This window comes from Spirosoma sp. 209 (assembly GCF_002006735.1).
GTDB classification, from domain to species: domain Bacteria; phylum Bacteroidota; class Bacteroidia; order Cytophagales; family Spirosomataceae; genus Spirosoma; species Spirosoma sordidisoli.
Window position 1 is genome coordinate 57,672 of sequence record NZ_MVEC01000018.1, and the last position, 42,255, is coordinate 99,926.

Annotated in this window: 31 protein-coding genes and 1 pseudogene (1 of these 32 cut by a window edge); 9 read left to right on the plus strand and 23 right to left on the minus strand. The window is 51.5% G+C overall.

What is annotated here, in order from left to right; genetic code table 11:
- Positions 1–471, minus strand: the 5' portion of a protein-coding gene (locus B1C80_RS23035; protein ID WP_077923582.1) for a helix-turn-helix transcriptional regulator. It extends 51 nt beyond the left edge of the window; the window shows 471 of its 522 coding nt (coding positions 1–471); its start codon is at positions 469–471; its stop codon lies beyond the left edge, outside the window.
- Positions 472–675: 204 nt separating this feature from the next.
- Positions 676–1,491 (minus strand): 2,3,4,5-tetrahydropyridine-2,6-dicarboxylate N-succinyltransferase, encoded by an 816-nt coding sequence (locus B1C80_RS23040; RefSeq protein WP_077923583.1) that lies wholly within the window; start codon positions 1,489–1,491, stop codon positions 676–678.
- Between the two features lie 1,000 nt (positions 1,492–2,491).
- Between B1C80_RS23040 and gap the strand changes: the two genes are divergently transcribed.
- Complete coding sequence (gene gap / locus B1C80_RS23045) at positions 2,492–3,484, plus strand: type I glyceraldehyde-3-phosphate dehydrogenase (protein ID WP_077923611.1); 993 nt, start codon at positions 2,492–2,494, stop codon at positions 3,482–3,484.
- A 103-nt stretch (positions 3,485–3,587) separates the two neighbouring features.
- Here gap and trmB read toward each other — a convergent pair whose 3' ends face one another.
- Genes trmB through B1C80_RS23060 form a run of 3 tightly spaced genes read right to left on the minus strand, consistent with a single transcriptional unit; the run spans position 3,588 to position 6,475 of the window.
- On the minus strand, positions 3,588–4,244 hold the full coding sequence (gene trmB / locus B1C80_RS23050) for a tRNA (guanosine(46)-N7)-methyltransferase TrmB (protein ID WP_077923584.1): 657 nt from the start codon (positions 4,242–4,244) through the stop codon (positions 3,588–3,590).
- 2 nt (positions 4,245–4,246) lie between these two features.
- Positions 4,247–5,533 carry a folylpolyglutamate synthase/dihydrofolate synthase family protein gene (locus B1C80_RS23055; RefSeq protein ID WP_077923585.1) on the minus strand — a complete coding sequence of 429 codons (1,287 nt, stop codon included), beginning with the start codon at positions 5,531–5,533 and terminating at the stop codon, positions 4,247–4,249.
- Positions 5,534–6,475, minus strand: coding sequence for a hypothetical protein (locus B1C80_RS23060; RefSeq protein ID WP_077923586.1), 942 nt, complete (start codon positions 6,473–6,475; stop codon positions 5,534–5,536). It abuts the gene before it with no gap.
- A 214-nt stretch (positions 6,476–6,689) separates the two neighbouring features.
- On the opposite strand from B1C80_RS23060, the gene menD reads away from it, so the two are divergent.
- Complete coding sequence (gene menD / locus B1C80_RS23065; RefSeq protein WP_077923612.1) at positions 6,690–8,429, plus strand: 2-succinyl-5-enolpyruvyl-6-hydroxy-3-cyclohexene-1-carboxylic-acid synthase; 1,740 nt, start codon at positions 6,690–6,692, stop codon at positions 8,427–8,429.
- A gap of 10 nt (positions 8,430–8,439) precedes the next feature.
- Here menD and B1C80_RS23070 read toward each other — a convergent pair whose 3' ends face one another.
- Together B1C80_RS23070 and lpxK are read right to left on the minus strand one after the other, a co-directional pair.
- Positions 8,440–10,485, minus strand: a complete 2,046-nt coding sequence (locus B1C80_RS23070; RefSeq protein WP_077923613.1) for a putative porin — start codon at positions 10,483–10,485, stop codon at positions 8,440–8,442.
- Positions 10,486–10,536: 51 nt separating this feature from the next.
- Positions 10,537–11,601 (minus strand): tetraacyldisaccharide 4'-kinase, encoded by a 1,065-nt coding sequence (gene lpxK, locus B1C80_RS23075; RefSeq protein ID WP_236648901.1) that lies wholly within the window; start codon positions 11,599–11,601, stop codon positions 10,537–10,539.
- 86 nt (positions 11,602–11,687) lie between these two features.
- Between lpxK and B1C80_RS23080 the strand changes: the two genes are divergently transcribed.
- On the plus strand, positions 11,688–12,773 hold the full coding sequence (locus tag B1C80_RS23080) for an o-succinylbenzoate synthase (RefSeq protein ID WP_077923588.1): 1,086 nt from the start codon (positions 11,688–11,690) through the stop codon (positions 12,771–12,773).
- A gap of 71 nt (positions 12,774–12,844) precedes the next feature.
- Here B1C80_RS23080 and hemF read toward each other — a convergent pair whose 3' ends face one another.
- The 10 genes from hemF to B1C80_RS23130 all read right to left on the minus strand — a co-directional run bounded on the left by hemF (position 12,845) and on the right by B1C80_RS23130 (position 26,728).
- The gene (hemF, locus tag B1C80_RS23085) at positions 12,845–13,771 is read right to left on the minus strand and encodes an oxygen-dependent coproporphyrinogen oxidase (RefSeq protein WP_077923589.1); all 927 of its coding nucleotides are present in this window, start codon (positions 13,769–13,771) and stop codon (positions 12,845–12,847) included.
- 52 nt (positions 13,772–13,823) lie between these two features.
- A complete protein-coding gene (locus B1C80_RS23090) occupies positions 13,824–14,450 on the minus strand; it encodes a helix-turn-helix domain-containing protein (protein WP_077923590.1) in 627 nt (208 codons plus the stop codon).
- 105 nt (positions 14,451–14,555) lie between these two features.
- Positions 14,556–17,699: an efflux RND transporter permease subunit gene (locus B1C80_RS23095; protein WP_077923591.1), complete on the minus strand. Its 3,144-nt coding sequence runs from the start codon at positions 17,697–17,699 to the stop codon at positions 14,556–14,558.
- 3 nt (positions 17,700–17,702) lie between these two features.
- Positions 17,703–18,788, minus strand: coding sequence for an efflux RND transporter periplasmic adaptor subunit (locus tag B1C80_RS23100; protein WP_077923592.1), 1,086 nt, complete (start codon positions 18,786–18,788; stop codon positions 17,703–17,705).
- Position 18,789: 1 nt separating this feature from the next.
- Positions 18,790–20,049, minus strand: a complete 1,260-nt coding sequence (locus tag B1C80_RS23105; protein WP_077923593.1) for a TolC family protein — start codon at positions 20,047–20,049, stop codon at positions 18,790–18,792.
- A gap of 77 nt (positions 20,050–20,126) precedes the next feature.
- Positions 20,127–21,503 (minus strand): cell wall metabolism sensor histidine kinase WalK, encoded by a 1,377-nt coding sequence (locus B1C80_RS23110; RefSeq protein ID WP_077923594.1) that lies wholly within the window; start codon positions 21,501–21,503, stop codon positions 20,127–20,129.
- 222 nt (positions 21,504–21,725) lie between these two features.
- Positions 21,726–22,409, minus strand: coding sequence for a response regulator transcription factor (locus tag B1C80_RS23115; RefSeq protein ID WP_077923595.1), 684 nt, complete (start codon positions 22,407–22,409; stop codon positions 21,726–21,728).
- A 133-nt stretch (positions 22,410–22,542) separates the two neighbouring features.
- Positions 22,543–24,819 (minus strand): TonB-dependent receptor, encoded by a 2,277-nt coding sequence (locus tag B1C80_RS23120; RefSeq protein WP_077923596.1) that lies wholly within the window; start codon positions 24,817–24,819, stop codon positions 22,543–22,545.
- A 75-nt stretch (positions 24,820–24,894) separates the two neighbouring features.
- Complete coding sequence (locus B1C80_RS23125) at positions 24,895–26,208, minus strand: Gfo/Idh/MocA family protein (protein WP_077923598.1); 1,314 nt, start codon at positions 26,206–26,208, stop codon at positions 24,895–24,897.
- A gap of 82 nt (positions 26,209–26,290) precedes the next feature.
- Complete coding sequence (locus B1C80_RS23130; protein ID WP_077923599.1) at positions 26,291–26,728, minus strand: response regulator; 438 nt, start codon at positions 26,726–26,728, stop codon at positions 26,291–26,293.
- Positions 26,729–27,405: 677 nt separating this feature from the next.
- On the opposite strand from B1C80_RS23130, the gene B1C80_RS23135 reads away from it, so the two are divergent.
- Positions 27,406–28,032 (plus strand): carbonic anhydrase, encoded by a 627-nt coding sequence (locus tag B1C80_RS23135; RefSeq protein ID WP_077923600.1) that lies wholly within the window; start codon positions 27,406–27,408, stop codon positions 28,030–28,032.
- 973 nt (positions 28,033–29,005) lie between these two features.
- Positions 29,006–30,205, plus strand: a complete 1,200-nt coding sequence (locus B1C80_RS23140) for an MFS transporter (protein WP_077923601.1) — start codon at positions 29,006–29,008, stop codon at positions 30,203–30,205.
- A gap of 1,122 nt (positions 30,206–31,327) precedes the next feature.
- Here the strand turns inward: B1C80_RS23140 and B1C80_RS23145 are convergent.
- The 5 genes from B1C80_RS23145 to B1C80_RS23160 all read right to left on the minus strand — a co-directional run bounded on the left by B1C80_RS23145 (position 31,328) and on the right by B1C80_RS23160 (position 37,527).
- Entirely contained in the window at positions 31,328–32,419 is a 1,092-nt protein-coding gene (locus B1C80_RS23145) for a hypothetical protein (protein WP_139361717.1), read from the minus strand.
- Positions 32,420–33,681: 1,262 nt separating this feature from the next.
- A complete protein-coding gene (locus tag B1C80_RS23150) occupies positions 33,682–35,076 on the minus strand; it encodes a TlpA disulfide reductase family protein (protein ID WP_077923603.1) in 1,395 nt (464 codons plus the stop codon).
- Between the two features lie 100 nt (positions 35,077–35,176).
- Positions 35,177–35,659 carry a hypothetical protein gene (locus B1C80_RS28205; RefSeq protein ID WP_139361718.1) on the minus strand — a complete coding sequence of 161 codons (483 nt, stop codon included), beginning with the start codon at positions 35,657–35,659 and terminating at the stop codon, positions 35,177–35,179.
- 88 nt (positions 35,660–35,747) lie between these two features.
- Positions 35,748–36,188, minus strand: coding sequence for a hypothetical protein (locus B1C80_RS23155; protein WP_139361719.1), 441 nt, complete (start codon positions 36,186–36,188; stop codon positions 35,748–35,750).
- Positions 36,189–36,906: 718 nt separating this feature from the next.
- Positions 36,907–37,527: a helix-turn-helix domain-containing protein gene (locus B1C80_RS23160; RefSeq protein WP_077923606.1), complete on the minus strand. Its 621-nt coding sequence runs from the start codon at positions 37,525–37,527 to the stop codon at positions 36,907–36,909.
- Positions 37,528–37,658: 131 nt separating this feature from the next.
- Between B1C80_RS23160 and B1C80_RS28210 the strand changes: the two genes are divergently transcribed.
- The 4 genes from B1C80_RS28210 to B1C80_RS23175 all read left to right on the plus strand — a co-directional run bounded on the left by B1C80_RS28210 (position 37,659) and on the right by B1C80_RS23175 (position 41,895).
- The gene (locus tag B1C80_RS28210; protein ID WP_139361720.1) at positions 37,659–37,874 is read left to right on the plus strand and encodes a hypothetical protein; all 216 of its coding nucleotides are present in this window, start codon (positions 37,659–37,661) and stop codon (positions 37,872–37,874) included.
- Positions 37,875–37,948: 74 nt separating this feature from the next.
- Positions 37,949–39,214, plus strand: a complete 1,266-nt coding sequence (locus tag B1C80_RS23165) for a site-specific integrase (protein WP_077923607.1) — start codon at positions 37,949–37,951, stop codon at positions 39,212–39,214.
- 267 nt (positions 39,215–39,481) lie between these two features.
- Positions 39,482–40,630, plus strand: a complete 1,149-nt coding sequence (locus B1C80_RS23170; protein ID WP_139361721.1) for an AAA family ATPase — start codon at positions 39,482–39,484, stop codon at positions 40,628–40,630.
- Between the two features lie 338 nt (positions 40,631–40,968).
- Positions 40,969–41,895 carry a CHC2 zinc finger domain-containing protein gene (locus tag B1C80_RS23175; RefSeq protein ID WP_077923609.1) on the plus strand — a complete coding sequence of 309 codons (927 nt, stop codon included), beginning with the start codon at positions 40,969–40,971 and terminating at the stop codon, positions 41,893–41,895.
- A gap of 111 nt (positions 41,896–42,006) precedes the next feature.
- On the opposite strand, the pseudogene B1C80_RS28475 reads toward B1C80_RS23175, so the two are convergent.
- Positions 42,007–42,255, minus strand: a pseudogene (locus B1C80_RS28475) (hypothetical protein); the annotation flags it as partial.

Genomic DNA, 42,255 nt, shown 5'->3' on the forward strand with positions numbered 1-42,255 from the left:
TCGTTCTACTTTCTTCACCACAGCACCGGCCGTAGAATCGACTGAATCTGCAACCGGATCTGGGACAGAAATGTCAGGCGGTGCAGCCGCAATTTCGTGGCGCTGGGTGCGGATCGGTGCTACTGACGCCAGACGTGCTGGAGACGAATAAACCGGGCCTGAGTTACCTTGTCGGGATTCGTACCGGTTGTCGCCCGATGAAGCTGGGACGGGCTGAGGATTTAAATACCGGGATGTTGAGGTTGACTGGGCTGGAGTTGGTGCAGGTTGGTTGTCTTCCTCCATAATCCATTCATAGCCCAGCTCAGGAAAGCGACGGATTATTTTCTGAATAATATCAAAACTAGGTCTATTCCGACCCGACAGAATATGGGATATACTCGATCGCTGCACACCAATTTCGTCAGCAAAATAAGACGGGGTGAAGTTACGCTCGATCAGAATCTGTTTAATCTTGTCATTTATGTTCATATCGTTACAGGAAAGCTGATATGTTACAAACATAAATAAATTACTTATAAATGTAAAACACTTTGGTCAATTTACGCAAAAATACACTATTGTAAATAGTGTATTTTTGCGTAAATTGACCAAAGTGTAAATGATATATGTGAATTTACTGAATGAATTACAAATGGATACCACGAATCTCTCGTTCAGCTTTCACACCATTATTTATACACTGACATTATTTTCCCGGAGCGCTTCATTAAGGGATGTCTTCAGGTCAGTAGACGGCTTCCGCTGGCCGATAATCATGGCACAGGGAACGTAAAACTCCCCTGCTGGGAATCGTTTAGCAAAGCTCCCTGGAATAACTACTGAGTTAGCCGGGACAAAACCTGTATACTCAACGGGCTCGTTGCCTGTGATATCAATAATTTTAGAGGAGCCGGTGATCGTGACGCCAGCCCCCAGAACGGCTCGTTTGCCAATGTGAGCGCCTTCCACAACAATACAGCGGGAGCCGATAAAAGCGCCATCTTCTACGATGACGGGTGCTGCCTGCGGTGGCTCGAGCACACCACCGATTCCTACTCCACCACTTAGATGAACGTCTTTGCCAATCTGAGCACAGCTTCCGACAGTAGCCCAGGTATCGACCATGGTCCGCTCATCTACGTATGCACCAATATTAACGTAGGATGGCATAAGTATAACGCCGGGAGCCTGGTAAGAGCCGTAACGGGCAACTGCCGGCGGTACTACGCGAACCTGACGCTGGCTGTAGTCAGTTTTTAGAGGAATCTTGTCATGAAACGAAAAAATTCCGACTTCCTCGGGTTTCATGGACTGGCTGACAAAATAGAGTAGTATGGCTTTTTTTACCCACTCGTTGACCACCCACGCCCCTTCTTCTGTGGAAGATGGTTCGGCTACGCGGAGCTCTCCCCTATCTAATTGGGCAATTACACTACGGATGCTTACTAGTGATTCTGGTTGAGCCAGTAAAGTTCGATCAGCCCAGATTTCTTCGACTAATTGCTTCATTAATTTAAAGTAAAGGTTCACTAAACAGATTATAACTTGTTGAATATCATGACTAATTAGTTAGGTGCCGAATAATGTTCTGTGAGCTATTTATATTATAGTTTTATCTTCTATTCTCTCTTCAAATGTAATGATCAGAATCTTATATCTGAAATATATGTCTTTAATTTTTTAAAACGATCTGTGTTGCGATGAGGAATAACATACACGAGAATAGAGGCTACAATTTATCAATGCAAAGTCGATGCCATAGGTTGTTGCCGGCTTTTTTTAAATGAGAGTGGGTAGTCAGCTCCAGTACATGACTGTACGATCTCGCTTGGTTCAGAAGTGTAATAGACTTATTCAGCCTAACATAAAATGTTACTGTCGCTGTGGCAGCTTACGCGTATAAGACCGGTTCTGTTGTACGACTGAATACGCGTAAGCTGCCACAGCAGAATATAAGCATAATGAAACGATTGAAATAGTATCACTAGCCTGGAAATACGAGTATCATAGTAGCGGTGTCTTATAAAATGAATTGCGTTTAACTATTCTATAGAAAGTAGTTTTAATAGTTGTTTGGGTCGTTGCTGACAATCCAAATGCAGCAACGAGTATTTTTTCTACAAGAGTGTGGCGAAACCGAATAAAAGTGATTTCATAAAGTGATGTATTTCACTCCTATTGTTATACAGCACGGCTTAAAAACAACTTAGCAGCAATACTAAAAACAATATTAGTAAATTAGCAACAAATTGATAAAAATTAGTTATTTTTAGTATTATTATAGTATATTGCCAATATTTGTAGTAATTACACCCCTATTTGCTACAGATTATTAGTATATTAGCGCTTATTTGCTAAATTATTTACTAACAATCGTATTTTGCTAAAATTAAGATTGTGTTTTACTAATTCATGGCGTTTAGTATTCCTCTGCTCTATCTTGATTCAAACTCGGGGATTTTTTATTTAATCAGTATATTTGACCCCGAAAACTAACATCTATCAGTTCATGGAAAAAATACGCGTTGCCATTAATGGCTTTGGTAGAATCGGTCGTTTATCCTTCCGACGGTTGATCGAGAAAGATAACATTGAAGTAGTGGCCATAAATGACCTTACAGATAATGCTACACTTGCTCATCTTCTGAAATACGACTCGGTTCATGGCCGTTTTTCGGGCGACATATCGTCAGACAGCGAAAGTATAACCGTAAACGGTAAACGAATCAATGCCTACGCCGAACGTGATCCTAAAAATCTTCCCTGGAAGCAACTGGAAATTGACGTAGTTCTGGAGTCAACCGGCCGTTTTGTTGATGAGGCTGGCGCGGGCATGCACCTGCAGGCTGGTTGTAAAAAAGTAATCATCTCAGCGCCTGCTAAAGGAAATATTCCAACTGTGGTATTAGGCGTAAACGACGATACGCTTACGGGTGACGAAACCATTATTTCAAACGCTTCGTGTACGACGAACTGCCTTGCTCCGATGGCAAAGGTACTTGACGACGTATTCGGAATCGAGAAAGGTTACATGACTACGATCCACGCTTATACAGCAGACCAGAACCTGCAGGACGCTCCCCATTCTGACCTACGTCGGGCCCGGGCTGCCGCTCTGTCAATCGTGCCAACCTCGACTGGTGCTGCCAAAGCAGTTGGTCTCGTATTACCTCAGCTAAAAGGGAAACTCGATGGCAATGCCATGCGGGTACCTACGCCAGATGGTTCATTGACAGACCTGACGGTCATCCTGAAAAAAGAAGCGTCGGTTGAGGAGATCAATAATGCGCTGAAAGCTGCTTCGGAAGGCCCACTAAAAGGAATCCTTGAGTACTCAACCGATGAGATTGTATCGATCGATATCATTGGCAACCCTCACTCCTGTATTTTTGATTCAAAGTTGACGACCGTAAATGGCACACTAGCTAAGGTAGTAGGCTGGTATGACAATGAGTTTGGGTACTCTAGCCGAGTAGCGGATCTAATCGCAAAGTTGTTCTAGACTAACAATTGTAAACATTAAACCCTGCATTGTTAAACTGTAAACTGTTTAACAATGCAGGGTTTTTATTTGTAAATAGTATTGTAGATAGTATAAATGTAAATTACGATCTCCTGCATTGTAAATAGTTAATTGTAAATCCCTTGTCAAAAAACAACTGCTCATATTTTGTTTTGATATTCATATGGATTGCGTTCAGCGCTGACTGGTAGAGATCTGTTGTATATTGTAAATCGGCAAATCCGTTCTGCCCAATTACTTCCAGGCTGTACGCAAATAGCTCGGGATTATCCGTTTTAAGGTGCAGCGTTCCCTCCTGGACTAGAATAGTCTTGTATAAGTCCAGAAACCGCGGATGGGTTAACCGATGCTTTTCCTGCTTAGGCCGTGGTTGCGGGTCAGGAAATGTGATCCAGATCTCGTTAACCTCACCCGCGGAAAAGAACTCAAGCAGAAAGTTTATATCGGTGCGCAGAAAGGCCACGTTTTGTAAATTCAGCTCCAGAGCCGCTTGTGAACCACGCGCTATTCTATCGCCTTTAATATCGACACCAATAAAGTTCATGGCCGGGTAAGCCTGTGCCAGGCCAACGGTGTATTCGCCTTTCCCACAGGCCAACTCCAGAACAATCGGGTTGTTATTGTTAAAATAGCGGCTGCGCCAGTTGCCTTTGATTATTTTGTACAACGGTTTACCAACTTCAATGACGTTATGGCTTTCTGCGTTTTGCAGAAAGCGATGTTGCTTGCGACGAGTCACGGTTATAAATTGATTAATTCAGCAACGACATAATTGCTGCCTGTGATAAGAATGACATCATTGCCCTGAGCATCCTGCCGGGCAGCATCCAGTGCAACGTTTACATCTGAATACACCTCACCAAACCGGGCTACCTCTGCCGCTTCGGCCTGAAGCAATAGAGCTGGCAGGGAACGGGGAGATGATGCCTGACAAAAATAATAGACTGCCGACGAGGGCAGGGTTAGCAGTAAAGACGATGCGGCTTTATCGGCTACCACGCCCATCACAATCCGCAACGTGTCGAAAGACAGGGACGCAACGGTCTCCATCAATGCCTCCAGCCCCGGTTTGTTATGAGCCGTATCGACGTAGACACGGGGCTCGTCACTAAGCAGTTGAAACCGTCCCTTGAGTCCGGTCAGGGTAACAACCTCCCGTACCCCCCGCTGAAGCGCTTCCTTACTAACGGGCCAGATGGGTTGCAACATTTCGACCGTTGCCAGAACCGCTGCCAGGTTGTAACGCTGGTAGCCACCTGTCAGCCCCAGTTCGAACAGGCTGTCTGATTCACCAGCCTGGCTAACCAATACCTGACGGAACCCCCTAAACAGTCCCCGGTCCTGAACTCGGACCTGTTGATCCGCGAAGGTAATGGGAGCAACTTCCTGGGTGGCTTTGGCCCTGAAGACCGGTTCGGTTTCGGGATGGGTCTCGCCGATGATCACCGGAATGCCAGCCTTGATGATGCCGGCCTTTTCGGCAGCAATAGCAGGCAGGGTATCCCCCAGGATGTCCATATGGTCGAACCCGATGTTGGTAATCACCGATGCGGCCGGGGTAATAACGTTAGTAGAATCAAGCCGACCACCCAGCCCCACTTCGATCACCGCCACATCAACCTCCTGAAACGCAAAATACAGAAAGGCCAGGGCCACCGTAACCTCGAAAAAAGACGGTTCGATCGATTCAATCAGGGCTTGTTGACTGGTGACGAAATCCGCCACATCCTCTTCGTCGATGGGCTGACCGTTAATCCGAATCCGTTCGGTGAACGAGTGAAGATGGGGCGACGTATACAAACCCACCCGGTAGCCGGCGGCCTGGTACACGGCCGCCAGCATATGAGCGGTGCTCCCCTTGCCATTGGTACCACCCACGTGAATACTCTTGAATTTATGCTGTGGGTCGCCCAGAGCCGCACAAAGCCGCAGGGTATTGGTAAGACCAGGTTTAATCGCTTTGGGACCGATCCGGTGATAAACAGGGAGCCGACTGTAGAGGTAGTCGAGTGCTTCCGAATACTGCATTTACTTGGAGGTAATAATAAAGGTAATGGTACCGGTGGCTGTTGGGGGGGTGGCGCCACCTTTTGGCCGGAGTCTGAGCCGTTGTACCGCTTTCCGATACACATCAACCACCGACGGACTCACCGTGGTCTGTAGCGTACGCACGTTGATGATCTCCCCCCCGCTATCGACTTTGATCTGGAAAATAATTTTACCGGTTTCATCAGAATCGTCGTTCACGCTGGGGCGCGAAGCCAGTGACCAGCCGGATACATCGAAAGCGACACCGGACGAGGCTCCACCGGGGGTACCATAAAATTCTTTGGCGTCGATTTTACCGTTGGGATTTCCCTTGTCCCCGACTCCACTCGCGTCGTCTCCGTTGCTGTTCCCGCCGGTGCCGGATGCTTTCCCCACAGTGCCGTTGGATCCACCGCCCCCCGATGATTTTTTGAATAGAGCATCGTTATTGACGGTCTCTACCTTGCGGGCGGGCGCGGGCGGGGCCGGCCGTTCTACCGGAGCGGTGGGCCGGGGCGCTTCAGTCCGCTTCGGTTCCGGACGCTCGGGGGTTGTTACGGGGCTTTCTGCCTTGCTGGCGATGATGGGTTTTTCGGTAGCTACTTTGGCCGGTTTGACATCCTCTATTTTCGGACTTGGGGTAACCCGCGTACGCTCAACCCGGGGGGTGGTGTTGACTTTGGGGTTCGGTCGATTTTCGGATGGTTTTACGTCTACCGGATTCGGCGAGTCAGAGGGTTTATTGTAGGTCTGTATCTTTCCACTCCCGCGGGCATCGGTTCCGAAGTTCACCTCCACAAACTGGATGGGTGGCGGGTTAGGCACCGTCTGAGACAGGCTCACGAGAAACAGGATCACCAGCAACAGCACGTTGATGACCAGGGCACCGGCGAACGACTTCAGCCGGATTTCATTTTCGTTATCGTAGGTAAGGCGGCTCATACGGCACAGACTAAAATACGGTAGAATAACGCGGATTCGACCGGCTTCGTTTATTTATCAAAAAAGGACCGGGGTCTTTTTCCGCTTTTATTGGCAAAGTAACGGAAATTCAGCGATACTGCCGGGACAACTGCCCGGGCTCATTGGTTTAGACAGTATGTTTGCATACCGGCTTCCGGGCCCTTTTTTCCCATTTCTCTGTCTGTTTTTAGCCATGCCCATTCTCCAGCCCATCGTTAACATGGCGGAACTCCTCCACCAGAAAGGCATCACCGACGTCCTGGTATCGCCGGGTTCCCGATCGGCTCCCCTGACGCTGGCCGTTGTTCGACACCCGGCCCTTCGGGTACGGGTCATGGCCGATGAACGGGCCGCGGGGTTTGTGGCACTGGGCATAGCGCAGCAAACGGGCCGACCAGTGGCGGTAATCTGTACGTCGGGGAGCGCGGTGTATAATCTGGCTCCGGCGGTTGTGGAAGCATTTTTCCAACAAATACCCCTCCTGCTGCTCACCGCCGACCGCCCCCACGAATGGCTTCATCAGCAGGATGGACAAACGATCCACCAACCCGGCCTCTTCGGACATCACGTCAAGCGGAGTTATGATCTGCCCGCCGACTACACCCATGCCGACAGCCGCTGGTTCATTGAGCGGTCGGTCAACGAAGCCATTGACCTCGCCCAATTTTCGCCGGCCGGACCGGTCCATATCAACGTCCCGCTGCGCGAACCGTTCTACCCCACCGCCGGGGAGTCATTTACCGCTGGCCCCGTTCGGACCATCGATACCCTCCGGGCAGAACCAGGATTGCCCACCGACAGCTGGCACCGGTTACTGCAGGAATGGGATCGTCATGACCGGATTCTGATAGCGGTTGGCCAGCTGCCACCCAATCCGGCCCTTCGGCATATGCTGGCGAAGATCAGCGAAGAGTTCGGCGTGCCGGTCGTGGGCGAGATTATCAGTAACCTGGCCGATAATGGCCTGTTCATTACCCATACGGATACACTTCTGGCGAATCTGAACGAGTCGGTAGCGGAAACCCTGCAACCCGACCTGCTGATTACGATCGGCAACTCGTTTCTGACCCGAAACATGAAGACATTCTTTCGGCGTTACCCCGCCCGGCATCACTGGCATATCGACCCGGTGCTCGATCGGATCAACGACTCGTTCCAGAGTTTGACCACGCGCGTGCAGGCTTCCCCCCTCGCGTTCTTTGAAAAGCTGTTCGGTGATCTCGATTACCAGCGGTTTCTGCAGGGCGACGATGATGATGAGTCAACAACGTTCTTACAGACCTGGCAGGCGGCCGATCGGCGGGCGGCTCAGCTGGTTTTCCGTTCCCTTCGTCAGCCCGAGGACAGGCTAACCGACTGGCAGGCCACCCAACACGTGCTGGCGAATCTGCCCGAGGGATCTGTCCTGCACCTGGCGAATAGCATGCCCGTCCGGTACGCCAACCTGTGCGGCCTTAGCGAGCAGCAACAGATAGACGTCTGGGCCAACCGGGGCGTAAGCGGTATCGATGGTTGCCTCAGCACGGCCGTGGGGGCAGCCCTGGCTACGGACAAACTGGTTACCCTGCTGATTGGCGACGTCGCTTTTTTCTACGACCGGAACGGATTATGGTCAGCCCCCGTACCGCCCAACTTACGCATAGTCCTCCTCAACAACGACGCCGGGCATATTTTCCGGATCATCGATGGCCCCGGTCAGCAACCCGAACTGGAACCTTATTTTGAGACCCCCCATGGCTACACCGCCCGTCGCACCGCCGAAGATGCGGGGGTGACCTACCAAATCTGCCGGACGGCTACCGAACTCACCTCGCTCCTGCCCGACTTCCTTCAGCCGGGCACGCAGGCTAAGCTACTGGAAATCTCAACCGATAAGCTGGTAAACCAGCAGCAGTTCGAGGCCTACCGGGCCACCCTGCGCCAGGCTGACTAAACGGTCATGGCTAGTCGAACAGGTACCAGTCGACACCGAATGCAAAGCCCCGGCGCATCTGCAAAAAATCGGGGGCCACAAAATACCCATCTCCCTGCAGCAACCCCTGGTTGGCATGGGTCAGCTTGATGAACAGGCGGGTTCGGTTTACCCGCAGATTGGCATAGACGTCGGCCAGCAGGTACCCTTCTACCCGCTGGCGGTTCTGTAGATAAAACTGCTGGGTAACCGGCATGTACGCATCGGCGAAATAAGCCGACTTGTAATGCAGGTCGATGCCCGTCTGGATGTAGAGCACTTTGGCGTACAGAAATTCGTACTGAAGCCGCGCGTTCAGGAATACCGGGGGTGTCCGCAGAATATCGGATCGGGATTGTACCGTATAATAGGCCTGCCCTGAAGTCAGGAACTTACCGACCTGCAGCGAGTAGCCCAGCCCCGTCCGTAACACACTAAACGACCCGCTGGCCTGCCGGGCTATCCCCTCGGTATCGAAGTAGATGTAGTTACTCAGCAGCATATAATCGAGGCCCGGTTGCAGACGGAGCTTTTTGTACTGCAGATTCAGCTGTCCGTAAGCGTGGTTGTAGCCCCGGAGCCGGAAATTATTCCGCCAGAAATAAACCGGACTTTGAAACCGCTCCTGCAACAGGGTTGGCTGAACGAGCATGGCCGTGTACCCACCCGTCAGCAATCGACTCTCAAATTGCCCCTGAAGCCGGAAGCCGCCCCCGACCTGGTACTCGGCTTCTGCCGTTAGCCGGGATAAACTATCGGGGAAATAATAGCCCAGCCAGCCACCCAGGAAGGTTTCGACCCGGCGGGTTTCGTATTCGTTGTAGGCCGTCTCGGCGGTATTATACCGGGTATACTGGCCATAAATACGGCTACGCAGGTAGGCCCGGTAGTTAAACGACGACTCGCCCAGCTGGTAAACGCCTTTGAGCCCCACCTGATTCTCCAGCTGCCGGAACCGCGCGTCCTGCTCGATCCGGGTCGTATCGCCCAGGTTCACCAGGTTGGGGTTGTTCAGTCCGGTCGGGTAAAAACCGGGCAGGGTCCCGATGGGGGTTTCGACCGGGGTCTGGTTCTGCAGGACGGCATCGTCCTGGAAGTAGTTTTTCTGCCGCCGGTAATCGAGCCGGTGATACAACTGAACCCCCTGGTCCAGTACAAACTGCTGATAGATGTGCCAGTCATTACGAATCTCACGCCCGAATACCGACGTCAATCGGGGATCGCCGTCGTAATTGATCAAATTGACTACGGTACTGCCATCGCTGGTGAGCGTTTCGCCCGGCAACACCCCGCCCTGCTCGGCCAGTTCATGGTTCATGTTGATGAAATGCAGCAGCAGCGTGTATTTATCGTTTGAGGAGGTATAGTTGGTATGGCCCAGAAACCCCCAGTTCTGAGCCAGTAGCCGATCCGACGAGTTACTCGAGTTGAGTATCCCCCCAAACTGTTTCTGCGATGTGAACCGCTGTACCGCAAAACCGGCGTTGAGCCGGGGGTTGATGTTCTGGGTAAAATCAAACCGCAGGATATTCTGGTTACGCCCACCCAGCGCCAGGTACATATCCGAGAATGGCGATTTGGTGTTGAAATATTTGACGGCCATCGTCTGGTAAGCGTAGGGCGCAAAGACCGAATAGCCTGTCTGCGCACCCAGCTGCGCCGGTAGGGTCACAAAGACCGGCCGCATGGGCGTACCCAGATTACCCAGGTCCTGGTATAGATTCTGGTTGCGCTGAACGTACAGAAACCGGTGTACGTCATCCATGGTCGTGTCGACGGTATAGAGTTTTTTCCGGTTGTTCAGGATGTCGTCTTCCAGCCTGTAGCGGGTCGACTTGGGTCCGTAAATAACCTTGGTCGAGTCATCGATCCCGCTGGCCGAGGACCCGGACCCGGAGGTGAACGAGCCGGGGCGTCCGGTTTGTCCGCCGAAGCCGCCAAAACTACCAGGGAGCTGCCCGCCACCCGGAAACTGCTGCGCCCGGCTCAGCACCGACACCGATAAAGCGAGGCATATAAGAAAAACACGTTGATTCATTCGCTCAAAAATACGCCAAAAGTGCAGAGCCTTCAGGTCAGCTGGCATTCGTTATGGATTTTTAAGGATTTGCTCGTTTAAAAACTGATCGAACTGCCGGTCGCTCCCGTCGAGCAGCTGCGTACCGACGGGCAGATAGTATAGGGGCCACTGGGCCCGTTCGGCGGGGGTCAGTAGCGCATCCAGCTTGACCCAGTCTTTTTCCGTCGTCAGCACCGATGCACCAGCGGGCAACTCAGCCATCACCCGCTCCAGGTCAGCCCGCGTATAGGCATAGTGGTCCGCGTACCGGCGGTGGCTCAGCAGGGTATACTCAGTTCGTACGTACTCGTCCAGCGGGTCGGCGTTGGCCAGGCCTGACACCAGCACCACGGGCCCGGTCAGCGCCGGGCTCGTCGACCCGGAGAAGGGAACAGGCCGTTGGTAGGCCAGACCGGCGAAAAAGACCGGCACGTCTGGCCGCGCATACTGACGGATCAGACCGGCTATGCGGTGCTGCTCGGTGGCTGGCAGAGCCACCGGACATTTGGTGACGATGACCGCATCGGCCCGACGGGCGCCCTGCCGCCGTTCCCGCAACCGCCCCGCCGGAAAGGGATGATCGGCCACGAACAGGCGGGCAAAATCGGTGAGGAGCAGGTTCACATCCGGCTGAACGGCCCGGTGCTGAAAAGCATCGTCGAGTATAATGAGCCGGGTGTTTGGGTAGATCCGCTCGATCGTCTGGATGGCATCGGCCCGGCGTTCACCCACGCATACGCGAACCTGCCGGCCAAATTTCCGGTACACCTGCAGCGGTTCGTCGCCCAGCGTAGTGGCTGTATCGTCAGGACCGGCCACCCGAAATCCGCTTGTTTTGCGGCCATACCCCCGGCTCAATGTAACCGCCTGATACGCATCTGCACCGCCTTTGTTTAGATACCATTTAATCAAAAACTCGACCATTGGGGTTTTACCCGTTCCGCCAACGGTCAAATTCCCGACACTTACCGTACGGATAGAAGCCCTATAGACTTCCTTTAACTGGTTGTTAAATAACCAATTACGCAAGTCGATCACTAAACCGTAAAGACCACTGAGTGGCAGCAGTAACCGATTTATGGCTGTAGGCTTCACTAATAATTTCGTAATATTGCCTTTTTGGAGCAGTCAAAAGTAGTACTTTTAGGACTGATAACACCCGCCCTGACTATCCTGATACAATGAGTTTGAGAGCCGACTACCTGAAATATACGTTGCATTTTCGCTTCGAAGCGGGTACGTCGCGTGGCAGCCTGACCGAAAAAACCTCCTACCTCATCCGGCTTCTCGACGATACAGACAGCTCGGTAGTCGGTTACGGGGAATGCGGGCCACTAAAGGGCTTGAGCTATGATGACCGGCCTGATTTCGAGGCCCATCTGCAGCAGTACTGCCAGGAGTTCAACGACCTTGACCTGCAGCTTTTCAACTGGAATGTCCCTATCGTTCTCAACCAGGTCATCAGCCCCCGCTTTCCCAGCATCCTGTTTGGCTTTGAAACGGCCATGCTCGACTTTCTGGCGGGCGGACGGCGGCTTCTGTTCGAGTCTGAATTTACCCAGGGCCACCGCGACATTCCCATCAACGGGCTGATCTGGATGGGGAACCAGGCGTTCATGAAGGAGCAGATCGAAGACAAACTGCGAACCGGCTTTACAACCCTCAAACTGAAGATTGGGGCTATCGACTTCGAGCAGGAATGTGATCTGCTGGCCATGATCCGGGATCGGTTCAGCCCCGAACAGATCAGCCTGCGCGTGGATGCCAACGGCGCTTTCCGGGCCGAAGAGGCTATGCAGAAACTGGAACGACTGGCCCAGTACCAGCTGCATTCCATTGAACAACCCATCGGAGCCGGACAGGCGGAGCAGATGGCCGAGCTGTGCCGCCACACGCCCGTTCCCATTGCCCTCGACGAAGAACTGATCGGGCAGATGGAATACGTGCATAAATTCAGACTGCTGAAAAAAATTCAGCCCCAGTACATTATCCTGAAACCGACCTTGCTGGGCGGCCTCCGTCACTGCGACGAGTGGATTGAGCTGGCGGGACGGCTCAACGTAGGCTGGTGGATCACCTCGGCCCTGGAATCGAATATCGGCCTCAATGCCATTGCGCAATACACAGCGCAGTTCAAAAACGGCCTGCCCCACGGCCTCGGTACCGGCCAGCTGTACCATAACAACGTAGACAGCCCGCTCCGGATCGAGCACGGACAGCTCCATTTCGACCCCACCCACCCCTGGGACCTGACAGCCGCGTTTTAGTGATGAGCGATGAATGATCAGTTATCGGTAATATGAATAACACGCATCGCTCATCACTACTCGCTCATCACTCACCACGTTACGCCTTTGCGGAGCCAGCTTAGGGTTTCGGCTTCCGGGCTGTTGGGCTCGGGTTTGAAATCGTATACCCAGTTAGCCTGGGGCGGCATGCTCATCAGGATGGATTCAGTTCGGCCGTTGGTTTCGAGTCCGAATTTGGTGCCCCGATCCCAGACCAGGTTGAACTCGACGTACCGCCCCCGGCGCAGCTGCTGCCATTGCTTTTCGCGATCTCCGTACGGCAGGCCCTGGTTTTTTCGCATAAAGTGGGTGTAGATCGGCGCGAAGGCATTGCCCACGGCCTGCACAAAGGCAAACAGATCCGCTTTATGGCTGTCGTTTTCGGGCTTCAGGTAATCGAAGAAGATGCCGCCAATACCGCGAGTCTCCTGCCGATGCGGGAGAAAGAAATAGTCATCGGCCCAGGGCTTGAATCGGGCGTGATAGCCCGGATCATGCTGGTCGCATACCTGCCGCAGCGCGTCGTGAAACCAGCGGGCATCGTCAGGTACTACGTAATGCGGGGTTAGGTCGATACCGCCCCCGAACCAGTTGTGGCCCGTACTCATTTCAAAATACCGAACGTTCATGTGAATGATCGGCACCATGGGGCTGCGGGGGTGCAGCACGATAGACACCCCGGTCGCGTAAAACGTGGGGGGTGATGCGGGCGCGTCGGCCCCGGTTAGCCTGAGCGAACTGAGGGTAGCTTCGGTGGCTTCGCCATGAACGGCCGAAAACCCAACGCCCCCTTTCTCAATGATCGTTCCGTCGGTCAGGATGCGCGAGCGACCTCCTCCTCCACCGGGTCGCTCCCAGTTGTCCTGCCGAAACCGGCCACTGCCGTCGGCCTCTTCCAGCGCCTGGCAGATGCGGTCCTGTAAATCCTGAAAAAAAGCGGTAATCGTTTCTTTGGTAATGGGTGCCTGTGTTGTCATAACGGCGTAAAGTTCGCAAATCCCGGCCAGCTTCCCTGCACGTCGGCCCGGCCTACTCGGCCAGTTTCAGCGCGTACCGAACGGGCCGCTGTTTGTTGAGTAACAGCAACAGCCCCTGTTCGGCCAGTTGGCGCAGTTGTTTACCCGCCCTGTATTCCGATACGTTGATCAGTCTGGCGTATTTATCGGCTGTAATGTCCTCATTCCGACGCAGGTACTGAATCAGCGCCCGAACGGTGGGCGTCTGTACATTGGGCGAACCCGTGCCGCCGGGGGTTATGATAAGCCGACTGGTTGGCATCGATTTATCCTTGGCCCGGACGTAGATGGTTCGCTTACCGGCTTCATCCACCGCGAAATGTGGCTTTTCCGTGCTCTCCGCCACATGGATTACCAGCACCCGCCGACCATCGGGGGCCAGGGTTTCGTAACTGATTTCCAGCGGAGGTTCAACAAACTGGTCGGTAGCCTCTTCGATCTTTCGCATCTCCCGCAACTCCGACGGCACCCCTACAATACGGCCATCGTCGGTTACCCCGATCAGCAGGGTACCTCCGGCCGTATTGGCAAAGGCCGTCAGCGTGCGGGCTATGCGGTGCGCTGAGGATAGGCTGCGTTTAAATTCAAGTCGAACGTTTTCGCCCTGACCAATCAGTTCGTCGAGTTCAGTACGGGTCATGCCTTAGTAACAAATAAGCCGATCAAATGGCTCAAGTTACAACCTGGTTAAGCGCCAAACCAGTCTATTTTATTCCCTGTCCCGATCGCGTCCGTTCCGTGGTCGCTAGGCAACAGCCAGCGGTTCGTCGGTCTGGCGGTGGCGGGTTGGCTGCCGATGGTTGAACAACCGGTAAATAATCGGAAAGACCAGCAGCGTCAGGATCGTTGCGGTAATCAATCCACCAATCACCACAATGGCAAGCGGTTTCTGGGTCTCCGAACCGATCCCCGTCGATACGGCGGCCGGCAACAGGCCAATAGCCGCCATGAGGGCGGTCATGATAACGGGCCGCACCCGCGAGGCAACCCCCTCGCGAATGGCCTGGTCGAGCGGCATTCGGTTGCGTCGGTTGTTGGTGAACACGCTGACCAGTATCACCCCGTTCTGGATACAGATGCCAAACAGGGCGATAAAGCCGACCCCCGCCGAGATCCCGAAATTCATACCCGTCACATGCAGCGCCAAAATCCCGCCAATCAGCGCAAAGGGCACATTGACCAGCACCAGCCCGGCGTCTTTGGCATTGCCGAACAGCATGAACAGGATAACGAAGATGGCGACCAGACAGATCGGCACGACCTGACCCAGCCGGTCGGTGGCCCGCACCTGGTTCTCGAATTCGCCTACCCAGGCAACCGAATACCCTTTGGCGGGCCGGAGCGTCTCGTTCAGCCGGCGCTGGGCTTCGGCAATGGTGCTTCCCAGGTCACGGCCGCGTACCGAAAACTTAACCCCGATAAAGCGTTTGTTCAGATCCCGGTAGATGAAGGCCGGACCGGTTATCTGCCGGATGGTGGCAATCTCTTTGAGGGGAATCTTACCACCGCTCATCGTCGGCACCATCAGCCGCATGATATCATCCTCGTTTTTTCGGAATTCGGGCTGGTACCGCACCCGGATTTCGAACTTACGTTCGCCTTCGTAAAGCTCAGATGCCGTTTTTCCGCCGATGGCCATTTCGATAACTGCCTGCGCGTCGGCCGTAGACACCCCCAGCAGCGCCATTTTATGATCATGCAGCATAACGCTCAGCTCCGGCTGACCCACGTTTCGAATGATTCCCAGGTCCTTAATTCCCTCTACCCCTCTGACCGCTTCGACCGCCTGATTGGCGTATTTTTCCAGCTCGTACACGTCCAGTCCAAAAATCTTGATCCCGTTGCTGGCTTTGTACCCCGCCACGGCCTCCGCCACGTTGTCGATGATCGGCTGTGAGTAGTTGTACAGTACCCCGGCATAGTTTTTCAGCCGGCTATCCATCTCGTCGGTGAGTTGCTCGTCGGTAAGCGCACGCCCGTCGTGGCGTTTGGGCCAGTCCGCTTTCGGCTTCAGGTCGACCTGAAACTGGCAGAAGTAGAACCCGTTAGGGTCCGTACCGTCGTTGGAACGGCCCACCTGCGAGAGTACCTGCTTCACCTCCGGGAAGGCGCCCAGGTCTTTACGAATGGTTTTGGCCATATCGACGCTTTCGGGCAGCGACATACTCATGGGTAGCTCGGCCGTGACCCAGAGCGCGCCCTCGTTCAGCTGGGGCAGAAACTCGGTACCCAGCAACGAAGCCGAAAAGAAAGTAGCCATCATGAAGCACAACGCACCCACCAGACTCAGTCGACGGTGCCGGTAACACCAGCCAAAACCCGCCATCACGATCCGGTCGAAGAAGCTGACGAGCGGGTTTTTACGCTCCCGGACGTTTTTCTTGAGCAACATCGAACACAGCACCGGCACCAGTGTCAGCGTAAACAGCAACGCGCCCAGCAGGGCAAACCCCAGGGTCCAGGCCAGGGGCGAAAACATTTTACCTTCCACCTTCTCGAACGAAAAAATGGGCAGCAAAGCGGTGATGATGATCAGCTTCGAAAAAAATACGGCCTTGCCCAATTCGCCCCCCGTTTTCCGGATCAGTCCCAGCTTGGCCATGCGGTTGAAGCGGGCCATGCCAACCCGATGGGCCAGGTGATCGAGGGACACGAAGATACCCTCCACCATCACCACCGCCCCGTCGACGATAATCCCGAAGTCGACGGCACCCATCGACAACAGGTTGGCCGACATGCCCCGTAACTTCAGACACAGAAAAGCAAACAGCAGCGCCAGCGGAATGATGATCGACACGATCAGGGTGGTGCGCCAGTCGGCCATGAACAGGAAGACAATGACCGTTACCAGTACAATACCTTCTGTGAGGTTGTGCAGCACCGTTTCCGTACAGAACGCGATCAGGTTGTCGCGGTCGTAAAACGTGACCAGCTTCACGTCGGCCGGCAGGACCTGGGTGTTCAATTCTTCGATTTTATCTTTGACTCGCGTCAGTACCTCGCTGGGATTCTCCCCTTTGCGCATGACAATGATTCCTTCGACCACGTCGTCGTTGGTATTCAGCCCGACCTGACCCACGCGGGGCAGCTGCGATTCGGCTACGTCGGCCACGTTCCTCACCAGCACCGGGTTGCCCCCTACTTCTTCGATCAGAATGTTTTCGATGTCCTGAATCGATGTCAGCAGCCCGATGCCCCGCACCACATAGGCCTGCCCGTTTCGCTCGATGACATCTCCCCCCACGTTGATGTTGCTGCGGGTAACGGCCTGGTAAACGTCGAGCGGGGTGATGTCGTACTTGGCCAGCTGGGTAGGATTGACGCGCAGTTCGTACATCTTCTCCCGACCGCCAAACGCCACAATATCGGCTACCCCCGGCACGCTGCGCAGTTGCCGGTCAACGACCCAGTTCTGTAGGGTCAGTAACTCGCGGCTGTCGCGGTGGGGGCTTTCGAGGGTGTAACGGAATATCTCCCCCGTCGGTCCGTAGGGCGGCTGTACGTCTGGCTCGACCCCATCGGGCAGCGACACATTCCGCAGGAGGTTGTTCACTTGCTGCCGGGCAAAAAAGTCATCGACATCATCCTCGAAGATGATTTTCATGACCGACAACCCGAACATGGTGGTCGAGCGCACATTGGTTTTCCGCTGTACCGAGTTCATGGCCACCTCGATCGGAACCGTCACGAACCGCTCGACCTCCTCGGCCGAGCGTCCGTTCCATTCCGTTACCACGATGATCTGGGTGTTAGTTACGTCCGGAAACGCTTCCAGCGGGGTTTTCAGGTAACTGACAACCCCCGCTATAACCAGCACCGCCGTCATGAAAAAGACAAAAAAGCGGTTCTTCAGCGAGAAACCGACAATAGATCGAATGAAGCGGTTCATAGATTAGTCGTTGAGAGCATCGTATACCAGCAATTGATCCTTTGAAATGATGCGTTCACCCGGTTTCAGGCCTGTGCGGATATAAGCTAGTTTACCCAGCGACTTGTAGACATCAACCTCGCGGGTTTCCAGATCGGTGCGACTCCGAAACACCATCACGTAGTGTTTCGAGCGGTCGAAGATGACCGAGCCGGCCGGGATCGCTGGCATCTGCATCCCGTCGTCGTAGCGGAGGGTAACCGTAGCGTGCATTTCGGGTTTCAGCTTCAGGGCGGGGTTTGGCAGCCGGATCCGGACGGTCAGGGCTTTGGTGCCGGGGTCGAGCACGGAATAGATTTTATCGACCTGGCCACTGAAGCGATCATCGGGGTAACTCAGGGTCTGCACGTCGGCCGTCATCCCCGTCCGGATTCTGGAGATATCCGATTCGTTGACATTGGCCAGTACCCATACGTCGCTGATCTGCCCGATGGTGAACAGATTATCGGCCTTATCGGAGCGGAGCTGCATGTCGCGGTTGACGTTTTTTTCAATGACGTAGCCGTCGATCGGCGCTTTAACCAGATAAGTCGATGTGTTGCCCAGCCCGTAGATCCGGAAGACCTCCCGCAGCCGATTCACTTCGGCTTTGGCTTTATCGACCTCTTTCTGGGCCGCCGTCACCTGGGGCTGCGCGGCCAGCTTACTCTCCAGCAGATCCTGAGCCACCAGCAGGTTCTTCTCGGCCAGCAGCAGATCCGACTGCGCCTGCAGCGACTGCCGTTCCAGGTCGGCCACCTCACCGGAGCGGATCACGGCCAGCGTCTGCCCTTTCCGGACATAGTCGCCCAGCTCGACCTTGACGTCCTCTACGTTACCACCCACCAGTGGGTACACCTTGATAACCCGGTTTTCGTCGGAGACGACCTTTCCGACCAGCGTCAACTCCGACCGAACCGGTTGTATCCGCACCGAGTCGAGCGCAATGCGGCTGAGCATGGTATCGGAGAGCATAAACGCGTTTGCCTCGTCGGGCGGGGATGCCGGCTGGCAGGCCAGGGTCGATGTCAGCAGCGCCAGGAGCCAGCCCGTTTGTGTCAGGTAGTTCATATCAGTTAAATAGATCAAGACCCAGGAGGTAATTCAGTTCTTCGTACGTGCTGACCCGATCCGCTTTCAGCCGATTCAGCTCCCGCAGGCTTTCGTTATAGGTTTCAATAAGGTCGACAAATTCGATCAGGGAGATATTGCCTTTCTGGAAGCTGAGCAGAACTCCTTTATTCAGTTCGTCGAACTGATTCGTGAACCGGCCGGTAACCGACTGCAGTTGCTGTTCTACCGCGCGCACCTTCTGCAGGGAGGCCATCACCTCATTGCCGATCTGGATTACCCGCTGCCGTTCCAGCCCCTGCTGGTACCCGATCTGGGAGCGGGCCGCGGCAATAGCGCCCTGGTTTCGGTTGAAGACGGGGAGGTCGACCGATAGGCCGAGGCCGACGTAATGGGGGACGTAACTACCCGCCTGGTCGTAGGTGCCGCCCACCCGTACATCAGGCCGGGCCAGCGCCCGTTGTAAATTCAGGTTAAGTTCAGCCTGCCGGGTCAGGGAGTTGGCCACCCGCAGGTCGGGCCGGTGTTGCAGCGCCAGTTGCCGCAGCGAATCATCAGGCACCGTGGGCAGCCGGTACGTCGGGAGGCCTTCGTCAGAAACCATCGGCCGGATGGGTAGCTCGACCGACAGCAGCGTCTGGAGCACCCGCTGGTCATCGGCCAGCTGCAACTGGATCTCGGTCCGGTCGTTGCTGAGCTGGAACAAGAGCGCTTTCAGCCGGAGCACCTCCCGCAGCGATACATTATTGCGGGTATATTCCCGCTCGTATCCGTCTACGGTGGTCTGCAGGGTCGCGAGCTGCTGCGTAAACCGGGCCAGCGTCTGGCGCGCAAAGTAGAGCCCGTAGAACCGGCTGCGCAGTTCGTAGCGGAGGCCGCGCAGCAGATCGAGCAGTTCCAGCTCGGTAAGCCGGGTGGCCTCGGTAGCCAGGGCAATCCGTTTGTTACGCTTCCCCGCCGTGTAGAGCAGTTGCTCGATGGTAACAATCGTCTGCCCCTGCGAACCAACGTCCAGCACCTTCCTCCGATCGGGATTGTAGGTGCTGATTTCAAACCCGACGGTTGGGTTATCGTACAGGCGGGCCTGAATCAGCTGTGCCTGGCTGGCATCGACCCGAAAGCGTTCGGCCAGCAGTAAGAGGTTGTTGGCCAGAAACAGACTGTCCGCCTGCCGCCGGGACAACACCAGCGAATCCTGAGCCCGGGCCCGGGTCAACAGCCCCGGCACTAACCCTAGAAAAAGAACTAAGAAAAACCGCATCACCAAAAACAGATAATCTGTCCGCAAAGGTCTGGACGATTACAGGGGTGATGCCGGGAAAAGCCTTTAGAATAAAATTAGATTTTGGTTACGCCGGGCAGCCAGACGCTGAAGGTACTGCCAGCGCCCGGTTGGCTATGGAGGCTGATAATACCCTGATGAAGCTCGACAATCTGGCGGCAGATCGCCAGCCCGATGCCAAAACCGGTATAAGGTATGGCACTTTCGGCCCGGTAGAAGGGGTCAAAAATACGCGTCTGCTCATCGGATGCTATGCCGATGCCGGTATCGGTCACGGTGAGCAGACACCCGTTATCATGCGCCACCAGACTGACCCGGGCCCGGTGATCGGCGGAGTATTTACAGGCGTTGTCGCACAGGTTCAGCACCACCCGCTGCAGCAGGGTCGCTTCGCCCAGCACCAGCAGATCGGCCTCGTTTTCGGGCAGGCTATCGTACTGAATAGCAACCGCGTAGTCCGGGCGAACCGCCAGCAGTTCATCCTGCGCTGCAAATACAACCTCGTCCAGCCGCACCGGGGTCAGCGTGGTTCGATCGGCCTGTTCAATGGTTCGGGCCAGAAAAAGCAGGCTGTTGGTAAGGGCTACCAGTCGGTCGGTATCCGTTTGCAGGTTCTGGAACGTCAGCTGATCGGCTTCGGCCTGTCGGGGGCGGTTGAGCCCCAGCTGAACTTCGAGTTTAAGGGCGGCCAGGGGTGTTCGGAGTTCGTGGCTGGCGTGGGAAACAAAGCTACGCTGCTGGTCGAAGGCTGACTCGAGCCGGTTCAGCACGGCGTTGAAGTTAGCCGCCAGCTGCTCGATCTCGTCCTGCTTCTTGCCTTCGTCGAGCCGCTGACGCAGGTTGCGGGCCGTTATGCTCTGGACCTGCTGGTTAATGTGCGCCACGGGCCGCAGCGCCCGACCCACGTAAATACGCCCCAGCCATACGGTTAGCCCCAACCCGCCCACCAGGCCCCAGAGCAGAGCCAGCCCCAGATTCTGCAGCTTACTTTGTCCGTACTGATCGTGGGCCGAAGCCAGCACCACAACCAGCTGATCGCCCCGCGGCACCGTGATGCCGATGAGTTCGTTGGCTCCGTTGTAGGTTTCGACCTCCCCCTCCTGCCGAACCTGTTCCAGCAACTCACGATTAAACGACACGGGATGATCATCGACACTACTGTACACCAGCCGGTTGTCATGATCAAACACCAGCACCTTTTCATCGATGAGAGCCGATATGGTATTCCGGTCAATGATTTTCAGCAGGGCCTGGTCGACCTCGTTTACTTCGATCAACAGGCGGGCGGTGGTGCGGGCTTTGCTCTTCAGCCGCTCGTAGAACTCCTCCCGCCGGTAGGTCGCCGAGGCTACATAAACGACCACCGAAAACACCACCAGGATGGTAGCGACGATGAGCGAGAACCGGATAAGAAGTCGATTACGGATGGTCATTGGTTGCAGGCTGACCAGCTGCCGGGCCAGTCTCCACGGAAGATCAGCAGATAATCCGACCGCCGATGAACCGGGTGGGGGTCAGCGAAAACCCTACTCAGTTCATCGGTCAGGGCGGTATTTATTGATGAAGCGGATACAAACTAAAGTCCGCCACCTTAGAAGAGCCTGAGTTTGCGCTTAGAAAAAACTTAGATTTTTACGGTCCTGGACAAGAACATCTTATCCTTCTTTTATCATGTACCCATAGCCAGAGCGGGTATGGATGAGTTTCGGCTCGAAGTTGCGGTCGATCTTCCGGCGGAGGTAGTTGATGTAGACCTCTACCACGTTGGTACCGGGGTCGAAATGCAGGTTCCAGACGCGTTCGGTGAGGTCTTTTTTGGATATGACCTGCCCGGGATGGCGCATCAGTTGCTCCAGCAGGTTAAACTCCTTGCTCGTCAGTTCGATAGACTGTCCGTGGCGGCTCACCTGCTTGGTGGCCGGATTGACAACCAGGTCCGCCACCTGCAGCACCTCCTGACCAACGGTCTCTTCCTGGCGGTCAAGCCGGCGAAAGCAGGCCGCTACCCGGGCGTTCAGTTCTCTCAGGTCAAAGGGCTTTACGATATAATCGTCGGCCCCGCGACTCAGTCCCAGCACTTTATCCTCTACTTCACCCAGGGCGGTCAGCATGAGTATGGGGAGAGCGGGTTTGGCCTGTCTAACGTCGTGGCAGATCGAGAACCCGCTGAGACCCGGCAGGTTGATATCCAGTATGAGCATATCGATCGGGTTCTGCAGGGCTGCTTCCCGACCCAGCTGACCATCGTACACCACCTCCGTTTCGTAGCCTTCACCCGATAACCCCTGGCTGATGGTCTGCGCAATCCGGCGGTCATCTTCAACGATTAAAATCTTCATGGCAGTAAACGGTTGAACCAGTCATGTCCATTCAATCCGACTACAAAGATAGATCAACCTGATTACATGTGTGCCCTATGACCGATCTGACCCGGCCCGCCGGTGGGCCTCGGTCCGGCGAAACCCCGGATTGCTACCAGCAATACGTCAGGCTGAGCCGGGCAAAAAAGGGCGTGCCGGGCGTGAAATGAATTTCATCGACGGGCGCTGTTTCGTCCTGCAACCGACTTTCGGTAGCAAACTGCGTTTCTTTCCAGCGTACGTTGAACAGGTTCTGCACCGACAGGCCCAGCTGGTAGTGCTTCCGGGCATAGTTCAGCTGCAGGTCATTCACAACATACCCGCGGGCTACCAGCGAATTATCCTCGTTAGCCGGTCGGTTCGCCAGGTACCGATACCGAACAGAACCACTCAGCCCCGTGCTGGTCTGGAGCGACAGCCCTCCGGCCGACGTAAACGTTGGCGCCAGCGGCAGGTAGTTTTGGCCCGCTTCGACGCCCAGGGCCCGGGGGCGTGCCGTATTCAGGTCCAGGTCGGCATAGAGGGTACGGGTCAGCTGGTAACGCGCCGACAGGTCGATGCCCAGCCGACGCGACCGGCCACTGGGCTCAACCACACCCTCGTCGCCGACGTAAACGAATTCCTGCTCCAGCCAGAGGTACCAGGCCGCAGCATTGATCAGCAGCCGCGGCAAGGGTTTGACCAGCACCCCCAGATCGGTGCCGTAGGCGGCCGGCAGAATCTCACGGCCATTTTGGGGGACAACGACCCGGGCGTCGTTCGAATGAAAACCCCGGCCCGTATTGAGGTAGAGCTGCAGGGCCGGGCTGGCGGTGTAGTAAAGATTCAGTTTAGGCGACAGGATTCCCTGGGTGGCGCTGCGGTCGGGATCGGGCGTGGCGAGCAGGTCGGTATACTGGCTCCTGAACAGGTCATAGCGAAGTCCGGCGTTGAGGCTGAACCGACTGCTTAGCTGAATCAGCTCGTCGGCGTAGAGGGCCGCGTTCAGTTCGTTGACGTTGCCGTACTGCAGCGGGTTCAGGGTTACGATCCGATCGCGGGTGTGCGACAGCTCGGAACCGCGGGTTATGTCCTGCCGGTACTGCGCCCCGAGGGTGGTTGTCCACTGGCTGCGGCCAATCGCTGTCCGGGTCGAATAGCTGCCTGTATAGCCAAACAGGTTTCGTCGTTCTTTCTGCCGGATCTGGTCTCCGTTTACGGTATCGGTTCTGAAAAAGGTAAAGTTAGAATACAGCTCGAAGGCGTAGTTACTGTAGTAAAACTGGTTCCGGATGGTATGATTCCGGGGCGTAACGGTAACCAGCTGCACGTTGGCATTGGTGCGGCTGGTTTCTCCCCCTTCGGTTGGGTCGATGGAACCGAACCAGCCAATCAACCCCGCGTCGACTGCCCGATCCGGAATCTGGCCCGAGTGGTTCCAGCGGCTCCAGAACGTAGATCCCGTCAGGGTAAGATTCGTCGAAGCCCCCAGGTGGCCGTGGTATTTGCCCAGCACGTTGACCCGGTTGAACTGCTGCGGGTTGTCGAAATACGAATCGCTGTACGAGTATTCGCCCGCCAGATAAGCCGACTGACTGGTTGCGGGCCGGGGCGTTGATGAGGTTCGGTTCAGGTTCAGCAGATCCAGTCCGGCCACGGCGCGGTAGGTATTGTACTGGCCGACTTCCAGCTTGGCGAACGATCGGTCGAGTACGGTTCGGGTCCGGAAGTCGACCCAGCCGGCCGTGGCCAGATTACCCTTATCGGTTTGATAGGGTCCTTTCTTGAACTCAACCCCTTCTACCAGTTCCGGGATGACAAAATGGAGGTCGGCATACCCCTGTCCATGCGCATGGGAGACCATATTGACCGGCATCCCGTCGACGGTCAGGCGGATGTCGGTGCCGTGATCGAGGTCGAAGCCGCGCAAAAAAATCTGCTCGGCTTTGCCCCCGCCGGCATGCTGACCGATAAAAAGGCCCGGTACCAGCCGGAGAATTTCCTGCGAGTTAACGATCGGCCGAAGCCGGATGTCCAGGTTACTGATCAGCTGCTGATCGTGCGCGCGCAGGGCCGATACGGTCACTTCACCCAGGGCCACGGGCGCCGTTGACAGGCTGATGGTAACGGCTACTGTCTGGTCATCCAGTACCGTTACCTCTCTTTGAAACGAAGCATAGCCCAGGTGAGACAATTCAATCCGGTAGGGAGCTGCGGGCAGGTGATCGAACCGAAACTGGCCCAGTTCGTTGGTTACGGTGGCCCGGCCCAGGCCCGTCAGCTGGACGGTCACCCCCGACAGGGGCTGGCGGGTCGTCTGGTCGGTTACGGTACCCGCTATGGTACCCAGGTGGGCATAGGCCCGCGAGGCTACCAGCAGGAAGGCGAAGATAAAGACAAGCTGTTTCATAAGAGGAGCGCGAAAATAAGCCCTCCGGCCCGAATCGCATCCAGTATCCGACCAAATGGATAGAGAGTATGCCTCCTATAGCTTCGGCAACACCCAGGGGGCCCGGTACTGCGCCCTGGCCAACTCACTAGCTTTCTGATTGTTCAGGACAGAGCGGGTTGTTTCGTCCCAGAAGAGCTGCTGGCCCAGCCGGTGGGCTATGTTGCCGAGCTGAGCGTTCAGCGCCACATGCCGACCGGCTTCAACCGGACAATTGGGTGACTGTCGGCTCCGGACGCAGTCGATAAAGTTCTGCGTGTGCCGGTCCAGGTCCTTTCCGTCGCCGTACTGCGGAGGCATGGCCGGGGTCATGAACCGACCGTTTTCTACTTCCGGCAACACCTCCCACTTCCCCCGGTCAATGACTACCGTTCCGTGGTTGCCGATAAACGCCACGCCATGATCCCGGTCGTACGGCCCCCGCCCTATTCCCAGCGACTGCTCCCAGAGCAACGGAAACGTACCGAAATCGTACAGCACCTGCAGGGTATCGGGGGTTTCGCCCGCGTGGTTGGGAAAGCCGAACCGACCGCCGAGGGCCTGTACCGAGCGGGGGGCGGTGACCTGCATCCCCCACAGGGCTATATCGATCATGTGCGCGCCCCAGTCGGTCATCAGCCCTCCCGCATAATCCCAGAAATAACGAAAACTGCCGTGGAAGCGGTTGCGGTTAAACGGCCGCCGGGGTGCCGGTCCCAGCCACATGTCGTAATCGACTCCGGTCGGTACGGGTTCGTCGGGTCGCCCGGGGAAGGTTTTCCCGTAGGGCATGTACGCCCACGTTTTCACGGATCGTATGTTCCCTATCTGGCCGGATTGTACGTAGTCGATAGCCTGTTTCCAGTGAGGGCCGGACCGCTGCCACTGCCCTACCTGCACCACCCGTTTATACCGCTGTACGGCGGCCACCATGGTATCACACTCCTCGATGCTATTGGCCAGTGGCTTTTCAACGTAGACGTCTTTCCCGGCCTGGCAGGCATAGACCATAGGCAGGCAATGCCAGTGGTCCGGCGTGCCGATAATGACAACGTCAATGTCTTTGTTTTCGAGCAGCTGGCGGAAGTCGGTATACAGCCTGGGGGTTGTACCGGGCGTTCGCTTGTCGAGTTCGGCCGCCCGGCGGGTCAGCACGTTCTGATCTACATCGCAAAGGGCTATGCAGCACAGGCCGGGCAGTTTGAGCATGGACATCAGATCGGTCCAGCCCATGCTGTTACAGCCGATGAGCCCCACCGACACCTGGTCGGCCGCTGCGGTGCGGGTTGGCTGGGGAATAACCCCCGGCAAGGCGGCACTGGCAGCCAGTTGGGTGGTATGGTGCAGAAACTGTCGGCGGGTGGTCGGCATACGGTCGGTTCGGGCAGGTGGTGACTCTCCCCTAAAAGTCAGCCAGACCGGCTTTCTTTACTCATGCCGGCGCCAGGCCGATCTAGCAGCAGCCCGCCGGCTGATCCGGTACGCAGTTACCCAGCAGCCAGTCCTGCCGAAGTTTCAGCACGACCTTATTATACTGCTCAATGGTTGATGGTTTGGTGATGAACCCGCTGGCCTTGAGCTGGGCCGCCTGTTGTTTGTCGCGGGCGTGATCGGATGTTGTCAGTACCACTACCGGAATAGTGGCGTAGGTTTTATGCTGACGGAGGTGGGCCAGCGTCTCCAGCCCGCTCATCTGGGGCATATTCAGGTCCAGCAGGATCAGGTTGGGCAAAGCAGGGGCTTCGGCCAGCGCATCGAGCAGGGCCATGCCACTTGTCAACGGCTTAAGCTGACACTCCGGACTGTATTGTGAAAAAACCTGCTGAATGATAAACAGATCGTCCTCATCATCGTCGACGATGAAAACGCAGTCCTTATTACGATGAGGCATGGTGGTACAACTTGCTTTGCGGGCTTATAACTAGCATCAAGCCGCTCTGGTTCCTGGTTTACTCATGGAGTACGGGTGTATATATACGTAAAATCGCCTAAGTCGGGCTAATTACTGGTGTATTAGCCATTTATACGGACTGGCGAGCGTACTATATTTTTTACATACAGGTAAGGTTACCTCATTCAGCCTGGGGAAAACTGCCGAGTGTCAACTTACAGGTAGACTAATTCTTGTTCCCGGCTCGAAGAACCCGTTACTGACTCGTAATGCGGTGGCCATTTCGTTGCCTGTCCTACCGCGCTGGTACTTCCAGTGTATAATGACTGGCAAGTGCCGACTCCCCAACAGCACACGACCAGTCAACACCTTTAACCCTGCGGGCAGATTCTGCACATGGAGCCGCAAAAATTCAGGTTGACAACAAAAATAAACAACTGATAATTAATGATTTATTTCCAGATGTGCGGACAATAAATACCGGACTATTCTATAAAAAACAGGACTGTTCAGGGCTGTCAATTGACCCAAGCCGGGGCTAGTAACCGGGTATTAAATTGAAGAGCTGGTTTCCGGTAAAATTCCCTGTAGTACATCCGTCGGTTCAAACAGAACGTACTGAGGTTAGTTTATCTATTAATTTCGCACAAGATTATTATCAACGTAAAACGAGCAGGATGGATATCGCACGCATTTTCGAAAACAACGAAACCTGGGTTCAGCAGAAAATACATGTCGAACCAGATTACTTTAGTGATCTCTCCAAAGGACAAACACCCGATATCTTATACATCGGTTGTTCCGACAGCCGTGTATCGGCAGAAGAACTGATGGGCGTATCGCCCGGTGAGGTGTTCGTCCTCAGAAACATTGCTAACATGGTTCCGAATACGGATCTGAGTGTCATGTCAGTTGTGAACTATGCCGTATTACATCTCAAGGTAAAACATATTGTCGTGTGCGGCCATTACTATTGCGGGGGTGTGCAGGCCGCCATGCAATCCGAAGACCTGGGCATACTGAACCCCTGGCTCAGAAATATTCGGGATGTGTACAGAATGCACCGGGAGGAGCTGAATGCTATCCAGGATGAGGAACAGCGCTACAAACGGTTGGTAGAGCTCAATGTGGAAGAGCAGTGTATCAATGTGCTCAAAACGGCCGAAGTGCAGCAAGCCCGCCGGGATCGCGACATTACCATCCACGGCTGGGTGTTTGACGTACACTCCGGAAAGTTAATTGACTTGCAGATTGACTTTATCAAAGTGCTCGAAAACATTAAAGAAATTTATCGTCTGGACTAAAGTTAGTTCTGTTGCTACAGGGGCCGCTTAAACATTATTACTTCTTCATTCAGTGCATAACTACGAAGCTACGCTATCGTTTTTTAACGGGTTGCTTATCTTCCTGGTCATGCACTGCCTGAAGGGTTACGAATTATAATAAGAAACATACCATCCTAACTTATACACCACAATTAATCCAACTAACACAATTAATTAGCTAGACCCATCACAATGTATTGATTCACAACCGCTATTGGTAGGCTCGATTGCCTATATCAATGGATATATTATCACCTTAACCAACAAATTCACCATTTTATTTTCCTGAAATAATAGGCGGGCAAATTTTATTCTTTGTCTATAGCGTTTACTGATCCTTGATACTTTACAATAAGAATTTTACCTGATTTTTTCAGCATTTTACTTCACACTAGTTTCTGAATGTGGGTTATTGGAGGCAGGTGTTTTCAGCCTTCTGTTATTGCTATACCTACCAGCCCCGCGACGGCGGCCCGGCCTAAGAGCTTGTTTGGGGAAGGTATCTGCTGAGGTTAGTCGGCTCGAATGGGCCGGCCTTTTCTACCCCCCAGCCCCCTAAAGGGGGAGCCGTCCGCGCCGAATGGGCTCCTGCAGCGGCCGACCGTCCCTTTAGGGAGCTGGGGGTGTAAAACGGGCTGTCTGCGTGGCTTTATCTTCTTAACCACCCTTTCCCAAACAACCTCCCAGGCGGCTGTGGGTGAGCGTTAAATCCGGCTTTTTGAACAGCCTATAAATCACCTCCAGGGCAATTCAGGCCTGATGGCTTCATAACGCTGGTCATCTTCCGTTGTTCGGCTCAGCCCCGCCAAACGATTCATAAGGGGGTCTGTCTATGCCTGCGTCCTGCACGTCAACGCAACATAGTCGGGGAACCTGATAACCGTTTGTTTGTATCTTGCTTCCCGAACAGCAGACTCACCATTCACCACACAACCAAAGACTCTCCAGCGCTATGCAGGCAAACCTGGGACTATCAACAGCAGACGTAGTTAAAGCCCGTTTCGCTACTCAGCTGATCTTTTTCGTTTGCGGCCTGGGTATGGCGAGCTGGGCCCCTATGGTGCCCCTCGCTAAGGATCGGCTCCAGTTAAATGATGCCAATTTGGGGTTGTTGTTATTGATGCTGGGAGCCGGAGCTATGCTCATGATGCCTACTTCAGGCTGGCTGGTGAGCCGTTTCGGGAGCCGGATTGTCATGGCCAGTGCCGCCCTGGTCATGGCCTTTACCCTGCCCCTGCTGTTGCTCCTCTCCTCGACCCTACCGATGGCTATAACCCTCTTCGTATTCGGTTCAGCCATCGGCACTATCGACGTAGCCATGAACGCCCAGGGCGTACACGTGCAAAACCTGTATGCAAAACAGATTATGTCGTCCCTGCATGGTCTCTTTAGCGTGGGCGGGCTTTTCGGTTCCCTGGGGTTAGGCTTCCTGATCAAGCTGGGACTCAACCCCGTCTATGCCATCGGGAGTATTGCCGTGCTGATCGTTGTCATCACCGGCACCCAGTACACGAAATTATTTCCTGCCGATATAGAGCAACGGGCGATGGCTCAGTTTACAACCGGGCCGAGTGAGCCGACAGAAACCAGGCGGCCTCTTACCTGGTTAAACGGCAGCGTGTTATTTCTGGGGTTTATGTGTTTCGCTGTTTTTTTGGCCGAAGGGGCCATCCTCGACTGGAGTGCCATCTTTTTACGGGACAACCAGGGCGTTGACGCCGAACTTGCCGGATCAGGTTATGCAGCTTTCTCGGTGGCCATGGCCACCATGCGGCTGGTCGGCGACAGGCTCGTGACCCGATTAAGTGGCAGAACGGTGGTAGTGGGTGGCAGTATACTGGGTGCAGTTGGCTTAGCGGTCGCAGTTTTTAGTCCCTGGGTATGGGGCACGCTGGTGGGTTTTGTGCTGCTTGGTTTGGGTGTTGCCAACGTGGTTCCGATATTTTTCAGCGCAGCGGGCCGATTGCCGGGTATTGCGCCTACGGTGAGCATACCGGTTATTACAACCATTGGCTATACCGGCTTACTGGCCGGACCCGCTTTACTGGGTTTTATCGCCTACCAATTTTCACTCCCGGCCGCGTTGTGCTTCGTCGCCCTGCTCCTCTTAGCCGTAGCGCTGGCCTATCAAATGAACGGGAAAACAAACTGAGTCACCCCAGCTCATGCAGCCCAGGTATTCTATTGTTCGACCATGACGATTCGACCCAGCAGGAGCGCGGGTAGATGTACAGTCGGGCGCGCTTCGCTTTGAACCCACAAACCCATCTTCTTTTCAGCAGCTGTCACAAAATGACCTACCTACTTTTACTTCAACTTGGCCTTTTTGTTAGTGGTATATCTTTTACCAGGCAGAACTGTCGGCAGATGTATATCATTCCTTACACATCGAAGCAAGGTCAGGTTGATCCCTTTGGCGTAACCGATTTAGTGAGAAATCATTTTCAGCAACAGGGTTTTGCCATACTATCGGCTCCTTTATCTACAATCGAACCAGCCTGTCAATATTACCAGTGCAGGGTATCCCACACGGAAAACTACTGGCAATTCAAGCGAGATTCGGTTTATCTGACTATCTCTGACCAAACCGGAAACGTTGTGGGTCGTTTTTACGGGGTGAGCGGGAAAACAGCGCTTACGTTTCGATCAGGATACGCTACCGCTACAACCAGGGCTTTACGCAACGCGGAACAGTTTCGTTTTTATCGATAAGCTCAGAACAAAAACCTGTTTTAGCTTCTGTTCACTCCTGTATACTGGCTAGTAAAAATAAAAGGTAAGCTCCATATTAAAGTTAATATAGCAGTAGTTGATTGCCTACCCTCTTTCAGAGCATAATCATGTTCATAGTTAGCTCGTAGCCAGGTTAAGTAGGCATATTCACGAAGTATAAGTACGAGGTTTTTCATACGTTGAGTAAGCGCTGATACGTTTGTAAAATCTTAGCTACGCAAGTATTTACGAAGGGCTTTAATACCCAAAATACCCACCGTTATGCCGACGATATAAGCGATAAGCTGTAAGACTAAGATTAGCCAGGGAAAGTAAAGAAAAGCTGGATTGTGTAACATAATTTGAGTTGTATACGTTTTTTTATCGGCTCCCCGCTTTGGTGATCGGCCACACGATTTTGGAGAAATGCAATTACAAAACGCTCTCTTGGCAGTGCATCCTGAATTGCAGGATGCCAAGGGACAATTTCATAACAAATTTCACATAAAGAAAATAGGCTGAGAATGCAGAGAAATTATAGCCCAACCTAATCATTATTTATTCAAAAACGAGGGTGAAGTTCGTGCCAGTCAAGTAAGGTAAGCTTATCGTTTTTCAGCACCAAAAGACTCACCTCACGATAGCGGCCAATGCCGTAAAAATCTAAATTAATTACGTAAATTCCATCATAGTTGGTCGTTGCTGGTTGATGTGTATAGAGGCCATCGTTAAATAAAGCATCAACAACAGTGAACGTAGAACCCAGTAGACTTACCAAACAAGTTCGATCCAAAATGTGAGCCAGATAGAAAATTTGTTGGTCACGCGCTACTCCTCCGAATAGCTGGACCCCGTATAGATCAAACAGGGTGGTAGACTTACTCAAACTATTGGTTGCAGCAACCCGGCTGGCCGGCTTACCTGCCCATGCTGGTAAGGAATGAGGATCACCAATCAATTGCTTGTCAGCACTACCCATGCCATGTCCGAGACTAGACATTACTTCATAACCCGCTGAGCTACGACGAACCCAAACTGCACAGGTGGATTCCATCCAGTAAGTCTTTTTCGTCTGCTTATCAAAGAAGAAGACCCGCCCCCCAAATTCGCCGTTACATTCGTTGTAAACCAGATACGTAGCATCTTCAAATAATTTAGGCCGTTCGCCAAATGGAATGGGCTTCTTATAGGGTCGCCATCTATTGTCAGTTGTGAGCTGCCAATATTGTCCGGCTGCTAATCCAATTAGTTGACCATCCACCAACCAATGCCGTTTAAACCGCTTCGTGTTCAGCGTTTTCTCTAGTGCCAGGTTTCGTTGCCAATCATCGATAGTAAAACAAGCAAAGTAGCCAGGGCTAAATAAACTGATCAGGTTATTGCGATAAAGTATTGAGTACGAAAGAGGGTACTTGTCAGCGCTAAACGGATTGGTTACTACGCGACGCTGTTTGGTTAGATGCAAAGCCGTATCCGCCAGAACAACCTTGTACTTTTCAGTAACCAGTAAGTTGGGAAGTCGAAGGGTATCTTTTCTGTACGAATGTAGTTCGTCAAAGTGACTGATGAGTTGATTAAAGGTCGTATCAATTGGTTTATTGCCCGCAAAACGCTGTATTTTTTGCCCGAAACCAGACGAAAATGCAGCCAGCATAAGCAGTATATTGGTAAGAACCTTTACCGGTTGCATTGCCTGGTTAAATTAGGGTTCAGAACTTGTTGTATCAGTATTTTCAGGTTAAGTAGTCTGCTTCTTTTTTACCGAAAAGTTGAGTTTACCACGCTTAAAATGCATTGATCGAGAATCTCCGTTGTCAGCTTGAAAACGTATATCAAACCTACCCTTAACGGAACCACTAACCGAGTCATAACGGATCACTCTGAGCCATCCTTCAGCCTGTTTATACACTGCGGAATTAATTTTTCCCACTCCCAGGGTAATATAATTACTACGAACGCCTGTTGGACCCAGGGAGTCAGCCAAGCTAGATGGAAAAACCTTGTAACGACCCGTCTGAAGTGGAATATTGCCAATGAGAAGCGTTTGTGTTTGTCTACAAGGTTCCTGACAGCCAGTGGGTTTGTTGATAGGTTTCCGCTTCAGTTCAGGGTGAGGAAGATCGGTGATAAAAATCAAGCTAACCTTATTCCCATAGTATAATTTAGGACTGCCATTTAAAAAAGAGCCATACCAAGCCGATTGGTTGAGTGAAGCTCTGACTGGGAGCGACCTTGAACAAGATGTAAACAGAGTTAGTAAAAGAAGTAAACCAATCTGTTGACACACATCTCGCTGTTTGGTATATGGTCTCTGCCAAGAGTATCCTGTTACAGAGTGGTTTGACGCAGTCATACTCGTTCTCGTCGTAAAACAGATCTAGATTAAGCAGGTACCTGTCGGTCTGATCCAGGCTGCCGGGGTGCCCTTAACGGAAGTGCGCTCTCCACCGTTTGTGGCTTTACCCCTGCACAAACACTCATTTGCTTCCAGCCGGACTGATCAGCCATCATTTGAAAGGTCAAGATAGGACGATACCGGTTATAAACATATGTTCTGTAGACCAAATCAATAATTGATTAGTTAATTTTTGTTTCCCCCCTGCTCGGCCAGTGCCCGCCTGGCTGCTTCGTACACGTCGACAGTAGCACCTGTTTTCAACCGGCTGGCGAAATCGACTTGCTGCCGGGTACCGGGTTTCAACCAATACACCATTCCGCCCAAGCGGTGCTGTAGCGATGTTGACCCCCGATCTGGGAGAAGTGCAAGAACAAACCGCCCCTCGGCCGTGCAGCCTAAATTGCACGATGCCGAGGGGCGGTTTATAACTAATCTTATGTTAGTAGATGAAAGTAAGAATCAGCCGTATGTTGAAATGGTGATTACTCTAAATAAAATTAAATATTAGATTGACTATTTTATCGAGCTAAATCTTGCAATTGGACTCGAAGAGACTTGTCACTGGGACGTTTTGCTTTGGCCGATATCAACTTCCCATTTTGATCAAATAATAGGTAACGGGGAATGGCTTTCAACTGGTATTGTTTAGCCAAAGCTGATTGAAACGAGTGAGTCAGCAAATAACTAGCTGTCTTCTCAAGACCAACTTGTCTTACCGCGTTGGCCCAAGCTTGAGGGTCATTGTCCATTGAAATGTAAAGAAAACTAATGTTGTCGTTCGCCAACGACCTTCGTAGCTGATGAGAATCAGGCAGTTCATCCCGACAAGGAGCACACCAACTGGCCCAAAAATCTACGTATACGACGCGGCCACGATGCTTGGCTAGCAGTTGAGTCCAAGTCGTGGATACTCCCAACCTGTCCAAGAGCTTTACTTCATCTCTTGCAGACGACCGAGTGTTGGTGAGGAATTCCATTGATTTAGAAACATACTCAACGTAAGTCACTTGTTGGCAATGCGTTTGAAAAGCAGGCAGTAATTTGCGAGCTAGCGGTAAATCAAAATCGAGGTTGGGTGATTTATCCCTTTTCGGTTGGCTCAATGTTTTCATAATATGAAATAACAAATAATCACGGGTAGCCCCCGAAAACGACCGATATGCGATATTGTACATCCGTTCGAAATCAACCTTACCTGAAGATTGCTGAGCCATTACACGTAACAGACCAATAACCGCAGCACGGTACTCTGGAATGTACAGTTTGGCGTCATCCCGAAAGAAGTGAACGTACTGTTTCGTTGAATCAAGTGGAATCTGGCCTGGATTATGAGCCACTAAGCCTCGTATGTACTGATAGAAAAAGTAGTCTTTCCAAGGGGCTAATTGCTTACTGGTCAAGTGGTGCTGGTGGCCGTAATGAGTCAAAAAATTTAGGCGGCTTCGATAACGTTGATGAAGTTCAAGTGCTCGTTCGGCAAATGTGAGCTTACTATAGGTAGTGCCAACCAAGTATTCTTTTTCGAAATCCCAATCGCCTTGTTTAAGCGATTTCTGTGTATTAAAAAACTGTTGATGGCAGTTAGCAACAGCGTTGGTTGTATCGAAGGCTGTTTTTGCGGTTAAGTAGTAGTTTGTTCCCCGTGTTAAGGTGTAGGATCTACCCGGGAATAGTAAGTACAGAGCTTGGCTGCGGTGGTCAGCATCTCTCAAAAATATGGGTTGTTTGACGGACCACTGCGCTTTCTGTCTTACATTAGATAAGATGGTTAGTTGTTCATTATCAAAAACATCAATATATTCTAGATAAGTTGGTTCTTTAAACTGACCAATCAATTGTAGATGAATTGTTGGTTGAGCCCAGCCTTGTTGAACTAGCAAAATACACCCTATAATGAGCTGAAAAAGCTTCATACAGTTTTGTTGTATAAGTGCATTTATATAAAGAAATTGAAGTAATAAGACGGCCTAGGTTAAAAGGTCGTCTTACTATTAAAAATATCTTATTCGCGTCTTATTTCTGAGCTGAAATAATGATCCCTTCTTGAGAAGGGGTACTAGGTGTTTTAAAAGTGTAACCAAGTGGTATTATAACGACGCCAGGTGCACCATTTACACTTCGTTCATAAAAAGTGTTAGCTGTTATTTTGCTCACATAAAGTGCCGGAGCCCTTGATCCAGCAGAAAGTTGAAAGACTCCGTTACTTTCGCTGACACCAACATCTTTAGTCTGAATGGCTACGCCAACATCACTAATCTTTTTGTAGACGCTTCCAACTCGTACAGAATCTGATTTTTTACGATCTACAACGATGTAGAATTCGCTAACACCAATTTTGTTGATACCCTTATCAGAGTAAAGAGTATCTCCATTAATACTATAAGTTAGCACTCTATATCGACCGGAAGCCCGAGTTGACACATCATTAGGCACACTTTCTTTATGCTGACAGCCAAAGAAGCCTAAGAACATTAAAGGTAAAAGTAACTTTGTCATGATGTTGAGTATTTACAAACATAACGTCCAACCTTTTTTTGTTGTATATGTGGCAATATGTTATTCGACAAAAGAGAGAAACTATCAATTACAGTTCCTTAGCAGGATCTTGTAAATCTCTCATTCTTCTCTCATACTCTTGAACAACCTTGGCCAGCTTAGTACCTGGCTTGACTACCATCTCTAAGTTGGAGGTGGCACCAATTGTCTTATCCTCTTGACCCGATGCGGTTGTATAATGGATCATAGCTAGGGAACCCCTCTTTATCAGTAGACGATCATCGGGTGAATCGATTCCATAAGTGATCTTTGTCACTTTAATAGTTGTACCCAATCCATACCTTTTCTCAACCTCCGGCTTGATTTTTCGCTGTAGTTCCTCCATTGAAGTAGCCAATTGATCCCCTGTGGGAGAAGCTAACTGAATTGAAGGCTTTAAAGCAGTCGTTTCTTCTTGTGATGTACTTGATGAACATTGAAAAAGTACTCCAGAAAGGAGACTCAAGCAGAGTAATTGAGACAGCTTCATAGCTCTGAAGATTTAGTTTAAATGCAAGATAGTCAATAGTTTCTCCGTTAAAAACACTTCCTATTTCTTGACCGGTACGTTTTGTGAGATGAGCCCTTCAAAGACTGTTTTTTGACCTTCAGAAAATGGTCAACCGCACTCAGCACATTGGTGATTACTTCTGCCTCTATAGGAGACGGTTCTTTCGGCGGTGGCGGTACATGGGTCACCATGCCAGCCTTCAGGGCTTTATTGATCTTCCGGATGACCGCTTTTGCCTGCTCCTTGCGCTCTTAAATGGTATCACCATTAATAACAACCCGTTTTCGAACCTGTCGCTGGTCGCGTACACTCCACACGTAATAAACGACTACCCAGGCCTTCGTCAGATCGTCGCCAGCATCGCTCAGTCTGGCTAATTTGTAATTTATATTCATTCAGCTACTGCCATTTTTTGGCCATTTTTTGGCCTGTTACTGCCATTTTAATTTTTGGCCAAAAAATAACCCCTGATAATCGCTGATTATCAGGGGTTTAAGTAAGTGGAGACGGAGAATATAACCATCCTTCGCTCAACAAGTTCATTTTCAGTATTTTATCGAGATTTTTTCTTTATGGTACTCCGCCAAAATGCAACCTTTTAAAGGGTATTCTGAGCATCAAGGTTCTTAATTGATTAGAATCGTCGTTTTTGGTACTACCTCTCTCTTTGAATGCACCCCAATAGTTCACCGTTCGCTTAGAAAGCTCCATCTACCGATTTACTATCAGCCTTACGCCTTTTGGCTAACTTACGCAGAATGTCTCTCGGGACTGGTACTGATGAACCGTAGCCGGTTCCGCTTTTCAAAACTAAGTGTTCTCCAGTCAGTCCATTGTCTATCAAGCTATAAGCCCAATCGTTTGCAATCAAAAAGTTGGAAAGAAACATTGGCCAATCTTCCGGGTATCCATGCTCTATTTCCTTTGTCTCGATGTTTTCGACAATTGTAAGCTTACTCTCTAATTCAAACTCGTCAGCTGCCATCCTAACAATTATTTGAGCGCATGTAGATTGTAAGTATTCTATTTTCTCTCTTTGAAGCTTAAGCAACTCGTCTGCTTTTCCCAAGTCTTGCTCAAGCTTATCTAATCTCTCTTGATCTATTGTGTTCGTTTTGTCTTCTCCCCATTTAAGTACCTCAGAGAAAGAAACACCCAACGCAATAGCAATCTCCTCAATCTGATCTACACTTAATTTACTACCTCTGTTTTCCAATCTGTGATAAGCTGATGGGTCGAGTTCTAATCGCCTGGCTATCTCGGCTTGGCTCATTCCTTTAGCGGTACGTATGGCCTTTATGTTGTTGGAAATGTCCATGTCATTGAAAAATTTTACAATGTTATCTGTTTGAATATCAATAGTTATTAATAAAATAGTCAGTATTTATTGACATAATTGTTGATTACTATTGAAATTATTGTCAAGATTGTGGCCTAATTCATCCATTTATGAAAGCCACAACACCCAATCCAGTAGCAGATGCCTTCACCGCATACCAAGACAAAATTGGTATTGCGTTTAAACCAGACCAGCGATTTTATGACCGAGTCGGTATAAATCGAAAGCGTTTTGGTCAAGTGTTCAGAGGTGAGAAACCTTTAATGAGTTATGAAGTAAAGGCTCTATCTGAATTTCTTGGTGTCCCTGTCGAGGACTTAATATAAAGTATTAAGCCCTACAGCCTCGAGGCCGTAGGGCTTTGCCATTTGAAAGAATTTGAAATCCAAATTAAACATTGATGCTCAATCAACCTAACTACCAAAAAGCAACCCGAGCGGTCGAAAATGGTCAGCGATTTACCCAGGCGGAATGCTTCGTTTCGTTCTATATACTACCCAGAACCGGCATGATACAATGCCGCATAACGATCAACGGTAAACGCGCTCAATGGTCAACCCGCATTAAGTCTACAAAGGCAAATTTTGACACCAAAACCCATGTTATCAAGGGTGATTCCAGAGATACCGCACGATTGCAAGCTCTGAAAACAGACATCACACGAATTTTTAAAGACCGGGAGTTAACGGGTCGTAACCTAGACCCACTAGTTATACGTGACATTGCAATGGGTCTGCGGGGCCATGACGAAGTTGTACCAACTGTTATAGAAGCTATCAACCGTTTTCACCAGCGTCAGGAAGACCGAATCGGCAGTAATGGCTTGACTCTTAATTCAGTTAAGCGATACCGTTCCTATCGACAGATTCTAACCACATTCATTACGGTTCAATACGGTCCCAAGATTCAGCTTCACCAACTCAAACCCGCATTAGGTACTGAACTCATTGACTACCTCAAAGGCCCCAAAGCCTACTGTCACAACTATTGCGTTAAGATAATCGACTATATGAAGTCGATTATTGAACACGCGGTCTCTTACGAGTGGGTAGACCGTAACGTGCTCAAAACGACCAAAATTCGAAAGTTCAAGAAGGAGGTCAAGCTACTATCGATGGACGATCTGAACCGATTGCAGGATACTAAACTAGTTGGGAGTACCCTGAATCTGGTAAAAGATATGTTCCTTTTGAGCTGCTACACAGGACTCGCTTATGCTGATATGATTCAGCTCAACAGAGGGCATATCGTTCAGGTTAACGGCTTCGATTGCATTCTGATCGAACGACAGAAATCAGCTCAACAAGCCTTTGTTCCCATATTTCCAGCCGCTCGACTGATACTAAATAAGTATGAATACCACGAGCAATGTATCGTGGAAAACAGGCTTATTCCTTATATCTCTAATCAAAAGGCAAACCAGTGGCTAAAAGTAATCGGTCATGCCGCTGGAATTAAAGAGGTGCTCCACACGCACATGGGCCGTAAGACCTTCACGATGTACGCTGAAGAGCTTGGTTTTACGCTGAATGACACCGCTACGATGCTAGGTCACTCGACCGCAACGATGACAGAAAACCATTATTTCAAACATCGACGCGAGCCTATTATCCGCAAGCTCCAAAGTTTATACGGCGAGCAAGGAAAAGACCAAAAAGCCAGCTAAACCATGTCAACTATCAACGACGGAGGCTTGATGCCAATCAACGAGTTACCGGATGATACCCTATTTCTTAAGAAATACATCACCAAGCAGCGCGATCTACTTGACGTATACCTGCTGCAATACCTTATTCTTCGAGAAGACAACGCCGAGTTAGAGCGCAGACTCCGACACCTCGAGACCTTCCGTTCCCCCAACTAGACAAAATGCCCCCGCACATCGGCCAAAATGTACGGGGGCTATAATTATGCTTAACGCGCTGCAAATATAATGATAGCTAACCAACTACCCCCGTTTTCGGTTCGTAGCGATCCCAAAACCATTACGCTTAATCAGACCACGTTGCTAAGTCGTATACGAGAGAGTCGCATTACCGACCGTACCCCTGTTAAGAAACTCAAGCCTGTTGTTACCGTTGGTCAATCCACCTTCGCCCGACGGGGCGATTTTTCAGTTATCACAGGCCAACGAAAAGCCGGAAAAACTACTGTTTTGCAATTTGTAGTTGCTACCGCTTTACTCGAAGACATTCCGCTCGAGCTGGATACGCTACAAATACGCACTGACTATTGCCGGGGTAGCGATGTTATTTATGTTGATACCGAGGGCAGCAAAGAAGACACACAGGACTTTATCAAAGGTGTTAAAAGCATCATTGGTATGAGTGAGCAACCTGCTAACCTGCACACCTACCACTGGCGAGAATTTACCGCCAAAGAATGTCGGGAAGGAATGGACATTCTATTTAGTGAACACCCAAACGCGCATTTATGGATTATTGACGGTATTGCCGATCTCGTCAGCAAGCCCAACGACGAAGAAGAGAGTAATCAAACGGTTCGTTGGATTATGAGTATGGCGGGTAAACTTGATACCTGCATCATCCTGGTAATTCACGAGAACCCTACAAAAGCTGGTCAAGAATCCAAACTTCGCGGCCACTTGGGAAGTGAGCTCGAACGGAAAGCATCGGGGGCCGTTGGTATCGAAAAAGACCGGCAACGAGGTGAACACTATATTAAAAGCCGGTTCCTACGGAAGAGTGCCGATTTTGAGCCGATAGCGTTCCGATTTGACCCGCACACCAACCGTCCCACCCATCGCATCTTAACGGCGAGCGAACGCGCCCAACTTCAAGACAGGAACCGGGTTCGCATTGGTGAACTAATGGTCCTACGCACCAAGTGCTATCGAAGTAAAACCAGATTGACTGAGCGTGAGCTCAAGGAAAGTATCAAGCATAATCAGAATACCACTACCGGCAAAGATGCCGAACGCGCCCTTTGCAATCGTAACCTACAAGCCCTACTCAAATACAATCTTATTCGGGAGGAGCAGACTATAGAGGGCTCCGTTTATCTCTTAACGGACATTGAGGGCGGGGCGATTGACTTCAAAATTGGACAGTCAGATGAATGAAAGCCCTCCTATATATATAACGAACGAACTATATATATATAAGGCGTTCGCGTATGCGTTCGTTCGCCCGTTCGCTTGGACAAATCCGAGATACTCCCGTTAAAAATCCCCTTGAAGCTTTCGATTCTGTTTTTATCCTCTCTACAGCCAAAAATCAAAATATTATTTGGTATCAAAAAAGATGCTTTTGAAAAGTAGAATCAAAATCGAACGCGAACGCTCAAACCTTATATACCCCCCGTTCGCGTTCGTTCGCCCGTTCGATCGGAGGTCAGTTTTGAGTATCCAAATAATGTTCTGTTTAGGCTAGTAGAACGCTGGCCAGGCAAAACCAGGCGTTGAAAAAATTTAAGGAAAGGCCCACTAAGAAGAAAGTTATTATGATTGCTACAAACAGGATACAATTGGCGAAAGCAGTAGCCATTATTGATTACCTAGCCTATAAAGGATTTCAGCCCGTTAGTCAACACGGCAAGCGGCTTGTTTATTCTTCTCCCTTTCGGCTAGAAAATACCCCGTCATTCTGGGTTAATACGTCGATCAATCGGTATAAAGATTTCGGCTCAAGCGAAGCCGGGGACGACATAATTAAACTAGTCCAACACCTAAACGGGTTTAGTTTCACTCAGGCAGTGGAAGAGCTAATCCAGTTTGCCGGTTTAGAAGTCAAACCTGCTTTTTCATTTAGTGGGCCTATACGCTCCCAGCCTACCGAGGCTGTTATCCGGTCGATTAAACTCCTTTCTAACGCTCAGCTTATACGCTACGTCGAAAGTCGTAAAATCAGTTACCCCGTTGCCCGTCGCTACTGTCATGAGATCTATTTCCAACAAGGGGGAAAGAATCAATTCGCGCTAGGTTTCATCAATCAGAAAGGCGGCTATGCGTTACGCAATGGAATAGGAGCTAAACGCAACCTGGGACCAGCCGGATACTCACTCATCGACGCACCAGGAGTTGACTGTATTAATGTTTTTGAGGGGGTATTCGATTTCCTGTCGGGACTCGAATTCTACGGCCGACAAACACCCCACTTTCCAACGCTGGTACTTAATTCAACAACTAATTTGGAAAGTGCCATTCCAATTATCGAAAAGTTTGAGCGGACAAACGCCTATTTAGACAACGATAAAGCGGGTAGAGCGGCTCTTGATAAACTACAAAATATAGGAAACAAAGTAGTCGATCGAGCTGGTCTCTACCAAACCCACAAAGACTTTAATGCTTTCTGGCTGGAAATTTCCAAAAGTCATGTTTCACAATGATTCTATGCACCTCTACAGCCCTCAAGCCCCCTAATTGTTTAATTAACTGATTATCAAATTGATAACATTTTTATAAAAGTTGCACCCTTTTATATAGTTAACAGGGCTTTCTTATAAAACCATTTGTTGGGTAAAGAACTGGATCAAGGCTGGAAATTTATCGGCGAAGGTATCGAACTGAGCCACCATATTCTTGACATTCAGCTTTTCCAACAGATTGATAACCAGCGTCCTTAGGCTGCTCAAAACTCGACTGATTGCTGCCTGACTGCTTCGCAACTCATCTTCTGCCAGGGTTACATCCCGTTGATGGTGCATCACTTCAACACACCAATGCTGGCGGATGGCATCGAACAGTTC

Coding starts and splice junctions, on each gene's coding strand:
- B1C80_RS23110 (WP_077923594.1), bottom strand. CDS start 21,503: ATGACCATCCGTAATCGACTTCTTATCCGGTTCTCGCTCATCGTCGCT.
- B1C80_RS23040 (WP_077923583.1), bottom strand. CDS start 1,491: ATGAAGCAATTAGTCGAAGAAATCTGGGCTGATCGAACTTTACTGGCT.
- B1C80_RS23090 (WP_077923590.1), bottom strand. CDS start 14,450: ATGACCCGTACTGAACTCGACGAACTGATTGGTCAGGGCGAAAACGTT.
- B1C80_RS23120 (WP_077923596.1), bottom strand. CDS start 24,819: ATGAAACAGCTTGTCTTTATCTTCGCCTTCCTGCTGGTAGCCTCGCGG.
- B1C80_RS23100 (WP_077923592.1), bottom strand. CDS start 18,788: ATGAACTACCTGACACAAACGGGCTGGCTCCTGGCGCTGCTGACATCG.
- B1C80_RS23115 (WP_077923595.1), bottom strand. CDS start 22,409: ATGAAGATTTTAATCGTTGAAGATGACCGCCGGATTGCGCAGACCATC.
- B1C80_RS23130 (WP_077923599.1), bottom strand. CDS start 26,728: ATGCCTCATCGTAATAAGGACTGCGTTTTCATCGTCGACGATGATGAG.
- B1C80_RS23155 (WP_139361719.1), bottom strand. CDS start 36,188: ATGAAGCTGTCTCAATTACTCTGCTTGAGTCTCCTTTCTGGAGTACTT.
- B1C80_RS28210 (WP_139361720.1), top strand. CDS start 37,659: ATGAAAGCCACAACACCCAATCCAGTAGCAGATGCCTTCACCGCATAC.
- B1C80_RS23060 (WP_077923586.1), bottom strand. CDS start 6,475: ATGAGCCGCCTTACCTACGATAACGAAAATGAAATCCGGCTGAAGTCG.
- hemF (WP_077923589.1), bottom strand. CDS start 13,771: ATGACAACACAGGCACCCATTACCAAAGAAACGATTACCGCTTTTTTT.
- B1C80_RS23070 (WP_077923613.1), bottom strand. CDS start 10,485: ATGAATCAACGTGTTTTTCTTATATGCCTCGCTTTATCGGTGTCGGTG.
- B1C80_RS23145 (WP_139361717.1), bottom strand. CDS start 32,419: ATGCTGGCTGCATTTTCGTCTGGTTTCGGGCAAAAAATACAGCGTTTT.
- B1C80_RS23150 (WP_077923603.1), bottom strand. CDS start 35,076: ATGAAGCTTTTTCAGCTCATTATAGGGTGTATTTTGCTAGTTCAACAA.
- B1C80_RS23095 (WP_077923591.1), bottom strand. CDS start 17,699: ATGAACCGCTTCATTCGATCTATTGTCGGTTTCTCGCTGAAGAACCGC.
- B1C80_RS23140 (WP_077923601.1), top strand. CDS start 29,006: ATGCAGGCAAACCTGGGACTATCAACAGCAGACGTAGTTAAAGCCCGT.
- B1C80_RS28205 (WP_139361718.1), bottom strand. CDS start 35,659: ATGACAAAGTTACTTTTACCTTTAATGTTCTTAGGCTTCTTTGGCTGT.
- B1C80_RS23105 (WP_077923593.1), bottom strand. CDS start 20,049: ATGCGGTTTTTCTTAGTTCTTTTTCTAGGGTTAGTGCCGGGGCTGTTG.
- B1C80_RS23165 (WP_077923607.1), top strand. CDS start 37,949: ATGCTCAATCAACCTAACTACCAAAAAGCAACCCGAGCGGTCGAAAAT.
- B1C80_RS23160 (WP_077923606.1), bottom strand. CDS start 37,527: ATGGACATTTCCAACAACATAAAGGCCATACGTACCGCTAAAGGAATG.
- B1C80_RS23125 (WP_077923598.1), bottom strand. CDS start 26,208: ATGCCGACCACCCGCCGACAGTTTCTGCACCATACCACCCAACTGGCT.
- B1C80_RS23135 (WP_077923600.1), top strand. CDS start 27,406: ATGGATATCGCACGCATTTTCGAAAACAACGAAACCTGGGTTCAGCAG.
- B1C80_RS23170 (WP_139361721.1), top strand. CDS start 39,482: ATGATAGCTAACCAACTACCCCCGTTTTCGGTTCGTAGCGATCCCAAA.
- menD (WP_077923612.1), top strand. CDS start 6,690: ATGCCCATTCTCCAGCCCATCGTTAACATGGCGGAACTCCTCCACCAG.
- gap (WP_077923611.1), top strand. CDS start 2,492: ATGGAAAAAATACGCGTTGCCATTAATGGCTTTGGTAGAATCGGTCGT.
- B1C80_RS23055 (WP_077923585.1), bottom strand. CDS start 5,533: ATGCAGTATTCGGAAGCACTCGACTACCTCTACAGTCGGCTCCCTGTT.
- B1C80_RS23080 (WP_077923588.1), top strand. CDS start 11,688: ATGAGTTTGAGAGCCGACTACCTGAAATATACGTTGCATTTTCGCTTC.